Annotated in this window: 51 protein-coding genes and 2 pseudogenes (1 of these 53 cut by a window edge); 24 read left to right on the plus strand and 29 right to left on the minus strand. The window is 71.0% G+C overall.

Annotated features, from left to right (window positions below):
- Window positions 1–22: 22 nt before the first annotated feature.
- Together ACFKCF_RS18225 and fbaA are read right to left on the minus strand one after the other, a co-directional pair.
- A complete protein-coding gene (locus ACFKCF_RS18225; protein WP_364851981.1) occupies window positions 23–433 on the minus strand; it encodes a DUF3151 domain-containing protein in 411 nt (136 codons plus the stop codon).
- Window positions 434–556: 123 nt separating this feature from the next.
- Window positions 557–1,582 carry a class II fructose-bisphosphate aldolase gene (gene fbaA, locus ACFKCF_RS18230; RefSeq protein ID WP_394494967.1) on the minus strand — a complete coding sequence of 342 codons (1,026 nt, stop codon included), beginning with the start codon at window positions 1,580–1,582 and terminating at the stop codon, window positions 557–559.
- Window positions 1,583–1,691: 109 nt separating this feature from the next.
- Here fbaA and ACFKCF_RS18235 point away from each other — a divergent pair, with 109 nt between their 5' ends.
- Both ACFKCF_RS18235 and ACFKCF_RS18240 read left to right on the plus strand, forming a co-directional pair.
- Entirely contained in the window at window positions 1,692–2,387 is a 696-nt protein-coding gene (locus tag ACFKCF_RS18235) for a DedA family protein (RefSeq protein ID WP_394494968.1), read from the plus strand.
- Window positions 2,388–2,449: 62 nt separating this feature from the next.
- Window positions 2,450–2,860: a hypothetical protein gene (locus tag ACFKCF_RS18240; RefSeq protein ID WP_394494970.1), complete on the plus strand. Its 411-nt coding sequence runs from the start codon at window positions 2,450–2,452 to the stop codon at window positions 2,858–2,860.
- A 97-nt stretch (window positions 2,861–2,957) separates the two neighbouring features.
- On the opposite strand, the gene pyrE is transcribed toward ACFKCF_RS18240, so the two are convergent.
- Window positions 2,958–3,491: an orotate phosphoribosyltransferase gene (pyrE, locus tag ACFKCF_RS18245; RefSeq protein WP_394494972.1), complete on the minus strand. Its 534-nt coding sequence runs from the start codon at window positions 3,489–3,491 to the stop codon at window positions 2,958–2,960.
- Between the two features lie 142 nt (window positions 3,492–3,633).
- On the opposite strand from pyrE, the gene ACFKCF_RS18250 reads away from it, so the two are divergent.
- Together ACFKCF_RS18250 and ACFKCF_RS18255 are read left to right on the plus strand one after the other, a co-directional pair.
- On the plus strand, window positions 3,634–5,979 hold the full coding sequence (locus tag ACFKCF_RS18250) for a sigma-70 family RNA polymerase sigma factor (RefSeq protein ID WP_394494974.1): 2,346 nt from the start codon (window positions 3,634–3,636) through the stop codon (window positions 5,977–5,979).
- 187 nt (window positions 5,980–6,166) lie between these two features.
- Window positions 6,167–7,372 carry an NYN domain-containing protein gene (locus tag ACFKCF_RS18255; RefSeq protein ID WP_394494975.1) on the plus strand — a complete coding sequence of 402 codons (1,206 nt, stop codon included), beginning with the start codon at window positions 6,167–6,169 and terminating at the stop codon, window positions 7,370–7,372.
- A 183-nt stretch (window positions 7,373–7,555) separates the two neighbouring features.
- On the opposite strand, the gene ACFKCF_RS18260 is transcribed toward ACFKCF_RS18255, so the two are convergent.
- The 3 genes from ACFKCF_RS18260 to ACFKCF_RS18270 form a co-directional block, all read right to left on the minus strand.
- Complete coding sequence (locus ACFKCF_RS18260) at window positions 7,556–8,185, minus strand: two-component system response regulator (protein WP_394494977.1); 630 nt, start codon at window positions 8,183–8,185, stop codon at window positions 7,556–7,558.
- A gap of 3 nt (window positions 8,186–8,188) precedes the next feature.
- Window positions 8,189–12,370 carry a HAMP domain-containing protein gene (locus ACFKCF_RS18265; protein WP_394494978.1) on the minus strand — a complete coding sequence of 1,394 codons (4,182 nt, stop codon included), beginning with the start codon at window positions 12,368–12,370 and terminating at the stop codon, window positions 8,189–8,191.
- A gap of 81 nt (window positions 12,371–12,451) precedes the next feature.
- Window positions 12,452–12,805 carry a hypothetical protein gene (locus ACFKCF_RS18270; protein ID WP_394494979.1) on the minus strand — a complete coding sequence of 118 codons (354 nt, stop codon included), beginning with the start codon at window positions 12,803–12,805 and terminating at the stop codon, window positions 12,452–12,454.
- Window positions 12,806–12,841: 36 nt separating this feature from the next.
- On the opposite strand from ACFKCF_RS18270, the gene ACFKCF_RS18275 reads away from it, so the two are divergent.
- Complete coding sequence (locus ACFKCF_RS18275) at window positions 12,842–14,032, plus strand: PP2C family protein-serine/threonine phosphatase (protein WP_394494981.1); 1,191 nt, start codon at window positions 12,842–12,844, stop codon at window positions 14,030–14,032.
- Window positions 14,033–14,130: 98 nt separating this feature from the next.
- Here the strand turns inward: ACFKCF_RS18275 and ACFKCF_RS18280 are convergent, their stop codons facing one another.
- The 3 genes from ACFKCF_RS18280 to rho form a co-directional block, all read right to left on the minus strand.
- Window positions 14,131–15,903, minus strand: coding sequence for a S9 family peptidase (locus ACFKCF_RS18280; RefSeq protein ID WP_394494983.1), 1,773 nt, complete (start codon window positions 15,901–15,903; stop codon window positions 14,131–14,133).
- 144 nt (window positions 15,904–16,047) lie between these two features.
- Complete coding sequence (locus ACFKCF_RS18285) at window positions 16,048–17,097, minus strand: putative RNA methyltransferase (RefSeq protein ID WP_394494984.1); 1,050 nt, start codon at window positions 17,095–17,097, stop codon at window positions 16,048–16,050.
- A 235-nt stretch (window positions 17,098–17,332) separates the two neighbouring features.
- A complete protein-coding gene (rho, locus tag ACFKCF_RS18290; RefSeq protein ID WP_394494986.1) occupies window positions 17,333–18,436 on the minus strand; it encodes a transcription termination factor Rho in 1,104 nt (367 codons plus the stop codon).
- A 408-nt stretch (window positions 18,437–18,844) separates the two neighbouring features.
- Between rho and ACFKCF_RS18295 the strand changes: the two genes are divergently transcribed.
- The 3 genes from ACFKCF_RS18295 to ACFKCF_RS18305 are packed head-to-tail and all read left to right on the plus strand — an operon-like array spanning window position 18,845 to window position 20,673.
- A complete protein-coding gene (locus ACFKCF_RS18295) occupies window positions 18,845–18,997 on the plus strand; it encodes a hypothetical protein (RefSeq protein WP_387572230.1) in 153 nt (50 codons plus the stop codon).
- A 30-nt stretch (window positions 18,998–19,027) separates the two neighbouring features.
- Window positions 19,028–19,747: an MBL fold metallo-hydrolase gene (locus ACFKCF_RS18300; RefSeq protein WP_394494988.1), complete on the plus strand. Its 720-nt coding sequence runs from the start codon at window positions 19,028–19,030 to the stop codon at window positions 19,745–19,747.
- 26 nt (window positions 19,748–19,773) lie between these two features.
- Complete coding sequence (locus ACFKCF_RS18305) at window positions 19,774–20,673, plus strand: hypothetical protein (RefSeq protein ID WP_394494990.1); 900 nt, start codon at window positions 19,774–19,776, stop codon at window positions 20,671–20,673.
- A 3-nt stretch (window positions 20,674–20,676) separates the two neighbouring features.
- Here the strand turns inward: ACFKCF_RS18305 and ACFKCF_RS18310 are convergent, their stop codons facing one another.
- On the minus strand, window positions 20,677–22,578 hold the full coding sequence (locus tag ACFKCF_RS18310; protein ID WP_394494991.1) for a nitrate- and nitrite sensing domain-containing protein: 1,902 nt from the start codon (window positions 22,576–22,578) through the stop codon (window positions 20,677–20,679).
- Between the two features lie 62 nt (window positions 22,579–22,640).
- Between ACFKCF_RS18310 and ACFKCF_RS18315 the strand changes: the two genes are divergently transcribed.
- On the plus strand, window positions 22,641–23,054 hold the full coding sequence (locus ACFKCF_RS18315; protein ID WP_394494993.1) for a hypothetical protein: 414 nt from the start codon (window positions 22,641–22,643) through the stop codon (window positions 23,052–23,054).
- Between the two features lies 1 nt (window position 23,055).
- On the opposite strand, the gene ACFKCF_RS18320 is transcribed toward ACFKCF_RS18315, so the two are convergent.
- Window positions 23,056–23,412: a hypothetical protein gene (locus tag ACFKCF_RS18320; RefSeq protein ID WP_394494994.1), complete on the minus strand. Its 357-nt coding sequence runs from the start codon at window positions 23,410–23,412 to the stop codon at window positions 23,056–23,058.
- Window positions 23,413–23,486: 74 nt separating this feature from the next.
- Here ACFKCF_RS18320 and ACFKCF_RS18325 point away from each other — a divergent pair, with 74 nt between their 5' ends.
- Window positions 23,487–24,014: a DUF6886 family protein gene (locus ACFKCF_RS18325; RefSeq protein ID WP_394494996.1), complete on the plus strand. Its 528-nt coding sequence runs from the start codon at window positions 23,487–23,489 to the stop codon at window positions 24,012–24,014.
- Here the strand turns inward: ACFKCF_RS18325 and ACFKCF_RS18330 are convergent.
- From ACFKCF_RS18330 to xylA, 7 genes are all read right to left on the minus strand, one after another.
- Window positions 23,989–24,951 (minus strand): ketopantoate reductase family protein, encoded by a 963-nt coding sequence (locus ACFKCF_RS18330; RefSeq protein ID WP_394494997.1) that lies wholly within the window; start codon window positions 24,949–24,951, stop codon window positions 23,989–23,991. The two genes, ACFKCF_RS18325 and ACFKCF_RS18330, sit on opposite strands and share 26 nt — an antisense overlap.
- A gap of 12 nt (window positions 24,952–24,963) precedes the next feature.
- On the minus strand, window positions 24,964–25,692 hold the full coding sequence (locus ACFKCF_RS18335) for a glycosyltransferase family 2 protein (protein ID WP_394494998.1): 729 nt from the start codon (window positions 25,690–25,692) through the stop codon (window positions 24,964–24,966).
- A gap of 62 nt (window positions 25,693–25,754) precedes the next feature.
- Window positions 25,755–26,285: an AAA family ATPase gene (locus tag ACFKCF_RS18340; RefSeq protein ID WP_394495000.1), complete on the minus strand. Its 531-nt coding sequence runs from the start codon at window positions 26,283–26,285 to the stop codon at window positions 25,755–25,757.
- On the minus strand, window positions 26,282–27,883 hold the full coding sequence (gene lysS, locus ACFKCF_RS18345; protein ID WP_394495001.1) for a lysine--tRNA ligase: 1,602 nt from the start codon (window positions 27,881–27,883) through the stop codon (window positions 26,282–26,284). Before lysS ends, ACFKCF_RS18340 begins: the two co-directional genes overlap by 4 nt.
- A gap of 127 nt (window positions 27,884–28,010) precedes the next feature.
- Window positions 28,011–29,111, minus strand: a complete 1,101-nt coding sequence (locus ACFKCF_RS18350; protein ID WP_394495003.1) for a Gfo/Idh/MocA family protein — start codon at window positions 29,109–29,111, stop codon at window positions 28,011–28,013.
- A complete protein-coding gene (locus tag ACFKCF_RS18355) occupies window positions 29,108–29,851 on the minus strand; it encodes a sugar phosphate isomerase/epimerase family protein (RefSeq protein ID WP_394495005.1) in 744 nt (247 codons plus the stop codon). The genes ACFKCF_RS18350 and ACFKCF_RS18355 overlap by 4 nt, the downstream gene beginning before the upstream one ends.
- Window positions 29,848–30,999, minus strand: coding sequence for a xylose isomerase (xylA, locus tag ACFKCF_RS18360; RefSeq protein ID WP_394495007.1), 1,152 nt, complete (start codon window positions 30,997–30,999; stop codon window positions 29,848–29,850). Before xylA ends, ACFKCF_RS18355 begins: the two co-directional genes overlap by 4 nt.
- Window positions 31,000–31,089: 90 nt before the next feature.
- On the opposite strand from xylA, the gene ACFKCF_RS18365 reads away from it, so the two are divergent.
- Together ACFKCF_RS18365 and ACFKCF_RS18370 are read left to right on the plus strand one after the other, a co-directional pair.
- Complete coding sequence (locus ACFKCF_RS18365; protein WP_394495009.1) at window positions 31,090–32,202, plus strand: ROK family protein; 1,113 nt, start codon at window positions 31,090–31,092, stop codon at window positions 32,200–32,202.
- Between the two features lie 23 nt (window positions 32,203–32,225).
- On the plus strand, window positions 32,226–32,663 hold the full coding sequence (locus ACFKCF_RS18370; protein ID WP_394495011.1) for a GNAT family N-acetyltransferase: 438 nt from the start codon (window positions 32,226–32,228) through the stop codon (window positions 32,661–32,663).
- On the opposite strand, the gene ACFKCF_RS18375 is transcribed toward ACFKCF_RS18370, so the two are convergent.
- The 3 genes from ACFKCF_RS18375 to ACFKCF_RS18385 all read right to left on the minus strand — a co-directional run bounded on the left by ACFKCF_RS18375 (window position 32,657) and on the right by ACFKCF_RS18385 (window position 34,839).
- Entirely contained in the window at window positions 32,657–33,172 is a 516-nt protein-coding gene (locus ACFKCF_RS18375) for a DinB family protein (RefSeq protein WP_394495013.1), read from the minus strand. The two genes, ACFKCF_RS18370 and ACFKCF_RS18375, sit on opposite strands and share 7 nt — an antisense overlap.
- Window positions 33,173–33,256: 84 nt before the next feature.
- Window positions 33,257–33,709, minus strand: a complete 453-nt coding sequence (locus ACFKCF_RS18380; protein ID WP_394495015.1) for a VOC family protein — start codon at window positions 33,707–33,709, stop codon at window positions 33,257–33,259.
- A 110-nt stretch (window positions 33,710–33,819) separates the two neighbouring features.
- Window positions 33,820–34,839 carry a LacI family DNA-binding transcriptional regulator gene (locus tag ACFKCF_RS18385; protein WP_394495017.1) on the minus strand — a complete coding sequence of 340 codons (1,020 nt, stop codon included), beginning with the start codon at window positions 34,837–34,839 and terminating at the stop codon, window positions 33,820–33,822.
- 376 nt (window positions 34,840–35,215) lie between these two features.
- On the opposite strand from ACFKCF_RS18385, the gene ACFKCF_RS18390 reads away from it, so the two are divergent.
- Genes ACFKCF_RS18390 through ACFKCF_RS18400 form a run of 3 tightly spaced genes read left to right on the plus strand, consistent with a single transcriptional unit; the run spans window position 35,216 to window position 36,655 of the window.
- Complete coding sequence (locus ACFKCF_RS18390; RefSeq protein WP_394495019.1) at window positions 35,216–35,380, plus strand: hypothetical protein; 165 nt, start codon at window positions 35,216–35,218, stop codon at window positions 35,378–35,380.
- Between the two features lie 9 nt (window positions 35,381–35,389).
- The gene (locus ACFKCF_RS18395; RefSeq protein ID WP_394495021.1) at window positions 35,390–35,602 is read left to right on the plus strand and encodes a hypothetical protein; all 213 of its coding nucleotides are present in this window, start codon (window positions 35,390–35,392) and stop codon (window positions 35,600–35,602) included.
- Between the two features lie 57 nt (window positions 35,603–35,659).
- Window positions 35,660–36,655 carry a DUF2332 domain-containing protein gene (locus ACFKCF_RS18400; protein WP_394495022.1) on the plus strand — a complete coding sequence of 332 codons (996 nt, stop codon included), beginning with the start codon at window positions 35,660–35,662 and terminating at the stop codon, window positions 36,653–36,655.
- Window positions 36,656–36,659: 4 nt separating this feature from the next.
- Here ACFKCF_RS18400 and ACFKCF_RS18405 read toward each other — a convergent pair whose 3' ends face one another.
- Together ACFKCF_RS18405 and ACFKCF_RS18410 are read right to left on the minus strand one after the other, a co-directional pair.
- Window positions 36,660–39,017, minus strand: coding sequence for an FtsX-like permease family protein (locus ACFKCF_RS18405; protein ID WP_394495108.1), 2,358 nt, complete (start codon window positions 39,015–39,017; stop codon window positions 36,660–36,662).
- The gene (locus ACFKCF_RS18410) at window positions 39,017–39,748 is read right to left on the minus strand and encodes an ABC transporter ATP-binding protein (RefSeq protein ID WP_394495023.1); all 732 of its coding nucleotides are present in this window, start codon (window positions 39,746–39,748) and stop codon (window positions 39,017–39,019) included. The genes ACFKCF_RS18405 and ACFKCF_RS18410 overlap by 1 nt, the downstream gene beginning before the upstream one ends.
- Before the next feature lie 90 nt (window positions 39,749–39,838).
- Between ACFKCF_RS18410 and ACFKCF_RS18415 the strand changes: the two genes are divergently transcribed.
- On the plus strand, window positions 39,839–40,447 hold the full coding sequence (locus tag ACFKCF_RS18415) for a DNA-binding response regulator (RefSeq protein WP_394495025.1): 609 nt from the start codon (window positions 39,839–39,841) through the stop codon (window positions 40,445–40,447).
- On the opposite strand, the gene ACFKCF_RS18420 is transcribed toward ACFKCF_RS18415, so the two are convergent.
- Both ACFKCF_RS18420 and ACFKCF_RS18425 read right to left on the minus strand, forming a co-directional pair.
- Complete coding sequence (locus ACFKCF_RS18420) at window positions 40,444–42,393, minus strand: histidine kinase (RefSeq protein WP_394495027.1); 1,950 nt, start codon at window positions 42,391–42,393, stop codon at window positions 40,444–40,446. The genes ACFKCF_RS18415 and ACFKCF_RS18420 overlap by 4 nt on opposite strands.
- A 112-nt stretch (window positions 42,394–42,505) precedes the next feature.
- The gene (locus ACFKCF_RS18425; RefSeq protein WP_394495028.1) at window positions 42,506–43,531 is read right to left on the minus strand and encodes a hypothetical protein; all 1,026 of its coding nucleotides are present in this window, start codon (window positions 43,529–43,531) and stop codon (window positions 42,506–42,508) included.
- A 252-nt stretch (window positions 43,532–43,783) separates the two neighbouring features.
- On the opposite strand from ACFKCF_RS18425, the gene ACFKCF_RS18430 reads away from it, so the two are divergent.
- The 8 genes from ACFKCF_RS18430 to ACFKCF_RS18465 all read left to right on the plus strand — a co-directional run bounded on the left by ACFKCF_RS18430 (window position 43,784) and on the right by ACFKCF_RS18465 (window position 54,081).
- Window positions 43,784–45,697, plus strand: coding sequence for an amino acid transporter (locus ACFKCF_RS18430; protein WP_394495030.1), 1,914 nt, complete (start codon window positions 43,784–43,786; stop codon window positions 45,695–45,697).
- Window positions 45,698–45,926: 229 nt separating this feature from the next.
- Complete coding sequence (gene kdpF / locus ACFKCF_RS18435) at window positions 45,927–46,016, plus strand: K(+)-transporting ATPase subunit F (protein ID WP_394495032.1); 90 nt, start codon at window positions 45,927–45,929, stop codon at window positions 46,014–46,016.
- Window positions 46,016–47,677 (plus strand): potassium-transporting ATPase subunit KdpA, encoded by a 1,662-nt coding sequence (gene kdpA, locus ACFKCF_RS18440; protein ID WP_394495034.1) that lies wholly within the window; start codon window positions 46,016–46,018, stop codon window positions 47,675–47,677. Before kdpF ends, kdpA begins: the two co-directional genes overlap by 1 nt.
- Window position 47,678: 1 nt before the next feature.
- Window positions 47,679–49,763: a potassium-transporting ATPase subunit KdpB gene (kdpB, locus tag ACFKCF_RS18445; RefSeq protein ID WP_394495036.1), complete on the plus strand. Its 2,085-nt coding sequence runs from the start codon at window positions 47,679–47,681 to the stop codon at window positions 49,761–49,763.
- Complete coding sequence (locus ACFKCF_RS18450) at window positions 49,763–50,593, plus strand: potassium-transporting ATPase subunit C (protein ID WP_394495038.1); 831 nt, start codon at window positions 49,763–49,765, stop codon at window positions 50,591–50,593. The genes kdpB and ACFKCF_RS18450 overlap by 1 nt, the downstream gene beginning before the upstream one ends.
- A complete protein-coding gene (locus tag ACFKCF_RS18455; RefSeq protein ID WP_394495040.1) occupies window positions 50,590–53,130 on the plus strand; it encodes a DUF4118 domain-containing protein in 2,541 nt (846 codons plus the stop codon). The genes ACFKCF_RS18450 and ACFKCF_RS18455 overlap by 4 nt, the downstream gene beginning before the upstream one ends.
- 144 nt (window positions 53,131–53,274) lie before the next feature.
- Entirely contained in the window at window positions 53,275–53,535 is a 261-nt protein-coding gene (locus ACFKCF_RS18460; protein ID WP_394495041.1) for an SAV_915 family protein, read from the plus strand.
- 126 nt (window positions 53,536–53,661) lie between these two features.
- Window positions 53,662–54,081, plus strand: a complete 420-nt coding sequence (locus tag ACFKCF_RS18465) for a hypothetical protein (RefSeq protein ID WP_394495116.1) — start codon at window positions 53,662–53,664, stop codon at window positions 54,079–54,081.
- Window positions 54,082–54,203: 122 nt separating this feature from the next.
- Here ACFKCF_RS18465 and ACFKCF_RS18470 read toward each other — a convergent pair.
- The 4 genes and pseudogenes from ACFKCF_RS18470 to ACFKCF_RS18485 all read right to left on the minus strand — a co-directional run.
- Window positions 54,204–54,389: pseudogene (locus ACFKCF_RS18470) on the minus strand (SDR family oxidoreductase); the annotation flags it as partial.
- A pseudogene (locus tag ACFKCF_RS18475) lies at window positions 54,341–54,598 on the minus strand (SDR family NAD(P)-dependent oxidoreductase); the annotation flags it as partial. The pseudogenes ACFKCF_RS18470 and ACFKCF_RS18475, both read right to left, overlap by 49 nt.
- A gap of 100 nt (window positions 54,599–54,698) precedes the next feature.
- Window positions 54,699–55,328, minus strand: coding sequence for an ArsR/SmtB family transcription factor (locus ACFKCF_RS18480; protein ID WP_394495043.1), 630 nt, complete (start codon window positions 55,326–55,328; stop codon window positions 54,699–54,701).
- A protein-coding gene (locus ACFKCF_RS18485; protein ID WP_394495045.1) for a cupin domain-containing protein crosses the window boundary here: on the minus strand, window positions 55,328–55,575 show its 3' portion. Its footprint extends 244 nt past the window's final position; 248 of the gene's 492 nt are visible here — the last part of the coding sequence; its start codon lies beyond the right edge, outside the window; the stop codon is at window positions 55,328–55,330. Before ACFKCF_RS18485 ends, ACFKCF_RS18480 begins: the two co-directional genes overlap by 1 nt.

Consider the following 55,575-nt stretch of genomic DNA (forward strand, 5'->3'; position numbering starts at 1 on the left):
ATTCGTCCCAAGACAACGAGGGCTAACCCTTTGTGAGTGCCTCGTAGCCCGTCTCGGTGCTGTCCTTGAGGAACTGTACGCACCGCTCGGCCTCGTCCTTCTCGCCGATCGCCTGGGCGGCCCTGGACAGGGCGTACAGGCAGCGCAGGAAGCCGCGGTTGGGCTCGTGCTCCCAGGGGATGGGCCCGTGCCCCTTCCAGCCGCTGCGTCGGAGCGCGTCGAGCCCGCGGTGGTAGCCCGTGCGGGCGAAGGCGTAGGAAGTGACGGCGTGCCCCTGCGCGAAGTACTCTTCCGCGAGCGTGGCCCAGGCCGCCGGGTAGGCGGGGAAACGGGCGGCCACGTCCGCGGCCTTGGCTCCGGATTCGAGCGCCTCCCTGGCCTCGGGCAGATCCGGCAGTTGAGTCGGGGGCGGCCCGGCGAGAAGGTTATCCATAGGACAAGTCATACCCGCCGGGCCCCCGAAGTGGCTACTGATGAGAAACCTGTGAAATGGACTGCCGCTACGGCCCTGACCCGCGACGGCCGTGGAGCGGCAGGCTGATGGGCAGGTTTCTTGTCAGGCGGAGGCTCGTGTCCCAGCGCTCTTGAGGTTCTCGCACGCCTCCACGACGCGCTTGGCCATGCCGGCCTCGGCGCTCTTGCCGTAGGCGCGCGGGTCGTAGGCCTTCTTGTTGCCCACGTCGCCGTCCACCTTGAGCACGCCGTCGTAGTTGCGGAACATGTGGTCCGCGATCGGCCTGGTGAAGGCGTACTGGGTGTCGGTGTCGATGTTCATCTTGACGACGCCGTACGAGATCGCCTCGTGGATCTCCTCCAGCGACGAGCCGGAGCCGCCGTGGAAGACCAGGTCGAACGGCTTGTCCTTGCCGTACTTGGCCGCGACCGCCTCCTGGATCTCCTTCAGCACGCTCGGGCGCAGCTTGACGTGGCCGGGCTTGTAGACGCCGTGGACGTTGCCGAACGTGGCGGCCAGCAGGTAGCGGCCCTTCTCCCCGATCCCGACGGCCTCGGCGGTGGCCAGCGCGTCCTCAGGGGTCGTGTAGAGCTTCTCGTTGATCTCGCCGACGACGCCGTCCTCCTCGCCGCCGACGACGCCGATCTCCATCTCCATGATGACCCGCGCCTTGGCGGACTTCTCCAGGAGCTCCTTGGCGATCTCCAGGTTCTCCTCCAGCGGCACGGCGGAGCCGTCCCACATGTGGGACTGGAAGAGCGGGTCGAGGCCCTTGGAGACCCGTTCCAGGGAGATGTCGAGCAGCGGCCGCATGAAGCCGTCGAGCTTGTCCTTCGGGCAGTGGTCGGTGTGCAGAGCCACCGTCACGGGATATTTCGCGGCCACCACCCGCGCGTACTCGGCCAGCGCCGTGGCCCCCGTGACCATGTCCTTGACGGTCGCGCCGGACAGGAACTCGGCGCCGCCCGTGGAGACCTGGACGATGCCGTCGCTCTCGGCCTCGGCGAAGCCCCGCAGAGCGGCGTTCAGCGTCTGCGATGAGGTCACGTTGATCGCCGGGTAGGCGAATCCGCCGGCCTTGGCCCGGTCGAGCATCTCAGCGTAGACCTCTGGAGTCGCAATAGGCATGATTCATCTCCCTGAGAAGTAACGGCTTCGCGCAGGCCCAGTATCCCGACTCACTACCCCGTGTGGTAGACACAACGCGTTTGTCGCCTCTACAGGTAGGCTCTCGGGCGTGGACTGGCTCTGGAATCTCCTCGACCCGACGTGGTGGCTGACCGTGTTGGGGGCTTTCGCGACGATCGGCGTTCTCGCCATCATCTTCGCCGAAACGGGCTTGCTGCTCGGGTTCTTCCTGCCCGGCGACTCGCTGCTGGTGGCCGCGGGGATTTTCAGCTCGGCCTCCGTGGCTCAGGGAATGGGCATCGAGCCGCTGTCCTTTCCCGTCCTGTTGGTCGGCACCCCGCTGTGCGCCATTGCGGGCGCCCAACTCGGGCATTTCCTGGGGGCCAGGTTCGGCCGCAGGCTCTTCGACAAACCTGATTCGCGGTTGTTCAAGAGGGAGCACGTCGTCAGGGCCGAGGAGTTCTTCGAGAAGTTCGGTCCGGCCAAGGCGGTGATTCTGGCCAGGTTCGTGCCGATCGTGCGCACGTTCATGAATCCCGTCGCGGGCGTGCTGGAGATGCCGGCCAAGCGTTTCTTCCTGTGGAACGTCGTCGGCGGCGTCGTCTGGGTCGAGGGCCTGCTCCTGCTCGGTCACTTCCTCGGCAGCAAGGTCGACCCCAAGCAGATCGACAGGTACATCCTGCCGGGCGTCTTCGTCATCGTGTTCATCTCGCTGATCCCGATCATCGTCGAGGTGATCAAGAAGCGCCGGGAGCACAAGAACCTTCCCGAGCCCAACGGCAAACACCACCGCGTGCGGTACTGAGCCGAGAACCGGGGGTTACCCGGGGTACGCTGCCGACTGTGGGACGCCACAGGTCAGATCCGATGGGCGTCGCCCGCTTGGCGCTCGCCGTCCTCGCCGCGGGCGCCGTGGTGACGCTGCTGGTCATCGGCGGTCGCGCGCTGTTCGGCTCGTTCGGCGCGACGCCGCCCGAACGCGAGCGCGCGTCGGCCGTCACGCCCGGCCCCGCGGCGGAGACCGCCGCGCGGGTGCCGACCGTGCACATCGAGTGCTTGGCCGATACCTGCCCCATCGTCACCGTACGCGTGCCGGGCGGCGACGTGCTGCAGTATCGCGAGATGAGCAGGGGCGAGGAGGTCACCTACTACGAGCCCGAGCTCGACGTCGTGCTCAGCGACGCCGGCACCGTCCGCGTCACCGAGAACGGCGAGCCGCGCGAGCAGGGGAAGGCCGGCAAGCGGGAGGCGTTCACCGTCAAGGCGTCCGGCGGCTGAGGCCCCGCAGTGAGGCCCTGCAGTTGAGGCCCCGCAGTTGAGGCCAAGGCCCTGCAGTTGAGGCCCCGCGCTGAGGCTCGCGGGGCCCCTCGGGTTTTCAGAGCCCGAGGTCGCCCAGGGTGAAGACCGAGCGGTACTCCAGGCCCTCGCCCGTGATGCGCTCCCGCGCGCCCCGGTCGACGATCGTGGCCACGGCCACCACCTCGGCCCCTGCCTCGCGCAGCGCCTCCACGGCCGTCAGCGGCGAGGAGCCCGTCGTGGAGGTGTCCTCGACCGCCAGCACCCGCCGCCCCTTGACGTCGGGCCCCTCGATCCGGCGCTGCATGCCGTGCTGCTTCTGCGCCTTGCGCACCACGAACGCGTCGAGCGTGCGCCCGCGCGCCGCCGCCGCGTGCAGCATCGCGCCCGCGACCGGGTCGGCCCCCAGCGTGAGCCCGCCGACCGCGTCGAACTCCAGGTCGGCCGTCAGGTCGAGCATCACCCGGCCCACCAGCGGCGCGGCCACGCCGTCGAGGGTGATGCGGCGCAGGTCGAGGTAGAAGTCGGCCTCCATGCCGGAGGACAGGATGACCTTGCCGTGGACGACGGCCTTGCTCTTGATCTCGGCCAGCAGGTTGTCGCGATCCGTCATGCGCCCAAGCTTATGGCTCCGCCCGCAGGACCCGTCGCGGCGCCCTCGAACCTCCCGAAGGTAAAGGCGCGGGCGCGGTTTAGTCCCGACGGTGAGTGCGGAATGAATGCGCGGGGCAACCCCGCGTAATCGTGAGGTCACTATGGGTGTCGAAACTCCGCAAAGCGATGCAGAGCTTCTCCAGGCGGTCAGGGCAGGCAACGCCGCCGCCTACGGGCAGCTCTACGAGCGCCATGTCGCCGCCGCCCGCGCGCTGGCCAGGCAGCTCGTCAGGCGCGCCGAGGTCGAGGACGTGGTCGCGGAGTCGTTCACGAAGATCCTCGACCTGGTCGGCCGGGGCGGCGGGCCCGAGTCCGGCTTCCGCACCTATCTGCTGACCGTGGTGCGGCGCACGGTCTACGACCGCTCCAGGATCGAGAGCCGCCAGGTGAGCACGGGCGAGATCGAGGAGTACGACCCGGGAGTGCCGTTCGTCGATCCGGCGCTCGTGGGGCTGGAGAAGTCGCTGATCGCCAAGGCGTTCCTGTCGCTGCCCGAGCGGTGGCGGGCGGTGCTCTGGCACACCGAGGTCGAAAGGTGCAAGCCGGTCCAGGTGGCGCCGCTGCTGGGCCTGTCGCCCAACGGCGTGGCGGCGCTGGCGTACCGGGCGAGGGAGGGGCTGCGGCAGGCGTACCTGCAGATGCACCTGGGCTCGCCGCCGAAGCACGACTGCCGGCCCGTCCTGGGCAAGATGGGCGCGTACGTCCGGGACGGGCTGACCAGGCGCGACGCCAAGGAGGTCGACGAGCATGTGGCCGCCTGCGAGGAGTGCAACGGGGTCCTGCTGGAGCTGAGCGACGTCAACCGCGGCCTGCGCGTCATGGTCGGTCCGCTGGTCACGGGGCCGATCTTCGGCGGGTACGCGGCGGCCCTGGCGAAGTCGGCCGCGGGCGTGGGCGGCGCGGGCGGGCTGCTGCGGGCGTTCGACCGGCTGTGGCGGGCGCCCGGGCCCCAGCGGGCCGCGATGGCCGGCAGCATGGCCGTCACGGTGGCCGTGGCGGCCGGGCTGCTGCTGGCCACCGACCAGAAGCCGATCACGAGGCCCACCGCCGCCGTGCCGGTCGCGGGGCCGCCACCGGTCGCCGGCGAGCCGATGCCGGTGCCCGTGCCGTTGCAGAGCGAGGAGCCCGCGCGGGTGCGGCCGCCGGCCAGGAGTCCGGTCAGGAGCACGCAGCCGGGCCAGGCCCGGCTGCGTGCCACCGTCGAGGCGCTGGGATCGCTCGTACGCGCCCGGCCCGGCATCGTCGGCCTGCGCCTGCGCAACTACGGCGAGGCGCCCAGCGAGGCGCTGACGGCGCTCGTGGACCTGCCCTCCGGGGTGACGCTCGTCCCGCCCGCGCGGCACGACGACCACGACACCGCGGGCACCGTGGACGGGTGGGCGTGCCGCCCCTCGGGGCACGACGCGCGGTGCTCCAGGGCGCCGCTGGCGGCGGGGCAGGGCACGGCTCTGTTCCTGCGGGTCCGGGTGGCGGCGGAGGCGCCGGAGGGCGCGGGCCCGGCCGTCCGGATCGACTCGGGCCCGCTGCACGTCACGGCGAAGGCGGAGGACGGAGTGCGGACGACCGGGGCGCCCGCCAGGTTCGCCACCGACGGGAAGGTGGCCGTCAGGGCGATCGGCAACTCGCTGCTGACCTGCCCCGAGACGGGCGCGGGCTGCTCGGAGGCCAGGCGGCGCGAGCGCGGCCGGCGCGACAACGACCTCTGGCCGATGACGGCGCTCGACCAGGACGACAGCCCCGGCACCGGCGCGTCCAGCGGGGCCGCGCTGAGCCTGCCCAAGGGGAGCAAGGTCGTGTGGGCCGGCCTCTACTGGTCGGCGAGCGCGACGACGGCCGGGCCCATCAAGGTCCGGCCGCCGGGGCAGCGCCAGTACACGCTGGTCAAACCTGACGACGTGGCGCTGCGCGAGCTGCCGTCGGGGCCCGTCTACCAGGCGTACGCCGACGTCAGCGAGCTGGTCGCCGCCTCGCACCGCAACGGCACGTGGTGGGCGGCCGACATGCCCATGGAAGAAGGGGTGTCCCGGCACGCCGGGTGGAGCCTGGTGCTGATCGTCACCGATCCCGCGGAGCCGTACAGCCAGGCCATGGTGCTCGACGCGGCCACCGTGGTCGGCGGGCCGGCACGGCGGGTGCGCATCCCGCTCGGCGGGCTGAGCCCGGCCGCCTCGCCCGCCCGGGTCGAGCTGGTGACGTGGGAGGGGGACGCCGACCTCAAGGGCGACAAGGTCTCCCTCGGGTCCGGCGCGATCGCCCCAGAAAGCGGCGATCGGGACGCCGCGAACGTCTTCGACGAGTCCTCGGCCGGTGCGGCGGAGATGACGTTCGGCGTCGACGTCGACACGGTCGGGGCCGAGCTCGGGGTGGATCCGGGGCTGACGATCGCGACGGACAAGGATGTCGTGCTGTTCGGAGTCGCCGCGTTGAGCGTCCGCGCGCGATCATGACTGTGAACGGGACAAACTGGTACGGTCTGCCTCAATGCTCCGGGGTGGCAGCGGGTCGATGCCGAATCGTCGGGATTAACCCTCGCGCGATCACCAGCTTTCATTACCCTGAGAGAGGGCCGCCGAGTCCGGTCTCTGACGGTGCAGAGCCAGCCAGGACGGACCACCAGGAAAGGGGCGGTGCTAAGTGGATCGCTGTGCGCTGTTCGTGGACGCCGGCTATCTGCTGGCCGATGGCGCGATGGCCGTGCACGGCACGCGTCATCGCGAAGCGGTTGCCTGGGACTACCCGGGGCTGCTCCAGCTGATGACCAGCCTGTCGCGCGAGCGCACCGGCCTGCCGCTGCTGAGGTGCTACTGGTACGAGGCGACGGTCGAAGGCCGCCGCACTCCGGAGCACGACGCGCTGGCCGACATACCGGGCCTCAAGCTCAGGCTGTCGCGCATCCGGCCGGGCCGGCGCGAAGGCGTCGACGCCCAGGTCCACCGCGACCTCATGACCCTCGCCCGCAACAACGCCATCTGCGACGCGGTGGTCGTGAGCGGGGACGAGGACCTGGCCCAGGTGGTGTGCGACGCGCAGGACCTCGGCATCAGGGTCAGCGTGATCCACATCGCCGCCGACGGCGGCTGGGCCGTGTCGCGGTCGCTGCGCCAGGAGTGCGACGACCTGGTCGAGCTGGGCGCCGTCCACCTGCGCCCCTACGTCAGCCTGGTCACGGGCATCACGGAGGCGTCCAACGGGCACCAGCCGGTCAGCAACGGGCAGGCCGCCCATTCGCTGCCGCCCGCCCAGCCGTCCCTTCCCCCGTCGCTGCCCCAGCTGCCGCAGTCCAGCGGCAGCCACGCCGCCGGCTCCTCCGCCACGCCGTCCTCGTCCAACGGGTCCTCGTCCGGGCGCGGGCAGTCGTCCACGCCGCCCGTGCTGCCGACGTACGCCAGCTACCAGCCCGAGCAGCCGCCGGCCACACCCGCGCCGCCGTCCGCTCCGGCGACCGGGCCCATCCAGTCACAGTCGCAGTCGCCCAGCACCGGGCAGTTCGCCAGCCCGTCGTCCAGCGGCACCTACCAGCCTGCCCAGCTGGGGCCGTACACGGGGCCGCAGCCCGCGCCCGTCACCCCGCCGTCCGCCGCCACGGCCGGTGCCACCACGCTGTCGGACGCGGTCAAGTCCGCCCACCGGGAGGGACACGACTTCGGCGAGTCCGTGGCGCGCGACGCGCCCGCGCTGTGGCTGGAGGCGGTGCTGGCGCGCAAGCCGCGCATGCCTTCGGATCTGGAGGCGCGGCTGCTGCAGGGGTCTTCCCTGCCGATCGACTTCCTGCTGCACGACGAGGTACGGCACGCGCTTCGACGCGGCTTCTGGGACGCCTTGGAACGCGCCCGCCACTGACCCCCGCCGGCCGCTCCCGCCACGCTCGCGCACGCGACCTTCCGGCCACAGAATCCCCCGGCTCCGGTATCACGCGCGCCCTCCGGCTCACCAGTCCCGGCCGCCCCAGCACCGACGCCCCGTCCCATCGGCTGCGTCGCGCTGGGCGCTACCGCAGGTCGGCGCGGCGGCCGATGGGCGGGGTCAGGAGAGGGCGTCGAAACCGGCGCGTAGGTGGTTGATGCGGTCCGTGAGATCGGACAGGGGGACGGTGAGGGTCGGGTCCTGGGACTTGCGGGCCAGCTCCCGCACCCGGGCCAGCTCGTCCTCCACCGCCGTCAGCCGCCGCGACAGCTCGGGCAGCACCGAGGCGTGGTCGCCGACCCCCGGCGGCAGTTCGCCGCTCACGCGGTCGCGGAGCAGGGACGACTGCTCGGCCAGCCGCTTGTTCATGTTGTACAGCTCGGTGAACACCGACACCTTCGCCCGCAGCACCCAGGGGTCGAACGGCTTGGTGAGGTAGTCGACCGCGCCGGCCGCGTAGCCGCGGAAGGCGTAGTCGGGCGCGCTGTCCACCACGGTCAGGAAGATGATCGGGATGTTCCTGGTCCGCTCCCGCCGCTTGATGTGCGCGGCCGTCTCGAAGCCGTCCATGCCGGGCATGCGCACGTCCAGCAGGATCAGGGCGAACTCGGTGTTGAGCAGCGCCTTGAGGGCCTCTTCGCCCGACCTGGCGCGGACGGGCACCAGGTCGAGCGAGGAGAGGATGGCTTCGAGGGCGATCAGGTTCTCCTCGCGGTCGTCAACGAGGAGAATCTTGGCGCGATCCGGCATCGATCACGACCCTTCGGCTGCTGAGGCTGACGAGTCGGACATGGACCCGCGCCCGCGGCTCAGCCAGCCGCGCAGGCGTTCGAGCAGGCGGTCCACGTCCACCGGCTTGGGGACGTAGTCGGACGCGCCGGAGGCGATGCTCTTCTCGCGATCGCCCCGCATGACCTTGGCGGTCAACGCGATGATCGGCAGGTCGGCGAACTGAGGCATGCGCCGGATGGCGGAGGTGGTGGCCCAGCCGTCCATCTCCGGCATCATGATGTCCATCAGCACGAGCGCGACGTCCTCGTTTCGTTCGAGCTGCTCGATCCCCTCCCGACCGTTTTCAGCGTAGACGACCGTGGAACCGTGTCGTTCCAGGACGCTGGTCAACGCGAAAACATTGCGGATGTCGTCGTCCACGATGAGGATCTTGGCGCCGCTGAGCGGGTCGTCGCCCTGCCACTGGACCGGCGTCTCCACCGGCTCGACCAGTTCGGGCATCGGCAGGTCGAGCGGCAGCGGCGGCTCCGGCGTGACCGCGGCCGACTCCTCCGTCGGCGCCGTCATCAGCTGGCGGCGGGGCGCGCCGCCGTCGGTGGCGGCCAGCGGGCCGGTGTACGAGGCCGGCAGGTAGAGCGTGAACGTGCTGCCCTTGCCCAGCTCGCTGTCCACGTGGATCTCGCCGCCGAGCAGCCGGGCGATGTCGCGGCAGATCGCCAGGCCCAGGCCCGTGCCGCCGTACTTGCGGCTCGTCGTGCCGTCGGCCTGTCTGAACGCCTCGAAGATGACGTCCCGCTTGTCGGGCGCGATGCCGATGCCGGTGTCGATCACCTGGAAGGCGAGCAGGTCGTCGGCGCCGTGCAGGGTGTCGTCGTCGTAGTCGACCCCGGGTGGCGCCATCGAGACGCGCAGCTTCACCTCGCCCCGCGGTGTGAACTTCACCGCGTTGGAGAGCAGGTTGCGCAGCACCTGCTGCAGGCGCTGCTCGTCGGCGCGCAGCTCCTTCGGCACGTCGGACTCGACGTCGACGCTGAACGACAGCCCCTTGTCCTGCGCCAGCGGCGTGAACGCCGCCTCCAGCAGGTCCACCATCTTCGGCAGCGACACCTGGATCGGGTGGATGTCCATCCGGCCCGCCTCGACCTTGGACAGGTCGAGCATGTCGTTGATGAGCTGGAGCAGCGACGAGCCCGCGCTGTGGATCGTGCGGGCGAACTCCACCTGCTGCGAGGTCAGGTTGCCCTCGGCGTTCTCGGTCAGCAGCTTGGCCAGCACCAGCAGGCTGTTGAGCGGCGTACGCAGCTCGTGGGACATGTTCGCGAGGAACTCGGACTTGTAGCGCGAGGAGACCGCCAGCTGCTCGGCGCGCTCCTCCAGCGTGCGGCGGGCCTGCTCGATCTGGAAGTTCTGGATCTCGATCGCGCGGTTCTGCTTGGCCAGCAGCGCCGCCTTGTCCTCCAGCTCGGCGTTGGACCTGCGCAGCTCCTCCTGCTGGCGCTGCAGCTCGTCGGAGCGCTCCTGGAGCTCCCTGGTGAGCCGCTGCGACTCGGTCAGCAGGTCCTCGGTGCGGGAGTTGGCGATGATCGTGTTCATCGTGACACCGATGGTCTCGACGAGCTGGCGCAGGAAGTCGAGGTGCACCTCGCCGAACGGCGTGAACGAGGCCAGCTCGAGCACGCCGAGCACCCGGCTCTCGAACAGGATCGGCAGCACCACGATCTGCGCGGGCGTGGACTGGCTGAGCCCGCTGTCGATGGTGATGAACTGCGGCGGCACGTCGTCGAGCATGATGTGCCGGCCCTCGGCCGCCGCCTGGCCGACGATGCCCTCGCCGATCGCGAAGCGCTGGCGCGGGCCCCGGTCGGGGCGCACGCCGTACCCGCCGATCAGGATCAGCTCGTGGTCGCCCTCGGGGTCGATGCCGTAGAAGGCGCCGTAGCGGGCCGAGACCAGCGGCGTCAGCTCGCTCATCGTCAGCTTGGCCACCTCGAGCAGGTCGCGGTGGCCCTGCATGAGCCTGGAGATGCGGGCCAGGTTGGACTTGAGCCAGTCCTGTTCCTGGTTGGCCTGGGTGGTCTCGCGGAGGTTGGCCACCATCGAGTTGATGTTGTCCTTCAGCTCCGCCAGCTCGCCCTGCGCCTCGACGGCGATCGAGCGGGTCAGGTCGCCCCGGGCCACGGCGCTGGTGACGGTGGCGATGGCGCGCACCTGCGTGGTGAGGTTGCCGGCCAGCTCGTTGACGCTCTCGGTGAGCCGCTTCCAGGTGCCCTCGACGCCCTCGACCCGGGCCTGGCCGCCCAGCTGCCCCTCGGAGCCCACCTCCCGGGCCACTCGGGTCACCTCGGAGGCGAACGACGACAGCTGGTCCACCATGCGGTTGATGGTGGTCTTCAGGGCCAGGATCTCGCCCTGGGCGTCCACGTCGATCTTGCGGGTGAGGTCGCCGTTGGCCACGGCCGTGGTGACCTCGGCGATGTTACGCACCTGAGAGGTCAGGTTGTTGGCCATGAAGTTGACGTTGTCGGTGAGGTCCTTCCAGACGCCCGAGACGCCGGTCACCCTGGCCTGGCCGCCCAGCTGGCCCTGCGTGCCCACCTCGCGCGCCACTCGGGTGACCTCGTCGGCGAAGGAGGACAGCTGGTCCACCATCGTGTTGAGGGTGTCCTTGAGCTGGAGGATCTCGCCCTGCGCGTCGACGGTGATCTTCTTCGACAGGTCGCCCTGGGCCACCGCCGACGACACGGCCGCGATCTGGCGCACCTGAGAGGTCAGGTTGTTGGCCATGAAGTTGACGTTGTCGGTCAGGTCCTTCCAGACCCCCGACACGCCGCGCACCTGCGCCTGACCGCCCAGCTGGCCCTCGGTGCCCACCTCTCGGGCGACTCGGGTCACCTCGGAGGCGAACGACGACAGCTGCTCGACCATCGTGTTCATGGTCGACTTGAGCTCCAGGATCTCGCCCTGGGCGTCCACGTCGATCTTGCGGGTGAGGTCGCCGTTGGCCACGGCCGTGGTCACCTGGGCGATGTTGCGCACCTGGTATGTCAGGTTGTTGGCCATCGAGTTGACGTTGTCCGTCAGGTCCTTCCAGACCCCGGAAACGCCCTTCACCTCGGCCCGGCCGCCCAGCTTGCCCTCGGTGCCCACCTCGCGGGCGACTCGGGTGACCTCGTCGGCGAAGGAGGACAGCTGGTCCACCATCGTGTTGAGGGTGTCCTTGAGCTGGAGGATCTCGCCCTGCGCGTCGACGGTGATCTTCTTCGACAGGTTGCCCTGGGCCACCGCCGTCGCCACGGTCGCGATGCTGCGCACCTGGGAGGTGAGGTTGTTGGCCATGAAGTTGACGTTGTCGGTGAGGTCCTTCCAGACCCCCGAGACACCGGTCACCTGGGCCTGGCCGCCGAGCTGGCCCTCGGTGCCCACCTCGCGGGCGACCCGGGTGACCTCCTCGGCGAAGCCGGAGAGCTGGTCGACCATCGTGTTGACGGTGTTCTTCAGCTCGAACATCTCGCCCACGGCGTCGACCGTCACCTTGCGGCTCAGGTCACCCTTGGCCACCGCGGTGGTCACGACCGCGATGTCGCGCACCTGCGCGGCCACGCGGGACGACATCGTGTTGACGGCCTCGGTGAGGTCGCGCCAGCTTCCCGACATGCCGCGCAGGTTGGCGCTGCCGCCCAGCCGGCCCTCGGTGCCGGCCTCGCGCGCCACCCTGGTCACCTCGCTGTTGAACAGCGCGAGCTGGTCGACCATGCCGTTGATGGCCTTGCCCAGGCGGCGCACCTCGCCCCTGGCCGACCGGTCGAGGTCGATCCGGCGCGACAGGTCGCCCTTGGCGACCGCGTCGATCACGTCGGCCGCGCCGCTCACGGGGCTCACCAGGGCGTCGATCAGCTGGTTGACCGACTCGACGCTCTCCGCCCACGCGCCGACGCCCGGCCCGGGCGTCAGCCGCTCGCCGAACCGGCCCTCCTTGACGACCTCTTTACGAACGCGCACCAGCTCGTTCGCCAGGTGCTCGCGGCGGTCGGCCACTTCGTTGAGCAGCAGCCGGACCTCGCTGAGGATCCCGGGAGGCGCATGTGGGACCCGACGCCGGAAATCACCATCACGCCAAGAGAAAAGAGTCTCGAGGATGGGAATGAGATCCGACTCGGTGTACGTCCTCTCCTCCGGGGTTGGCGCGGCCTTGGCCGTGGTCATGGGGCCTCCTTCACTCGCGGCGGGCTCCGGCGAGTGATTCAAGTCTGTCACGATGAGTAGCTCTGAGTCCTGTCCTTGGATTTACCCCAAGTCAGCAGTAAGTGTGGTAGGCACGGTGGGATGACTGCTTCTCCCCATGCGGTGCTCGCTGCGACCTTCGCGCCGGGCGAGACCGCTGTGACGGCTGCGATGAGGTTCACGCGCGAAGTGATGACCGCGTGGGCCACCGGCGGCGTGCTCCATACCGCCGAACAAGTCGCTGGGGATCTGGCCGAACAGGTCGCTGACGAGCCGTTTGAGGTGATCTGGAAGCATCTCGGGGATGCCGTACAGGTAGAACTGAGGCAGCGAAGCCTCTCCCAGGGTGATCCGAAAGCTCCTTCCGCTAACGTCGAAGAGTGGGGAGTCACCTTCACGGGTGATTCCCGTGTCCATTGGGCTAGGCTCACGCTACCTGGCTCCCAGGACAGGGTGGCAGCCGAATGGCTGGAGGAGAGCGCCCGAGGGCCGCACTGGCTCGGGTTTCTCGCCGACGCGAGTGACCTGCTCGCGGGCACGCTCGACCCGGACATGGTACCTGCCATCATCGCCCAGGTCGTAGTGCCGAGGTTGGCCAGCTGGTGCGCCGTCTACACCTCCGACAACTACGGGCCGATGCGGCTGGTCTACCTCTGGCACGCCGACGAGGCCAGGATCGACGGGCTGCGCGAGCAACTCGCCGACATGGACGTCGACGCCGCCGACGCCAGGGTCACCTCGACCGTCCATCTGGCCGACTCCCAGGTGCTCGCGGTGCCGCTCATGGCGCGCGGCCGGGGCCTCGGCATGATGTGCCTGGGCCGGTCCGACCGCTTCCCCGACGACGTCATCCAGTTCGCCGAGGACATCGGCAGGCGTGCCGCGCTGGCCATGGACAACGCCCGGCTCTACGCCCAGCAGGCCGCCGCCAACCGGGCGCTCCAGCGCAGCCTGCTGCCGCCCAACGAGCCCGAGGTCCCCGGGCTCGACTACGGCGTCATCTACGAGCCCGCCGGCGAGACCAACGAGGTCGGCGGCGACTTCTACGACCTGTTCAAGGCGGGCGACGACTCGTGGCGGTTCGCCATCGGCGACGTGTGCGGCACGGGCCCCGAGGCCGCCGCCGTGACCGGGCTCGCCCGCCACACGCTGCGGCTGCTGGCCCGCGAGGGCTATGGCGTGGCCGCCGTGCTCGGGCGGCTCAACCAGGCGATCCTGGAGGAGGGCGAGCGCGCCAGGTTCCTCACGCTGCTGCACGGCGACATCACGCCCGTCTCGACCGGGCTGGAGGTGCGCCTGGTGTCGGCCGGGCACCCCGAGGCGCTGCGGCTTAGGCCGAGCGGCAAGGTGGAGGCCGTGACCACGCCGCAGTCGCTGCTGGGAGTCTTCCACGAGGTCATGTTCGAGGCCGACACCGTGCACCTGGAGCATGGCGACGTGCTGCTGGCGGTGACCGACGGGGTGACGGAGCGGCGCTCGGGCGGACGGCTGCTCGACGACGACGGCGGGCTGGCCAAGCTGCTGGCCGAGTGTGCCGGGCTGTCGGCCAGGGCGGTGGCCGAGCGCATCCGCAGGGGTGCGGCCGAATTCGCCTCGGAGCCGAGCCAGGACGACCTGGCCATCGTGGTCCTGCGCGCCCGCTAGCACGCTCAAGCACGCCTCCCGGTGACAGCGTCGGCACATGCTGTCACCGGGAGAGTCTGACGGTCAAGTCCGTCGGTCAGAGAAATTTTTACAGTGTGTCAAATGTCACTGTGGTTCAGATGCTTCCTGGCGAATTCGAGCTGGAGCGCGGTCTGCGCGATCCGCTCCGCCACCACGAGCGAGCCGCCGATGGCGTCGTACATGTAGACCTCGTGCTCGCGCCCGTGCTCGGCCAGCTTGGCCACGTACTTCTCGATCTGGCGCAGCGGGCAGCGGCTGTCGTTCTCGCCCGCGAGGATCAGCAGCGGGCTCTTGACCTGATCGACGTAGGTGATGGGGGAGCTGGCCGCGTACTGCTCCGGCTGCTCGTCGGGTGAGCCGCCGAGCAGCGCGCGATGGTAGGCGCGCAGGCTCTCCGCCTCGTCCTCGTACGAGGTCTGGTGGCAGGCGATCGGCACCGCCGCGATGCCGGCCGCCCACAGGTCCGGCTGGGTGCCGAGGCCGAGCAGCGTGAGATAGCCGCCCCAGGCCGCGCCGGCCAGCACGATCCGCTCCGGGTCGGCGATGCCGCGATCGACCACGACCTGGCGTACGGCGGCAACGTCGGCCAGCTCGATGTGCCCGACGTCGCCGTGCAGCGCGTCGCGCCAGGAGGAGCCGTACCCGGTCGAGCCCCGGTAGTTGACCCGCACCACCGCGAACCCCGCGTCCACCCAGGCCGCGACCTCCGGCGAGAACGCGTCGCGGTCGTGCGCCGTCGGTCCGCCGTGCAGCAGGAAGACCGCCGGGTACGGGGCGACGCCCGTCTCGGGCTTGGACACCAGCGCGTGGATGCGGCCGCCCTCGCCCTCGACGTCGATGTCCTCGACGGGGACGCTCGGCGGGGCGGGCGGGCCGCCGGGATTGACCACGACCTGGCCGCTGCTGGAGCGGATGATCGGCGGGCGCGAGGCGCTGGACCAGGAGTACTCGACGTGGCCGCCGGGCCGGGGGGCCGCCTCGTCGATCACGCCGTGCGGCGTGTCGATGAGCGTCAGGCCGCCGCCCGCGAGGTCGTAGCGGTGCATGTGCGTGCGGGCGCGGTGGTCGCGCAGGATGAGCAGGCCACGGCCGTCGTCGTACCACTCGGCGTTCAGGTCGCCCGGGTCCTTAAGCCAGATCTCGCGCTGCTCGCCGCTCACCGGGTCCCAGACCAGGAGCCCGTGGCGCTGGCGGCGCTCGTGCAGGGCCAGCAGGCGGCGGTCGCCGACGACGGGGGCGAAGCGCAGGCCGGTGACGCCCTTGGTGGGCCCGTCGTACAGCTCGCTCACCGTCTCACCGCTCTGGCGGACGACGCGGAGCGCGGGGTGGCGGAAGTCGCCGTACTCGCCGTGGTTGATCGCGATGAGCGAGCCGTCGAGGGACATGTCGGCCACCCATGCGGCCTCGGTGTGCTCGTACAGGAGCGTCGCCGGGCCGCCGACGCGGACGACATGGATCCTGAACGTGCCCTCGCTGGCCATGCTGATCGCCGCGACGCCCGTCGTGGACAGGGCGATGCCGCCGGGCTGGCCCGGCGGCAGGTCGGGGGCGACCGGCTCGTTGGGGCCGCCGGCGAACGGCTGGCGCCACCACACGCCGAACTCGTCGCCGCCGGTGTCGGCGAACCAGTAGATCCACTGGCCGGTGGGGTCGATGGCGGCGTACGCGGTGCCCTTCGGGCGGTCGGTGACCTGGCGGACGGCGCCGGTCACGCGGTCCCAGGCGTAGACCTCCCAGGTGCCGGTGGCGTTGGAGCGGTAGATGGAGCGGTTGGGGGCCTGGCGCGCCCAGGACGGCAGCGTCATGCGCGACGCGCGGAACCTGGCCTGCCAGCGTTCCTCCGCCTTCATCCCGTGCGCCCCCTCCCATTGAGGTCCCGCGCCTCCGGGCGCGGGATGCCGTCCAGTATTGCGCGTGTTCCGACGAAAAACTCAGGGAATGTGGGGGAATTTCGGACTAAATGCCCCATCAGTAACACCAGTCCCACATGCCCGTCAAGGAACGGGTCTTGATCGGGGTACGGGCTCGAAGATAGACACGTGAAACGCGGCGTGCGTTGCTCCTTTTTGCTGACCTTTCATGACATTTCGGGAGATAAATCCCGCTATTCGCCTGTCAAGCTCGGCCGCGTCGGTATGCCACGCACTCGGGCCCATCCCGACCACCTGGGCGATGTCGTCATGCCCCAGCTCCATCTCGAACTCGACCGAACGCCGCTCCACCTCGTCGAAGCCCTCCAGGCTCCGCGCCAGCCTGCGCTCCTTCTCGTCGTCCACGGAGAGCAGCCCCAGCTCCTCGACCAGCGGGCTCAGATGCCGCGCCGCCGGCGTCACGACCACGGCGACGCCGCCGGGCCGCAGGATTCTCCTGAACTCGGGCCCGTTCCTGGGCGCGAACACGTCCATCACCACATCGGCCACCCCATCCCTGATGGGGAGCGGACGCCACACGTCGGCCACGAACGCCCCTGCCCTGGGATGCACCCGCGCCGCCCGGCGTACAGCGTGCTTCGACACATCGAACGCCATCCCGATGCCATCGTTCACCGCGTCCAACGCGGCCGCCAGGTAGTGCCCGGTGCCCGCGCCTGCGTCGACGATCAACGGCGCGGCCCTGCCCTCCGCGCGACGATCGCCGTCGATTTCCGGCTCGTACGCGGGACCCGTTGATCCAGCGCCGTAACCGGCCTCCACTCCCGCCCCACGGTACGCCCTCAGCCCCGTGCCGTCATTCGTTTCGGTGGAGTACTCACGTTTTGCTGGAACGTTCTTGTCGCACGCGTACTTTCGTACGGTTTCCGCTACCGCGTCGTGCAGTGGCGCGTAGTGGCCCGCGTCGAGAAATCGCGCCCGCGCGGCCACCATCTCGGGGCTGTCGGCGGTTCCCGGGGGTTTGTTGCCGACCAGGAGGCTCACGTAGCCCTGCTTGGCGACGTCGAAGGCGTGCCCTTGGGCGCACCGCAGCGCGCCGACGTCGAGCCGGAGGGCGGCTCGGCAGACGGGGCACGCTAGGTATTCGACGATATCTGCCAGCATGCCGCCCATTCTGGTCCACCACCCGGCCCCCCTTCCCACGGGGCGGGGCCGCATCGTGGCACCGTGCTCCCGACGCGCGCTTGAGGGGGCGTCCCTGGGGGGCGGTGCGGGTGGCTGGGCGCCGTGGTGTTGCGCCGGGCTCCCCCGTCCCCCTGCTCGCCGACGCGGCGCGCTTGAGGCGGGGTTGGACGGAGGTGTGCGTCCCCTTGAGAGCGGTGCGGGTGGGGAGAAGGGATTCAGGGGGTTAGGCGGCGGCTGCTTCGAGGAGGAAGGCGGCGTTGGAGGGGGTGGAGCGGAGTTTGCCGACGAGGATCTCGAGGCCCTGCTGCTTCTCCAGGGCGCTGAGCATGCGCCGCAGCCGCCACACCACCTGCCGCTCCTCCGTGTGCAGCAGGATCTCCTCCCGCCGGGTCCCCGAGGCGTCCAGGTCGACGGCCGGGAAGAGGCGCCGCTCCGCGAGCTCGCGGACGAGGTGCAGCTCCATGTTCCCCGTCCCCTTGAACTCCTCGTACAGGTTGTTGTCCATCCGCGACCCCGTGTCCACCAGGGCGGTGGCGAGGATGGTGAGGGAGCCGCCGCCCTCGACGTTGCGGGCGGCGCCGAAGAAGCGCTTGGGCGGGTACAGGGCCCCGGCGTCGATGCCGCCGGTGAGGACCCGGCCGCCGCCGGGCGCCAGGTTGTTGTACGCCCGCCCCAGCCGCGTCAGCGAGTCGAGCAGCAGCACGACGTCCTGGCCGGACTCGACGAGCCGCTTGGCGCGTTCGACGGCCAGCTCGGCGACGGCGGTGTGGTCGCGGTCGGGGTGGTCGAAGGTGGAGTAGAAGATCTCGCCGGAGATCGTGGCGCGCATCTCGGTGACCTCTTCCGGCCGCTCGCCCACGAGGAGGACCATGAGGTGCACCTCGGGGTGGTTGCGGGTGATCCCGGCGGCCAGCGCCTGCAGGACCATGGTCTTGCCGGCCTTGGGCGGCGCGACGATGAGGCCGCGCTGTCCCTTGCCGATGGGCGCGAAGAGGTCGATGACGCGCGTGCTGAGCGACTCGGTCTCGATGTGGAGCCGCTCGGTCGGATGTACGGGTGTCAGCTCGGCGAACCTGGGCCGGCCGCGCCACTGCGCGGCGCCGTTGACCGAGGTGACGCCGGCGAGCTTGTTGCCGGCGAACGACGCGACGACGTGGTCGCCGGGCCGCAGGTCGAACTGCCGTACCTTGTCGGGCGTGAGGCGCATGTCGCCGGGTCCGGGGAGGTGCCCGGCCCGGAGGAACGCGGATTTTTCGCGTACGTCCAGGAGGCCCTCGACCTGGCGGACGGGAACGTCCGCACGCTGCTCAGGAATGTGTACAGACATGGTGAAACCCCTCTGGGGGAATGCGCCGGACCAGCCCGAAAGCGGCCGGGCGCGGTGCGGAAAGAAAGGAAGCCGGGCCCCTTGAGAGAACGGGGCGAGACTCAGATGAAGATCGGCGGAGCGCAAGCTCGACGCCTGGTGGCAAGATACCACACCATCTGGTCCAGTAAACGCCTAGCCCTCTTGGGCTATTCCCGGACCGTTCTCGGAGTTTCTCCCACGGACGTGGGCAGGGGGACGTGACAATGTTCTTCTCGGCACCGTACTGCGAGGACAATTACCGCACCCGGTGTGCCGGAGGGCATACGGCCCCCGTCGAAGCAGCGCCATCGTGTCAAGTGACATGCAGGATCCCTGCAACTCGGTGAGGGTTCCATAGAACCAACAGAAACTCCTTGGGGGAGCACCATGAAGACCGTCAACCACTGCCCGCGGTGCCACCACGAGCTCGACGAGGGCCCGATCATGTACAGGTGCGCGCACTGCTGCCGCGCCGTCTATGCGGCCGACATCGAGAACGAGTTCGTCCCGCGCCAGCAGCAGGTAGCCGTAGCCGCCTAATCTGGGCGAGTGCCCCATACATCTATAACAGTGTCCGGCGTCGAGGTGACGCCGCTCTGCGACGCCGTAGGCCCCATGGGAGCGGCGATCCGCCGCCCGCTCGCCGAGATGTTCCCCGGTTCCGGGCTCCAGGACGAGCCTTGGGTCCTGCACTTCCACTGCTACCTGATCCGCGACGCGGCCGGTCGGCTGACCCTCGTCGACACCGGCATCGGTGACGAAGACTCACCGGCCGCGAGCTGGGCGCCGGTTCCCGGCACTCTGGCCGGCGAGCTGGCCGCCGCGGGCGTCTCGCCCGCCGAGATCGGCACCGTCGTCCTCACGCACCTGCACAGCGACCACGCCAGCGGCGTGGTGGCCGGCGGCAGGCCCGCGTTCGAGAACGCCAGGTACGTCCTCCAGCAGGCCGAGGTGGACGCCGCGCAGGGTCCCGTGCTCGACCGGCTCCTCACCCCGATCAAGGGGCAGCTGCACGTCGTCGACGGCCAGGCCGAGGTCTCGCCGGGTGTCCACGTGCATCACGCGCCCGGGCACACGCCGGGCCACCAGATCGCCAGGGTCGGTGACGTGGCCATCACCGGCGACCTCGTGCTCCACCCGGTGCAGCTCGACGATCCGGCCATCCGGTACGTCTACGACGACGACCAGGAGGCGGCCGCGCGCACCCGGGCGGAGGTGCTGGCGACGCTCAGGGCCGAGCGCGCGATTCTCGCGACCGCTCACTTCGGCGAGCCGTTCCTGCGTCTGTGACGGTTTCCCGGGCACGATGTGTAGCCATGAAGATACGCGTTGTGACCGGCGTCGTACTCGGCGCCGCTCTGGTCGTCCCGTCGGCGGCGTGGGCGGCGCCCGCGCCTGATCTGTCGGGGGCCGCCGTCTACGTGGCGGCAGGCAACCAGCTCAGCCGATACACGGCCGGCGGCGAGTGGCACCAGCTCGCCAGCTTCGGCGCCGCGCAGTTCGCCGCCTCGCCCGACGGCACGAAGGCCGCCTGGATCACCGAGAGCGGCAACCTCAACATCAGGGAGCGCGGCAAGACCAGCACGATCGTCAGCGGTCTCCAGGGCAGTACGCCGTGCCTCACCCCGGTCTGGTCCGCCGACTCGACCAAGGTGGCCTACCCGAGCGCGAACGGCACGATCACGGCCGTCCGGGCCGACGGCAGCAACGCCCCGCGCAAGCTGGGCGTGTCCAAGGGCGTCTGCCACCTCGCCTGGTCGGGTAACGGGCGCTACCTCGCCGGCTACACCACCACGGGCGACGGCCTCTACCGGCTCGACTCCAAGACGGGCAAGACCGTCATGGTCAAGGGCGTCAAGTCCATCAGCCACGTGCAGAGCCTGTCGCACGACGGCACCAAGGCGGTCGTGGCGTTCCCGGAGAACGGGCAGGCACTCAGCGCCAGGACCTGGCCCACGACCTTCAAGCCGGTCATCGTCCAGATCCCGTCGGGCAAGAGGCTGAAGCTGCCGGCCAAGGGCAACGCGATCGGCGCGTACTACCTGCCGGACGGCCGTCTCGTGATGCGGATGGCCGCCGCGCCCACGCGGTCGCGGCCCGCGGCCGCCCACGCCCACAACACGCTGGTCGTGTTCGACGGCGCGGGCAACGAGCTCCAGCGGCTGGCCGAGCCGCCCAAGGCGAAGAACCAGGCGCTGCTCCAGGTCGTGTCGTAGCGGCTACCGCCCGCTCATGACCGGCTGATCGGCCAGGAGCGACGAGGGCAGGGAGGCCATCGCGGTCAGGCCGCCGTACGGGGAGGGCGCGAGAGTGACCTTGATGCCGTGCCTGGCCGCGAGCCTGCTCACCACGAACAGGCCGAGCCGGTCGCTCTGCGCCAGGTCGAACTCCGGCGTCTTCGCCAGCCGCTCGTTGAGCTCGTCCAGCTCGGCCCTGACCAGGCCGAGACCGCGGTCCTCGACCTCGATCATCAGCCCGTGCGGGGTGGTCGAGGTCCGCAGGTCCACCCTGGTCTGGGGCGGGGAGAAGAGGGTGGCGTTCTCGATCAGCTCGGCCATCAGGTGGGCCACGTCCGTGACCACCGCGCCGTGGAGCGCGACCGGCGGCGGCTGGAGGATCTCGACCCGCTCGTACTCCTCCACCTCCGCCACTGCCGCGCGCAGCACGTCGAGGATCGGCACCGGGTTGCGCCAGCCGCGCCCGGGTGCCTGGTCCGACAGGATGATGAGGCTCTCGGCGTGCCTGCGCATGCGGGTGGTGAGGTGGTCGAGCTTGAACAGGTCCGCCAGGGCCTCGGGCTCCTCCGTCGCCCGCTCCATGCTGTCGAGCTGGAGCAGCTGCCGGTGCAGCAGCGACTGGTTGCGCCTGGCCAGGTTCACGAAGACCTGGCTGACGCCGTGCCGGAGCCGGGCCTGGCTCACCGCGGCCGCGACGGCCGTGGACTGCACGTCGTTGAACGCCTGGACGATGTCGCGTACCTCGGACGTGCGGGACTTGACCTCGATCGGGGCGACCTCTTCGGCGGTGGGCGGGGCCGTGTTCGTCCGCAGCCGCTTGACCAGGCCGGACAGCCGCACCTCGGCCAGCTCCGTGGCGGCGTCGCGGAGCCCGGCCAGCTCGCGCACCAGCCGCTTGCGGAAGCGCAGCGACAGCATGATCGACGCGATGACGGCGATCAGGCCGAGGCCGCCCGCGACCCCGATCTTGATCAGCATGCCGATGGCCGTCGGCGTCACCCGGTTCACGAGGCTCTTGACGGCCAGGGCCTGGTCACGCTCGACCGCCGCCCACAGGTTCTGGCCGTCGACGGGCCAGGTGGCGGCCGTGGCGGGCAGGCCGTTCGTGGCTGCCTGGCCCCGGATGGCGTCCTCGGCGTCCAGGAACTCCTTGTAGACCGGTGACGTGGACAGCCGCGCGTACGGGCCGCGCAGGTCGCGGTCGAGATGCGAGAGCGCCTGCGAGAACAGCAGCCGCCTGGTGGCCACCATCCCCGTGAACGCCTCGTGCTCCCCGGGATCCACCCGGCCCTTGCCCAGCACGATCGCGATCAGCGCCCGCTCCCTGGACAGCAGGTCCTTGGCCTCGCCCAGCATGGTCACCGCCCTGGCCTGCTTGTACAGGGCCATGTCGGGCACCAGCACCATGGCGTCGTACAGGCGGAAGGACGCGTCCACGATCTGGCTGTAGCCGTCGATCACGTCGAGCGGCGGGACGGTCGTGCCGTCCACCTCGCGGCGGACCTCCGCGAGCTGGTCGAGCTTGGTGTTCACCGCAGCGAGCTGCGTGGTCATCTCCGGTGACAGGTCACGCTGGTTCTTGGCGAGCGCGCGGAACGCGGCCACGGCCTTGTCCGTCTCGCCGCGCTGCCTGATCATCTTGGCGGCGCCCTGCCCGCTGACCAGGAACTCCACGGAGAACAGCCGCTCGTCCTGCAGCTCGATGTTGACGCGCTCGGAGGGATCGGCCAGGTTGGTCGCCAAGTCCTTGATCGACAGCAGCCGCATGCCGTCGCCGCCGGTCAGGCCCGCGGCGAATGCCCACAGGCCCACGAGGGACAGCAGCGGGACGAACAGCAGGACGAGGAGTTTCACGGCGATGGGGCGGCCACGCGTGGGGGGCATGCGACCTCCGGGTGCAATATGAGATCGCCTCGCAGAGTACACCCCCCTTTGGAAGGATTTCTGTGCGTCTTCCGCGTTCTTTCTCCGGCTGGACCATCGCGGTCTTCGGATTCCTCGCCTTCGCGCTCGGCCTGCTCGGGTTGATCTCGCCCGACTCGCTGCTGGCCATGCTGGGTTTCGAGGTGCTCGACGTCCGGCCCGCCGGGGACTACACGCTGGTCTATATGGCCGCCTCGTCGATGGCGGCGGTGAACATGGGCGTTTATTACGTTTTCGCGGCTTCTAACGACTACACGCCGTTCTTCCGGTGGACGGTGCCGTTCAGGCTCGTGACGTTCGCGGTCTTCACCACGCTGGTGGTGACCGGGGCCGCACCGGCCAAGTTCTTCGGTGTCGGGCTCTGGGAAGGGCTCGGCGCGGTCATCACGGGGTTCGCGCTCTGGCGCGAGGGCAAGCTGATGCCCTCGCGCCAATGAGTCACGGCCTGGCCTCCTCCGAGTCGCGCGCGACCAGTCGGTCGCCCGGCTCGGGGGTGTTTTGCAGGCGCCTCTCCAGTTCGCGCTTCTCGTCCTCCAGCCGGGCCACCCGGTTGGAGGCTTCGGCCCTGGCACCCTGCAACCGGCGGCGGCGCCTGGCGGACCTGCGCGAGCCCGAGCCGATCAGCCAGAGGCCCAGCAGCAGGACGGCCATGGCCGCCGCGCCCGCGAGGAACATCTCCACCTGATTGGGCTCGAAGGTGTACCCGAACAGGATGTACCTGGCGCTCTCCTCGGTCAGGACGAGGGCCACCGCGCTGCCGGCGAGGAGGACCAAGAGCACTCCAAGCAGAATCATCCAACTCACCCCTTGTCGTAAGAGCCCGTTTCCACTGCCCTCACGGGGACGGGGTATGCGCCAAGATTGCCATCATGAGACCTGAGCCGGGGCAGGTGCTCCACTTCTCCGAGGACCCGACGATCGAGCGGTTCGTCCCGCACGTGGCGCCGACGTCGAGCCGGAAGGAGCCGTACGTGTGGGCCGTCGATCACGACCGCTGCCCCGACTACTGGTTCCCCCGCGCCTGCCCGCGGGCCATGGCCTGGGTCGGGCCGCGCACCACCGAGGAGGACGCGGCCCGGATCGTCGGCGCGGGGTGCGGCGAGCGGGTGCACGCCATCGAGTACGGCTGGCTCCAGGCGCTCAAGGAGGTCCGGCTGTACGCCTACCGGCTGCCGGCCGACGGCTTCGCGCCCATCGGGGACCCGCCGACCGCCGTGGTGTCCACGGTCGCCGTGAAACCGCTCGGCCCGCCGGAACGGGTGGGCGACCTGTTCGAGCTGCACGAGGAGGCGGGCATCCAGCTCAGGGTGCTGCCCAGCCTGTGGCCGTTCTGGGACGAGGTGATCGCCAGCACGCTGGAGTTCAGCGGGATCAGGCTGCGGAACGCCCGTCGATGAGGGCCTGCAGGGTCTCCAGCGGCATCGAGCCGGGCGGCCGCTTGTCCCGCGCGAACTTGTTGGCCTCGCGCCGCAGCACCTCGTTGACCGGGGTGGGCACGCCGTGCAGGCGGCCGAGCAGCACGATCTCGCCGTTGAGGTAGTCGGCCTCGATGGAGCCGCTGCCCCTGGCCAGGCTCTGCCACGACGACCCGCCGCCGCGGACGATGCCCTCGATGGACCTGACGTCCACCTGGTTGCCGCGCAGGCTCGCCTCTTCCTCCGGCGTGGAGTACGTGATCCCGGCCCGGTCGAGCAGGTCTCTGGCCTCGGCCCTGGCCGCCTCGGCCACCTTCTCCCTGCCGGGAGCGTGGCCCACGAGCGCCTCCACGGCGTTGCCCAGGTTGCTGAGCAGCTTGCCGTGCTTCCAGCGCATGACGTCGGTCTGGGTCAGGCCCACCAGGCCGTGCTTGCCGAGGTCGCCGGCGATCCGCTCGGCGAGGTCGTCCACACCCTGGGGATAGCGTCCGACGTGGAGCAGGCCGGAGTACGGGTGCCCGTACGCGGCGACGACGCCGGGCTCGAGGTGCAGGGCCGGCAGCCACACGCAGATGCCGTAAACGCGGTCGAACCGCCGCAGGACCATGCGCTCGTTGGCGACGCCGTTCTGGGCGCAGGCCACGGGCAGGTCGGACGGCCAGCCGGCCAGCGCGGAGACGGTGTCCTGGGACTTGGTGGCCAGGATCAGCACGTCGTCGTCACGCGCGGGGACGGGGCCGTCGGCGGCGGGGATGTCGAGGGTCTCGGTGGACTCGGGGGTGATCAGGCGCAGGCCGTCACGCTTGAGTGCCTCGTAGTGGGCGCCTCTCGCGACGAGGAGAACGTCGTGCCCGCCTTGGTGGAGGCGGGCACCGATGGTTCCGCCGACTGCTCCTGCCCCGATCACTATGTAGCGCATTGTCCAAGGATGTCACTTTGCGAGGGCGACCTGGGTCTGCGCCGGCACGCCTGCCCCCCGCGTACGCTCCCGCATGATCGTCTTGAGCACGCGCCAGCCGTCGCGCACCGCGTTCAGGTTGCTCACGCCGTGGATGCGGGAGCGCTCGTGGCTGGGGACCTCGTGGATGATGAGGCCGGCCTGGGCGGCGCGGACGTTCATCAGGGTCTCGATCTCGAAGCCGTCGCAGTCGAGCTCGAGGGAGTCGAGGTGACGGGCCCAGAAGGCGTTGTAGCCGTAGCAGAGGTCCGTGTAGCGGGTGCCGTAGAGCAGGTTGGTCATCCCGGTGAGGACCTTGTTGCCGAGCGAGCGGATCGGACTGAGGTCGTCCGAGCCGCCACCAGGGGCGTACCTGGAGCCCTTGGCGAAGTCGGCGCCGTTGAGGAGGGTGGAGACGAAGGAGTGGATCTCCCGGCCGTCGGTCGAGCCGTCGGCGTCGATCATGACGATGATGTCGCCGCGGGCGGCCTGGAAGCCCTCGATGAGGGCGTTGCCCTTACCGCGCCGGCTCTGCACGACGACCCGGAGGTCGGGGCGCAGCCTGCGCGCTACGGCGACGGTGTCGTCGGTCGAGTTGCCGTCGACCAGGATCACCTCGTCGATCCAGTCGGGCAGCGTCGCGAAGACGTGGGGAAGGTTCTCGGCCTCGTTCATCGCGGGGACGATGACACTGACGCTGGCGGCGAAAGGCTGCTTGTTCATGGAATCAAGATGACTCCACGCACATGCAAGTCACTTGACACTGCCTTGCATTGGTCCGTCATTTATCGGACCAACGCCTCCGCGGCCCTCTCGATGATCTCGTCGACGGTCTCCTCGGGGGTTTGGCGCGTGGTGTCCAGCCACAGGCCGATCCGTGGGGTCTCGGTCCGCAGCGACTCGTCTAGCTGGGCAATCGTCCATTCGGAGCCGTACCCGACCTTGGGTCGGTCGCGTTCGCGACGATCCACTTCATCCGGATGGGGCGCCAGGACGATTACATGAAGGGGACGAGTATGAATCAATTTCGTAAACCGTTCCAAGTCCGGGCCAAGAATAACGTCTTGGACTATTGGCGTGAATCCGGCATCGAAATACAGGTCCGCGGTGTTCGCCGCTATCCGGTGACGCAGGTGCAGCTGGCGGACCGCCTCGCCGTCGAGGTCGGGAGTCATCTCGGCGCGGCCGCCCACGACCATGCGCCGGAACGTGTCGCCGCGCACGTGGGCCGAGCGCGGCAGCCGCTCGGCCAGCGCCTGCGCCACGGTGGACTTGCCGGCGGCCGAGATGCCGGTGATCAGGACGGCGCCCTTCACGTGCCGACCAGCTTCCGTACCCGGTCGGCGCCGATGGACAGCAGCAGCGTGGGCAGCCTGGGGCCGGTGTCGCGGCCGACGAGCAGCCTGTAGAGCAGGGCGAAGAAGGCCCGCTGCGCCGCCTTCAGCTCGGGCGTCGCCTTGGCGTCGGCCGGCAGGCCCGCCTGGAGCTTCGGCACGCCGTACACGAGCGTGGTGAGGCTCTCCAACGACCAGTCGTCCAGGCCGTCGGACAGCAGCCGCAGCGACTCGCGCTCGGCCTGGCCGAGCGAGTCGAGCAGCTCCTCGTCCGGCTCCTCGGGCGCGTGGGTGCGCTCCTCGGCGGGCACGTGGGCGTCGACCCAGCGCTGCGCCCGGTCCAGGCGGGGGCGGGCCTCGTCGAGCGCCTCGATCGCGTCGAGGTCGCGCAGGATCCGCAGGGTCTGCTCGGCGTCGCCGGTCGTGACGTCCACGATGGAGGCCAGCGTCCGGTAAGGGACCGGATGCGGGGTGGCGGGCAGCGGCCCGGCGGCCGTGCCCACCGCCCTCTTGTACGCGGCCAGCTCGGCGGGCTGGCCCTGCCCCTCCGCGATCTTGCGGCCCAGGGCGTCCCACTCGTCGTAGAGCCGCTGGATCTCCTGGTCGAAGGCGATCTTGAAGGACTGGGCGGGCTTGCGGCGGGCGTACAACCAGCGCAGCACCGGCGCCTCCATGATCTCCAGAGCGTCGGCCGGAGTCGGCACGTCGCCCTTGGAACTGCTCATCTTGGCCATGCCGGTGATGCCGACGAACGCGTACATGGGGCCGATCGGCTGGCTGCCGCCGAACACCTCGCCCACGATCTGGCCGCCGACGATCCACGCCGAGCCGGGAGAGTGGTGATCGACCCCCGACGGCTCGAAGACCACGCCCTCGTAGGCCCAGCGCATCGGCCAGTCGACCTTCCAGACGAGCTTGCCGTGGTCGTGCCCGGCCAGGCGCACGGTCTCGCCGAAGCCGCACTCGCAGGTGTAGGCCAGCTCGGTAGTCGCGTCGTCGTACGCGGTGACCGTCGTCAGGTCGCGCTCGCACAGGTCGCAGTACGGCTTGTACGGGAAGTACTCCTCCACCTGCTTCGACCGGTAGCGCGAGAGCACGGCGTCGATCTTCGCCCGTTCGCGCACGGCCACCAGGACCTGCTCGCGGTAGGCGCCGCGCGTGTACTGCTCGGTCTGGCTGATGCCGCGGTATTCGACGCCCAGCTCCTCCAGGGCCCGGATCATGGGCGCCTTGAAGTGCTCGGCCCAGTTGGCGTGCGAGCTCCCGGGAGGGGCGGGCACCGAGGTCAGCGGCTTGCCGATGTGCTCGGCCCACGACGGGTCGATGCCCGCGGGCACCCTGCGGAAGCGGTCGTAGTCGTCCCAGGACAGCAGGTGCACGCACTCGACGCCGCGCCGCCGGATCTCGTCGGCGACCAGGTGGGGAGTCATGACCTCGCGTAGGTTGCCCAGGTGGATCGGGCCCGACGGGCTCAGGCCCGAGGCGCAGACGATCGGTTTGCCGGGCGCGCGCCGCTCCGCCTCGGTGATGACCTCGTCCGCGAACCTGGAGACCCAGTCGGTCTCGGCACTTTCCGCCATCGCGCCATTCTTGCGGCTCCGCGCCGCCCAAGCCAACGCGTTACCAACCAAACCCGCCGTGTCGCCGGACCCGGACGGCCCGCCCCCCGCCGCCGACGAGCGGCGGAGCGGCGGGTGGGCGGGGTTGTCAGACGGTGGCCGCGTGCGGGTCCCAGTCGGCGGGGAGCGGGTCCGGGGCGGCCGTGGTGGAGGTGATGGGCAGGAACTCCCCGCGCTCGCCCGACTCCGTGATGGCGCACATGAGCTCGAGCACGTGGTACGCCAGCTCCCCCGACGCCCGGTGCCCCGTGCCCGCCCGGAGGGACCTGGCCAGGTCGAGCACGCCGATGCCGCGCCCGGCCGTGGTGCCCGACACCGGCAGCTCGCGCCAGTCCGGGTCGCGCAGCCCCCGGGCCAGCAGCGGCCCCTCGAAGGTGTTGGGGTCGGGGAGCGACAGCGCGCCCTCCGTGCCGATGATCTCGATCATCCGGCGGGGGACCGGCGAGTCGAAGCTGAACGTGGCCGTCGCCGTCGCCGTCCCCGGGAAGTCGAGCAGCGCGTTGACGTGCGTCGGGACGTCCACGGGGAAGACCAGGCCCTCCTTGGGCCCGGAGCCGACGACGCGGTGCGGGAGCGCCTTGCGGGTGTCGGCCGCCACCCGGGTGACGGGTCCGAGCAGGGACACCAGGGCGGTCAGGTAGTAGGGGCCGAGATCGAAGAGCGGGCCGCCACCCGGCTGGTAGAAGAACTCGGGGTTGGGGTGCCAGGACTCCGGCCCGAGGTTCTGGATGGCGGACGTGACGGCGACCGGCTCGCCGATGAGGCCGGAACGCAGGGCGTGCAGGGCCGACTGGAGCCCGGCCCCCAGGAACGTGTCGGGGGCGCCGCCGACCCGCAGGCCCAGGTTGGCGGCCTCGGCCACGACCTTGGCGGCCTCGTCCACGTTCATGGCCAGCGGCTTCTCGCCGTACACGTGCTTGCCGGCGCGCAGCGACTCCAGCGCGACGGCCGCGTGCGCGGACGGGACGGTGAGGTTGACGACGATCTCGACCTCGGGCACCGCCAGGACGGTGGCAAGGGTGCCCGACACGGGCACGCCGTACTCGGCCGCGACCGCGGCGGCCCGCTCGGTGTCGATGTCCGCGAGGCCCAGCACGCGGACGTCGGGGAAGGAGGTGAGGTTTCGGAGGTATTGGCCACTGATGTTCCCGGCGCCGACCAGGGCGACGCCGATGGGGCCGTTGCTCAAGAGCCCTCCAGGGAGGTGAGGTAGGCGTGGCTGTCAGCGAGCGCGGCGAAGATGTCGGTCGCGCACTCGTCGAGCTCGACGATGCGCCAGGCGTCGGGAGCGGCGGCGAGGATCTCCGGCACCGGCATGACGCCTCGGCCCACCGCGGTGTGCGGCTCGCCCTTGACCACCGGGCCGTCCTTGACGTGCAGCGCCAGCGTGCGCTCGGAGAGGCGGCCGAGCAGCGCGGGCACGTCCGCGCCGCCCACCGCCGCCCAGTACGTGTCGATCTCCAGGAACACCTCGGGGGCGAGCAGGTCGGCCAGCACCTCGATGGCGTGCCGGCCGTCGATCTCGGGCTCGATCTCCCACCAGTGGTTGTGGTAGCCGATCCGCATCCCGTACCGGGCCGCCTGCTCGGCGAAGCCGTTCAGCAGGTCGGCCGTGCGCGACAGGCCGTCGCGCGTGGTGAACTCCTCGTGCTCGATGCCGCCGGGGACGATCACCAGGTCGGTGCCGACCGTGGCGATGGCGTCGAAGACCTCGGCGGGCTCCTTGCTGAGCAGCGCGTACGCGTGCGTGCTCGACACGGTCAGCCCCAGGTCGTCCACGACCTCACGGAACCCCTTGGGGTCCGTCGTGGGGTCGTAGGGCTCGACGGCCTGGTAGCCGATCTCCGCGATCCGGCTCAGCACCGTGTCACGGTCGGCCGCCAGCGCGTCCCTGACGGTGTAGAGCTGGACACTGATGGGTTTCGTCATCCGCGTACCCCCAGGAGGTGCTCGAGCGCGAGCTGGTTGAGCCGGGTGAAGTGGAAGCCGCGGGCGGCGGCCACCTCGGGGTCGAAGTCGTCCTTGGCCAGGTCGGCCCAGGTCTCGCCCGGCGCCAGCGTAGGCTGGGCGAGCTCGTCCACGCGGGAGGCGCGCAGGGCCTCCTGCACCTCGGGGTCGGCGCGGAAGGCCCGCGACTTCTCCTTGAGGATCAGGTAGGTGCGCATGTTCGCGGCCGCCGAGTCCCACACGTCCTGGGCGTCCTCGGTGCGCAGCGGCTTGTAGTCGAAGTGACGGGGGCCGTCGTAGCCGCCGTTCTCCAGCAGGTCGACCAGGAAGAAGGCGCTCTTGAGGTCGCCGTGGCCGAAGATCAGGTCCTGGTCGTACTTGGGACCGTGCTGGCCGTTGAGGTCGATGTGGAAGAGCTTGCCGTGCCACAGCGCCTGGGCGATGCCGTGCACGAAGTTGAGCCCGGCCATCTGCTCGTGGCCGACCTCGGGGTTGAGGCCCACCATCTCAGGGTGCTCCAGCTCGTTGATCAGCGCCAGGGCGTGGCCGATCGTGGGAAGGAGGATGTCGCCGCGGGGCTCGTTCGGCTTGGGCTCGAGGGCGAAGCGGAGGTCGTAGCCGCGCTCGCGCACGTACGAGCAGAGGGTGTCGAGGCCCTCCTTGTAGCGGTCGAGCGCGGCCTTGACGTCCTTGGCCGCGTCGGACTCGGCGCCCTCGCGGCCGCCCCAGCACACGTACGTCTTGGCGCCGAGCGAGGCGGCCAGGTCGATGTTCCTGATCACCTTGCGCAGCGCGTACCGGCGGACGTCGCGGTCGTTGCTGGTGAACGCGCCGTCCTTGAAGACCGGATGGGTGAAGAGGTTCGTGGTGGCCATCGGGACCTTCATGCCGGTCTCGTCCAGGGCCTTCCTGAACGCGGCGATGGCCTTGTCCCGGTCGGGCTCGACGGCGAGCAGGTCGTCGTCGTGGAACGTGACGCCGTACGCGCCCAGCTCCGAGAGCTTGTGGACGGTCTCCACCGGGTCGAGCGGCGCCCGCGAGGCGTCGCCGAAGGGGTCGCGCGCCTGCCAGCCGACCGTCCAGAGGCCGAAGGTGAACTGGTCAGTCGGGGTTGGGATGAAACCGGCCATTTGGGTGCGCTCCTTGGGTTTAGTCCATAATCTGTACATAATCCTGAGGAGGTAGGCATGGCGGCGTCAAGAGGGGTTCGGCATGATTCCATGCGCGCCCGTAACCTGGCCGTAGTCCTGGGCGCCATCCACCGATCAGGACCTCACACCCGGGCCGCGCTCGCCGAGATGACGGGGCTCACCAAGACCACCGTGTCCAGCCTGGTCTCCGACCTGATCGAGGCGGGAGCGGTGGCCGAGGGCGGGGCCGTGCGGGGCGGCGAGCGGGGGCGGCCGGGCGTAGCCGTGAGCCTGAGCGGCGACCGGGTCGCCACGCTGGGGCTGGAGATCAACATCGACTACCTGGCCGCGTGCGTCGTCGATCTGACCCGGGCCGTGCGGCTGCGCCGTACCCGGCCGGCCGACAACCGCAACTCCGACCCCGTGGACATCCTCGGGAGCCTGCGCGACCTCGTGAAGGAGACGACGGCCGAGGCCGAGCTGGCCGGGCTGCGGATCATCGGCGCGGCCCTGGCCGTGCCCGGGACGGTCGAGGGCGAGGTGCTGCGCAACGCGCCGCATCTGGGCTGGCGGGACGTGCGCGTGCCGGACCTCGTCGACCTGCCCTTCGCCATCGACAACGAGGCGAACCTGGCGGCGCTCGGCGAGCTGTGGTTCGGCTCGCGGGAGACGGACTTCCTCTACGTGTCCGGCGAGATCGGCATCGGGGCCGGGCTCGTGGTGGGCGGCACCGTGTTCAGGGGGACGTTCGGGCTGGCGGGCGAGCTGGGCCACGTGGTCGTCGTGCCCGACGGGCCCGCCTGCAGGTGCGGCGGGCGGGGCTGCCTGGAGGTGTACGCCGGGCAGGACGCCCTGCTGGGGGCGCTGCCCTCGGTGTCCGAGCTGGTCACGCGGCTGGAGTCGGGCGAGCGCCGGGCGCTGGAGGCGTGCGGGCGGGCCGGGCACGCGCTCGGCGTGGCGCTCACCTCGGCCGTGCACCTGCTCGACCCGGGCCGGATCGTGCTCGGCGGGATCTACGCGCCGCTCTTCCCCTGGCTCGAAAGGGCGGTGGCGGAGGGTCTGGGCGCCCGGCTGGGTCACATGCGGGGCACGCCGCCCGCCCTGGTGGTCTCGGGCATCGGCGCGGACGCCGCCGTGCTGGGCGCGGCGGGGCTGATCATCCAGCAGGTCATCGCCGAGCCCGCCCAGATGCTCGGGCTCTAAGGGGCGATCTCTACCATATCGGCATGCTGATCGAAGAGCGGGCCGCCGGGGACGGCGAGCTGGCCGAGCTGCTCGACGCGGCGTTCGCGGAGCTGGTGGCGCGTTACGGGCCCGAGGGGCGCTCGCAGGTGAAGGAGGGCGCGAGGTACCTCGTGGCGTCGGTGGACGGCCGGGCCGTCGGCTGCGGCGCCGTGCAGCGCGTGGACGACCTCACCGGGGAGCTCAAGCGCATGTACGTGCTGCCCGGACATCGCGGGCGCGGCATCGCCACGTCGATCCTGGGAGCGCTGGAGGGGCTGGCCTGGGATCTGGGCTACCGGCGGCTGCGGCTGGCGACCGGGCTGCGCCAGCCCGAGGCCATCGCGCTGTACGAGCGGTGCGGGTACCGGCCGATCGAGCCGTACGGGAAGTACGTGGACGCCCCGCTGACCCGCTGCTACGAGAAGCCGCTGGCTCAGTAGTAGCCCTTGGCGCCGTCGAGCAGCTCCCTGACCGTGTCGAGGTGGCCGACGTGTCTGGCGGTCTCCTCGACCATGTGGAGCAGGATCCAGCGCAGGGTGGCGGCGTTCGAGCTGAAGCCGGGGAACTCGCCCACGTCGTCGAACGAGCGGGCGGCGACGATCTCGTTGGAGACCGCGCACTGCTGCTCGTACTCGTCGAGGAGCCGGGCCAGCGGGACGCCCTCGACCCGCATGTCGGCGTCCTCCGCCGTCTCGTCGAACTGCGGGTTGAGAGCCGAGTCGCGGCCCAGGAAGAGCACCTCGAACCAGCAGTGCTCGGTCCAGCGCATGTGGGAGACCAGCCCCGCCACCGTCATGAGCGGCGAGGTCGGCAGGACCGGCCGGTGGGCGTCCTCCTCCGACAGGCCCTCGCATTTCCACCGGACGAGTGCGCGCTGCATGTCGAGCCAGCCGATGAGCTGGGTGCGCTCGTCTGCCACGGCGGGAGGGCGTACACGCGAGAGGCTCATGGCCGCCGACGCTACTTCAGTGATCGCCCTGCCGCACCGCATTTTCCCGGCGGTGGACGGACCGGGACGGCCCGCCCACCGTGCCTAGCCCTTGGCCGCGTCCTCCAGGCCCTGGACGTCGATCTTCCGCATGCCCAGCATGGCCTTCATGGCGCGCTGCGCCCGCTCCGGGTCGGGGTCGCCGATCAGCTCCTGGAGCCGGCGCGGGATGATCTGCCAGGACAGGCCGTACTTGTCCTTCAGCCAGCCGCACTGCGACTCCTCGCCCCCTTCGGTGAGCTTCGCCCACAGCTCGTCGACCTCCTCCTGCGAGTCGCAGTCGACGTAGAGCGAGACGGCCTCGGTGAACTTGAACTCCGGGCCGCCGTTCAGCGCGATGAACCGCTGCCCGGCCAGCTCGAACGTCACCACCATGGCCGACCCGGCGGGCCCGGGCGTGACTTCGACGACGCGCGAGTCCTTGAAGAGCGAGGTGTAGAACTCGGCGGCCTCCTCGGCCTGGTCGTCGAACCAGAGGAACGTGGTGATCTTCTGCATGGCGTTTCCTTCCTACGAGGTCTCTCGCCAACGCGTCGAACTCCCCTGGGCCGGATCGACATCCCAGACATCGGATCTTCTCTTTTTTCTGATGCGCCGCCCGCAGGCCGCTAACGAGGCGCCGGCGCGGTGCTCTCGCGGATCACCAAGCTGGTCGCCAGCTCGACCCGCGGCGTCTCGGGCTCCTGGCCGTTGATGAGCTGCATCAGCATGCGGGCGGCCATGGCCGCCATGTTGGCCAGGGGCTGGCGCACGGTCGTGAGCGTGGGGGAGATCCACTGGGCGAAGGACAGGTCGTCGAACCCGACCACGCTCAGGTCCTCCGGCACCCGCAGGCCGCGCGCCCGGGCCGCCCGGTACGTCGCCAGCGCCTGGATGTCGTTGCCCGCGAAGACGGCCGTGGGCCGGTCGGGCAGGTCCAGCAGCTCCAGGGCGCGATGGTAGGCCGGCTCGTGGCTGTAGTCGCCGTGCCGGATCAGGGCGGGGTCGACCTCGATGCCCACCTGGTCGAGCGCGGCGCGGTAGCCGTCGAGCCGGGCCCGCGAGGTCAGCCGGTGGGCGGGACCGGTGATCATCGCGATCCGCCGGTGGCCGAGCTCGATCAGGTGCCTGGTCGCGGTGAAGCCGCCGTTCCAGCTGGTCGAGCCGACCGACGGCACGTCGGGGCCCTCGTCCACGGACGGCTGCACCACCACGAACGGGATGCCCAGCCGCCGCAGCTCGCGCTCCTGGTCGGCCGAGAGCTCGGAGATGACCAGGATCGCGCCGAGCGAGCAGCGCGTGCCGAGGTCGTCGAGCCACTGGCGGGCCAGGTTGCTGCGCTTGTGCACGGCCGAGACGACGAGGCCCATGCCCTCGGCCTGCAGCGCCTCCTCGGCGCCGCGGATCAGCTCCACCGCCCAGGGGTTGTCCAGCTCGTTGATGACGAACTCGATCAGACCGCCCGGGTGCTCGTAGCGGCCGGGCAGCGTGTAGCCGTGCTGGCCGAGCAGCCGTTGGACCTTGCCCCTGGTCTTCGCGGAGACATCCGACCTCCCGTGCAGCACCTTGGACACGGTCGAGACCGAGACGCCGGCCTGGGCCGCGATGTCGGCCATCGTGCTGCGCCGCTCCGTCGTGATGTCGTCCACTGTTCACATCCTTCCGCCCTTTAAGTCTGCCGTCTTGAAGAAGCTCTTGACGACATCCGACGTTTCACCTACGTTTCCGGCAGATCGATGTTTCGCAAACTTTCGCAAAAGCCTTCGGGGGCTCTACATGACCCTCGCCCGCCGCACCTTCCTCACCGCCGCCGGGACCGCGGCCACCTTTGGGCCTGGCGGCTCCGGCACGCGCGCAGGACGCCTTCGACGCGGCCCGCCTGCGGTGGACCGGCATGATCGCGGGCGGCGCGTTCGATCCGGGAGACCCCGACTTCGCCGCGAAGGTGGCCGCCGCCGACTCGGCCGCCGCCACGGCCCGACCCTGCGCATCGCGCTCTCCGACCCCTCGCGCACCGCGCAGACCGTGTCCGGCACGCTGCCCTGGCCGGTCAAGTCGGTCGAGAGCGGCGACGACACCGTGCGACTGGTCCGGTCGACGGCTGACGGGCCGGCCCGGTGGGCCGTCTCCGTCGCGGCCGGCGGCACCCGGGGACACACCCACTCCGCCGTACTCCGGCTCCGCACCTAGGAGGAACGCATGGATCACGCATTCAGCCGCCGCGCGGTGCTCACAACGACTACACCTCGGGGCACGCGCAGTTCGAATGCCTTCGTCAACCGCCAGTACCGCACCAGCTTCAACGACCGCGGCGCGGCCACCCACTACTTCAAGTGCGGCATCTACGGCCGGACGGACATGTCGGCCCGCAGCGACAACCACATCAAGAACATCCACATCTACCGCAAGTGACGTCCCCGCCGGCCCACCCCGTTCCCAGGGGCGGGCCGCCTCGTTAGAGTGCCGATCATGGAGCCGACGACCGCGGAACAGTACCGGCGCTTCGCATCGAGGGAGGCCCGCGGCTCCTCGCCGCTGTACGAGCAGCTCGCCTCCGGGGTGGCCGGCGACCCCGACCTGATCGCGCTGCTGTCCGGCCTCCCGCCCGCCAAGCGGCAGCCCAACCTGCTGTTCGCCGCCGCCCGGTACGTCGCGGGGATGCCCGCCGACTACCAGGAGTTCCGCAGGTCCGTGCTCGACCACCGTGACGCGGTCGTCGCCACGATGCTCTCCCGCCGTACCCAGACCAACGAGGCGGCCCGGTGCACCGCTCTCTACCCGCTGCTCGCCTCGCTCCCGCAGCCGCTGGCGCTGCTGGAGGTCGGCGCGTCGGCCGGGCTGTGCCTGCTGCCCGATCGCTACGGCTACGACTACGACGGCCGCCTGGCCGGGGACGTGGACAGCCCGTTGCGGCTGCACTGCCGCACCGAGGGCGAGTCGCGCTCCGCTGTGCCGGGCTTCTCCGGGCCGGGCTTCTCCGGGCCGGGCGCGGTGACGGTCGCGTGGCGGGCCGGCATCGACCTCAACCCCCTCGACGTCACCGACCCCGACGACGTCCGGTGGCTGCGCACGCTGGTCTGGCCCGAACAGCACGACCGCCTGCGGCGCCTGGACACCGCCATCGACCTGGCGCGCCCGGATCCGCCCCGCGTCGTGCGGGGAGACCTCAACGCGCGTCTCGGCGAAGTGGCCGCCCAGGCGCCCGCGCACGCCACTCTCGTCGTCTTCCACACCGCGGTCCTCTACTACGTGCCGGACGCCGAGCGCGCCACGTTCGTGGAGCAGGTCCAGCGGCTCGGCGGCCACTGGATCGCCCAGGAGGTCCCGGACGTCCTCCCGGGCGTCGACGCCCGCCTCCCCGAGCGGCCGCCGGCGGACGTCCTCACCTACGCGCTTGCGCTCGACGGACGTCCCGTCGCGTTCTCCGCGATGCACGGCGGCCGGCTCCGCTGGCTGTCCGCCTGAGCCGTCACTCGCGCGCACCGAGCGTGTCCGCCGGACGGGAGCTCAGCGCGAACCTGCCCGGCACGGCCGTGGCCATCAGCGCCAGCGCCGTCACAGCGGCGATCACCGCGAGGTACGTGGCCGGCGGCACGTACGGCAGCGCCGACCCCGTCATCCCCGCGCTGAAGGCGGCCAGCGTCACCAGCGAGATCGCCGTCCCGAGGGGCACCGCCACCACCGTCGCCGTCAGCGTCTCCGCGCGCAGCATCCGCGCCGCCTGCCGCCGCGTCGTGCCCACCACCCGCAGCAGGGCGAGCTCCCTGGACCTGCCCAGGGTGGACATGGCCAGCGTGTTGACCACGGCGATGGCGCAGAAGGCGATGATCAAGCCCATGGCGACGTACGTGACCGCCGCGTTGGGGCTCTCCACCCGCGCCGTCCCGGCCCCGTCGAGCAGGGTCGCGCCGGCTGCCCGCCGCAGCGCCTCGCGGTCCCCGCCGGAGACCAGGACGGTGCCCCGCGGGTCGTCGACGTGGCCCGCGACGAGCGCCCGGGAAAGGGTCAGGTCGCCGAAGCCGAGACCGCGGGCGTAGATCGCGACGACCCGCACCTCGGCGGGGGTGCCGTCGCCGAGCACCAGAGCGAGCCGGTCTCCCAGGCCCGCGTCCAGGCGGTCGGCGGCGGTGCGGCTGATCGCCGCCGACGTGTCGCCGAGCCCGTCCAGCGAGCCCGCCACCACGTCCAGATCCATCGTCCGGTCCAGGCCGCCGGGCGTGACGGCCTGGACGGCGTACTTCTCGAGATCGATCCTGACCGACGTGCGCAGCACCTCCGTGACGGCACGCACGCCGGGCACCTGGCGCGCGGCGGCCGCCGAGGCACCGACTCCGAGCACGTGGTCGGCCTTGACGCCCGCGCCCAGCTCGCTCTGCGCGGCGTGCCCCATGGTGGTCTGCACGAACAGGATCGTGCACGTCATCGCCGTCATCAGGGTCAACGGCACGATCACCGAGGCCAGCCGCCCGGTGCCGGCGCGCAGGCTCTTGCGCGCGAGATAGCCCGCCACGCCGGGCGCGCGCAGCGGCAGCGCCGTCACCGCCCGCGCGACCAGCGGCCCGAGCAGGGCGACCGCGATCGTCCACACCAAGGCGGTCAGCATGGTGACCGGGCTGGAGGCCGCCTCCGTGTTCAGGCCGGACAGCACGATCGTCAGGGCCACGCCGCCGGCCAGCGCGAGCAGGCCCGCGACCAGCCGCACCGGCGGGATCCCGGCGGCGGGCAGCGCCGTCTCTCCCAGGGCCTCCACCGGCCTGATCCGCGCGGTACGGCGGGCCGAGACGCGCGCCGCCACCCACGCGGCCACCAGCGTGGTCAGGACCGCGACGATCGAGGGGAACGGGCTGACCACCAGCCGCAGGTTCGCCGGCATCGCGCCCAGGTCGACGAACCTGGACCGCAGCCAGAACCCGAGCAGGATCCCGGCCCCGGAGCCGAGCGCCCCGGCGGCCACGCCGATGAGCAGGGCCTCCCCGCCGACGAGCCTCCTGACCTGGCGCGGCAGGGCGCCGACGGCCCGCAGCAGGGCGATCTCACGCCGGCGCTGCTGCATGGACAGGGCGAACGTGCCCACCACGACCAGGATCGCCACCAGCAGCGAGGTGCCGCCGAGCGCGCCGCCCAGGCTGATGAGCTTGACCCGGGAGCTCTCCGCCTCGGGGAACTCGACCGCGCCGCGCTCGTCGCCGGTGTAGGCCACGGCGCCCTTGACAGCGCCCTTGACGGCGCTCTCGACGGCGCTCTCGACCCCGGGCCAGACGCCGATCGCGGTCACCAGGCCGTCGCGTCCGGCCAGGCGGCGGGCCTCGCCGGTGGCGAAGAAGATCGTGTCCTGGCCGGGCAGCGCCTGCGCGGTCACCCCCACCACGCGGTGGCCGGGGATCGCCCGGCCGGCGTGGCGGGCGTCCACGACCACCTCGTCCGCGGCCTTGGGGGCGCGCCCCTCGGCGAGCGTGAACGGGGTGAGCGCGGCCGACTCCCAGCCGTGGGCGGTGAACCCGGCGTAGGGGAAGCTCACCTCGGTGACCACCTTCGTCACGCCGGGCAGGCGGGCGAGGTCCCGCGCCAGCGAGGCCGGGATCCACCTGCGCTCGGACAGGAGCTTGGCCTTCTCCTTGCCGCTCTCCTTCGCCTGCCGGACATATTGGTCGCCCGCCACGATCACGGGGGCGCCGGCGTACCGCTCGGGCGCCACCCCGCCGCGCAGGCCCGTCTCCAGCAGCATCCCGCACGCCGTCACCAGCGCCGCCGCGCACAGCAGGGCCACGAACGCGCCGGCGAACCCGGCCTTGCGGTGGCGGAGCATCCTCAACGCGAAGGAGATCATCAGTTCCACGCCCCCAGCCCGGTCATGCGCCCGGCCACCTTCTCGGCGGTGGGAGCCGTCATCGCGTCCACGATCCGGCCGTCGGCCAGGAACAGCACGGTGTCGGCGTACGAGGCGGCCACCGGGTCGTGGGTGACCATCACCACGGTCTGGCCGAGCCCGGAGACCACCTCCCGAAGCAGGGTCAGCACGTCGCGGGCGGTCATCGTGTCCAGCGCGCCGGTCGGCTCGTCACCGAAGACCACCTCCGGCCTGGTCACCAGCGCCCTGGCGATCGCCACGCGCTGCTGCTGGCCGCCGGAGAGCTCGGCCGGGCGGTGCCCGGCGCGGCCGTCGAGGCCCACCCGGTGCACGACCTCGCGCAGCCAGGCCTGGTCGACCCGGGCGCCGGCCAGCATGAGCGGCAACGTGATGTTCTCCGTCACGGTCAGCGCGGAGACCAGGTTGAAGGCCTGGAACACGAAGCCGACGCGCCGCCGCCGGAGCTCGGTCAGCGCGTTCTCGTCCATGCCCGCCAGGTCGGTGCCGCCCAGCCGTACCGATCCCGAGCTGGGGACGTCGAGCCCGGCCGCACAGTGCAGGAACGTGCTCTTGCCCGAGCCCGAGGGCCCCATGACGGCGGTGAAGGTGCCCCGGGGGATGGCGATCGACACCTCGCGCAGGGCCGCCACCGCGCTCCGGCCCCTGCCGTACACCTTGCTCACCGCGTCCAACCGCACTGCCTCTGTCATGCCTCAAGCCTGCTGATCTGCGCTTTCAGCCACCAGAGAGCCGGTCACGACCCCGCCATGACCTCATCATGATCCGGACATAATGGTCAGGTGATCCGCATTCTGCTGGCCGAGGACCAGCACGTCATCAGGGAAGCGCTCGTGACCCTGATCAGCATCGAGCCCGACATCGAGGTGGTCCAGGCGGTCGAGTCCGGGGACGCGGTGGTCTCCGCCGCCCTGGTCCACCAGCCGGACGTGGCCGTCCTGGACGTCGACATGCCCGGCACGATCGACGGCCTCGACGCCGCCGGCGAGCTGCGCGCGAAGCTGCCGGGCTGCCGCACGCTCATGCTCACCGGCCACGGCAAGCCCGGCCACCTCCGCCGCGCGCTCGCCTCCCAGGTGGACGGCTTCATCCTGAAGACCGCCTCGCCCGAGGAGCTGACGGGCGCGATCAGGAAGGTGGCGCGGGGCGAACGGGTTCTCGACCCCTCGCTCGCCGGCATCGCCTGGAACCTGGCCGACAACCCGCTCACCCCGCGCGAGGCCGACGTCCTGCGGCTGGTCGCGGCGGGCGCCGAGGCGACCGAGATCGCCGGTCAGCTCTTCCTGAGTGCCGGGACCGTCCGCAACTACATCACCGCGATCGTCGCCAAGCTCAACGCCCGCAACCGCACCGACGCCGCGCGCATCGCCACCGAGGCCGGCTGGATCTAGATCGGGACGGTGGCCGTCAGCTCGAAGCACCCGTCCTCCTGGGACACGGCCAGCCGCCCGTCGAGCGCCGTCAGCCGGGTGGTGAGGTTGCCGATCCCGGATGAGCCGCGGCGTCCCGCCGCGGCGCTCGCCCCGTCGTTGCGCACGCTCAGCCGTACGGCGCCGTCCCGCACGGACGTCGTGATCGTGCACCGGCGGGCCGAGCTGTGCCGCAGGACGTTGGTGACGGCCTCCCTGAGCACGATGCCGAGCGTGGTGTCGGCCTCCCCGCCGAGGGTGTCGTGGCCCAGGTCGAGCAGGACGTCGATGCCCGCGGTCGCCAGCAGCGAACGGGCCGACTCCGCCTCGGTGGCCAGGGACAGCTCCCGGTGCCCGCCCGACACCGTGCGCAGGTCCTCCATCGCCTGCTCGGTCATGGTCAGGACGTCGTCCAGCTCCTTGCGCGCCCGCTCGGCGTCGAGGCGGCGGGCAAGCTCGCACTTGAGCAGGATCGCCGCCAGGGTGTGCCCGAGGAGGTCGTGCAGGTCGCGGGCGGCACGCAGGCGTTCCTCGACGACGGCCGCGCGGGCCGGGCCGTCCCGCGACTCGTGCAGCTCCCTGGCCAGCTGGGCGAGCTTGAGCAGCCCGTACACGACCAGGCCGGTCACCACCGTGCTGATCGCGAAGTTGACGGTCAGCGGGACCGGCAGGCCGAGCAGCAGGCCGGCCGCCGCGACCACCACGACGATGGCCGCCACCAGCGGCAGCGCCACCGCCCACGGGAGGGCCAGCAGGATCGGCCCCGCCAGGAACCCCGCCACGCCCAGCCAGGACTGCCCGAACAGCGGGATCGGCGCGAACGTCAGCACCGCCATGATCGACAGGGCCACCGGGTGCCGCCCCTCGACCGATCGCAGCTGCATGAAGACGATGACGGCCAGCGGGACCGCCGGCCACAGCGAGCCGGCCACCAGCAGCGCCTTGACCGAGAACCCCACCAGCACGGCCGCCAGCAGCGCCATCGGCAGCACGCTGCCGCCGGTGTCGGGGGCGGGCTCGGCGGCCGTGGCGGGCAGCCTCGCCTCCACGGTCACCAGAGCGTCGTCGGTGAGCCCGACGGTGAGCGTGCCGCCTGCCGCCTCGACCTGGGCCGGCAGGTCGCCCAGGCTCTCGTCGCCGGCCGTGCGCGCGCCGTCGTGGGAGACGCGCAGCCGTACCGTGCCCGCCTCCGTGAAGGTCTCGATGCGGCAGGTGGTGGCCGTGCGCCGCCGTACGACCTCCGTCACGGCCTCCCGGAGCACCGCCGCCAGGAGCGCTCCCGCGGGACCCAGCGGCTCGGCGTGCCCGATGCGTACGTCCACGGCGACGCCCGCGGCGCTCAGCATGGCCCTGGCGGTGGACGTCTCGGGAGCCAGGGACATGGCCCGGTAGCTCGCCGCCGCGGCCCTGGCATCGGCCAGCGAGCGGCGGGCGGTCTCCACGTCGGGATCGCCCGTCCGGGCGCCGTCGGCGATCGCGGCCAGCGCCCTGCCCAGGCCCGCGCTCAGCTCGGCGGCGATGCGCAGCCGCTCCTCGGCCGCCGCCGTCACCGCCAGCGCGAGCCTGGCCGCGTTCACCTCGTCGATCCGGTCGATCATCTTCGTCAGGCCGTAGACGACCAGGGAGATCAGCACCATGCTGATCACCGGGTCGGCGGGGCCGAGCAGCGCGGCGCTCGCCGCCACCGCCGGGGCGAGCGGCCACAGCCGGGTCAGCAGCAACGACCCGCCGACGAAGCCGAGCACGCCGACGGAGGAGCCGGACAGCAAAACCGACCCGTACGCCAGGGCGGCCTGGAGCGGGACCAGCCACCACGACCGCCACCGGGCGAAGGCGACCTGCACCCCGAAGACGGCCAGCGCCAGGGGCGAACCGGCGGCCACATAGACGCTCGCGAAGCCCGCGAACACCACGACAACGATCAGCATCGCCCGCTTGTGCACCCGAGCAGCCTAGGAGACGTCCCTCCGCCGCCGGGTGCCGGGATCGGGCGCTCCGCCGCCGGGTGCCAGGGCTCAGGCGGACGTCCCGGCCGGAGCGTCAGGCGGAGGTCCCGACCGGAGCGGCGGGGACGCGCCGCCCGCCGAGCGCGGCCGACGTCCCGGGCCTGCGGGCGGAGACGGCCAGGACCGCGGCCGCGCAGGCCGACACCAGACCGGCGAGGGCGGCGGCGGCTCCGAGCGTCAACGCGTCGGGGTGGACGAGGGCCTGCCCGCGCTGCGCCTGCCACAGCACCAGCCCGGTGAGCCCCGCGTATCCGAAGGCGGCGACGATCACCAGCGCGGTGCGGGTGCCGGTGCCCGCGAGGACCCGGAAGCGCCGGGAGAGCAGGCGCAGGCCGATCGCGACCAGCGGGAGCACCTGCAGGGCGTGCAGGCCGACGAAGTGCGCCACCCGCAGGTCGCCCGAGCCGGTCTCCCAGCCGGTGACCGGCATGCCGGCGCCGCCGTCGGGCGCGCCCACGCCGTGCGCGCCGATCGTGGTCAGGCTCAGCCCCCTGGCCAGCCCCTCCGCCTGGTCGGGGGTGGGAGCGGTCATCAGGTAACCGACGGACATGCCGGCGAGCGAGATGGCCAGCCCCAGCGGGATCGCCCACGCCATCGCCCGGTCCAGGCGGCGCTGGGCCATCAGGAGGATCCCCATCGCGAAGGTCAGCAGCCAGCCCAGATACGCGGCGCCACCCATGATCATGAACACCGTCTCGTCCAGCCCGGTGGCGAAGTTGAAGTGGCTGCGCACGCCCCGTGCCGCCTGGAAGGTGATGGCCGTGATCTCCGGGAGGAGGAAGCCGCCCACGGTCACCGTGCCCAGCCACCACAGCGTCCGCCGCCACCGCTGAGCCTGGCCGATCATCCAGGCCAGCGTGAGCGCGTACAGGCCGAAGGAGATCGCGAACTTGACCGGCTTGAGCCACACCCCCTGGCCCAGCAGCGTCCGCCCGTCCACCGCGAGGCCTATGGCGCAGACGACGGCCAGCACCGCCATCGCCGCCGCGCAGTAGCTGAGCGGGCCATGCCACGCGGACGTGGCCTTCCGAAAGTCCCGGCGCTGGAGCAGGGCACCCATGACGACTCCTTCACATCGACTGGGTGCAACTCTGCTGGTCAGCGGCCTGCCCAACCAGAGACGTGATCACCGGGCCGGCATGACCTCGTCACAAACCGGGCATCTTGTTACGGCCGGTCCGATAGTGCTGAGACTGTACTGGTCAGTCTCCGATTTATACGTTTTCTTGACGCCCTGACCAGGCTAATCACCTCTTTGGCGTGGATAGTGTGCGATGCATATTTATGCGGCCATTACGGAGAGGTGACCGTTATGGTGCTGGCGAAAAAGCCGGCCCCCACGGAAGGGACGCTGCGTTCCTGGTTGCTGGAGGGTTTGCAGACCGACCGGAAGCAGATCCAGCACGGTCCCCCTGTGAAGCACCCGTGGTGGCGGGTGATGTGCCTGACCGGCGTGGACTACTTCTCCACGCTGGGCTACCAGCCGGGCATCGCGGCGCTGGCGGCCGGGCTGCTCTCGCCGCTGGCCACGTTGTTCCTGGTGGCGCTGACGTTGCTGGGCGCGCTGCCGGTCTACCGCAGGGTCGCGGTCGAGAGCCCGTACGGGCAGGGCTCGATCGCGATGCTGGAGAAGCTGGCGCCGCAGTGGTGGGGCAAGCTGTTCGTGCTGGCCCTGCTCGGCTTCGCGGCAACCGACTTCGTGATCACGATGACGCTGTCCGCGGCGGACGCGACCGCGCACATCCTGGAGAACCCGTTCGTGCCGGACTTCCTGGCCGGGGAGCGGGTCATCGTGACGCTCGTGCTGCTGGCCCTGCTCGGCGGCGTGTTCCTGATGGGTTTCACCGAGGCGATCGGCATCGCCGTGGTGCTCGTCTTCGTCTACCTGGCCCTGAACGCGGTCGTGGTCTCGACGGCCGTCCTGCACGTGCTGGAGGCCCCTCAGGTGGTCGTCGACTGGCAGCGCGCGCTGAGCCTGGACTTCTCCAGCCCGCTGGCCATGATCGGCCTGTCCCTGGTGGTCATGCCGAAGCTGGCGCTGGGCATGTCCGGGTTCGAGACCGGGGTCGCGGTGATGCCGGTGGTCGAGGGTGAGATCCAGGAGCGGATCAAGGGCACCAGGCGGATGCTCACCACCGCAGCGCTGATCATGAGTGTCTTCCTGATCTTCTCCAGCTTCGTCACCACCGTGCTCATCCCGCACCACGAGTTCGAGGAGGGCGGCCGGGCGAACGGCCGGGCGCTGGCCTACCTGGCGCACGAATATCTGGGCAACTGGTTCGGCACCGTGTACGACGTCTCCACGATCGCGATCCTGTGGTTCGCCGGGGCCTCGGCGATGGCCGGGCTGATCAACCTGGTGCCGCGCTACCTGCCCCGGTACGGCATGGCGCCGGAGTGGACGGGCGCGATCCGGCCGCTGGTGCTGGTGTTCTCGGCCATCGCGTTCGCCATCACGATCATCTTCGACGCCGACGTGGACGCCCAGGGCGGCGCGTACGCCACCGGCGTGCTCGTGCTCATGCTCTCGGCCGCGTTCGCGGTGACGCTGTCGGCCGCGAAGCAGGGCCAGCGCAAGGCCATGGTCGGGTTCGCGCTCATCTCGGTCGTCCTGGCCTACACCCTGATCGACAACATCATCGAGCGGCCCGACGGCGTCAAGATCGCCTCGTTCTTCGTCGCGAGCATCGTCGGCCTCTCGCTGATCTCCCGCGCCACGCGCTCCACCGAGCTGCGGGTCACGGCGGTGCACCTGGACCCGCTGGCCGAGCAGTTCGTCAACGAGGCGGCGTGCGGCGAGATCCACGTGATCGCCAACGAGCCGCACCAGCGGGACCAGGCCGAGTACAACGACAAGTTGCGCGAGGCGTGGCTCACCCACCGGCTGCGTCCCGCGGAGCCCGTCCTGTTCGTGGAGGCGACGGTGCCGGACGCCTCGGAGTTCGAGTCGGAGCTGCACGTCAAGGGCGAGGAGCGGTACGGCCACAAGATCCTGTCCGTCGAGACCTCCGCCGTGCCGAACGCGCTGGCCGCGCTGCTGCTGCATCTGCGCGACCGGACCGGCTCCGTGCCGCACATCTACTTCCACTGGACCGAGGGCAATCCGGTCGTGGCGATGCTGCGGTACCTGGTCTTCGGGGGCGGCGACGTGCCGCCGGTGACCAGGGAGGTGCTGCGCCAGGCCGAGCCGCAACCGGAGCTCCGGCCGCGCGTCCACGTGGGCTGAGGGTCCGTGTACGGATCCCGTCAAGAATCCTCCCCCCGCCGTATGAAACCCATCAAGAACGGCAAAACGGGCTAATTTCCGGGTTTTCCTTGCTCAAGAGCCGCTCATTCCGGGCGGTGGGAAACGTGTTCCGGAGCTGAGGAGTGGGGATGGCCGACGTCATCTTCGTCGCCCTGACGATCGCGATCTTCGTGATCTTCGGGCTGGTGGTCAAGGCGGTGGAGCGGCTGTGAGTGCCGTCAACGCCGCCGGCCTGGTCGTGGTCGCAGGGCTGGTGGTCTTCATGGTCGTGGCCCTGCTGTTCCCGGAGCGCTTCTGATGAGCACGACCGTCGCAGGGATGATCTTCATCGTCTCCCTGATCGCCGCTCTGGCGCTGGTGCACAGGCCGTTCGGCGACTACATGTACCGGGTCTACACGGGCGCCAGGCACAACGCCGTCGAGCGCCTGATCTACCGGCTGCTCGGGGTGCGCGCGGACGCCGAGCAGAGCTGGAGTGTCTACGCGCGCAGCCTGCTGGCGTTCTCGCTGATCTCGATCCTCTTCGTGTACGCCGTGCAGCGGCTGCAGGACAAGCTGCCGCTCAGCGTCGGAATGAGGCCGGTCACCGACCACGTCGCCTGGAACACGGCGGTCAGCTTCGTCACCAACACCAACTGGCAGGCCTATTCCGGCGAGTCCACGATGGGCCACCTGACCCAGATGGGCGCGCTGGCGGTGCAGAACTTCGTGTCGGCGTCGGTGGGCATGGCCGTGGCCATCGCCCTGGTACGCGGATTCGCCCGGCGCGCCTCCGGCACGATCGGCAACTTCTGGGTGGACCTGGTCCGCGGTTCGCTCCGGATCCTGCTGCCGATCGCCTTCGCCGGCGCCCTCGTCCTGGTGGCCGGCGGGCTGATCCAGAACCTCTCCGGCCCGCACGAGGTCACCACGCTGACCGGCGGCACCCAGGCGATCACCGGCGGCCCGGTCGCCTCGCAGGAGGCCATCAAGGAGCTGGGCACCAACGGCGGCGGCTTCTACAACGCCAACTCGGCCCACCCCTTCGAGAACGCCACCACCTGGACGAACTGGTTCGAGATCCTCCTGATCCTGGTGATCCCGTTCACGCTGACGCGCACCTTCGGCAAGATGGTCGGCCAGGTCCGGCAGGGGTACGCGATCCTCGCCGTGATGGGCGTGATCGCGCTGGCCGGCGTGCTGCTCACCAACGTCTTCGAGCTGGGCGGGCACGCGACCGTGCCACAGGCCGCCGGGGCGGCGATGGAGGGCAAGGAGGTCCGCTTCGGCGTCTCGAACTCCGCCACCTTCGCCGCCGCCACCACGCTGACCAGCACCGGCGCGGTGAACTCCTTCCATGACTCGTACACGCCGTTCGGCGGCATGATGACGCTGTTCAACATGATGCTGGGCGAGGTCGCGCCCGGCGGGGTCGGCTCCGGCCTGTACGGCATGCTGATCCTGGCCGTGATCACGGTGTTCGTGGCGGGCCTGATGGTCGGCCGCACCCCCGAATACCTGGGCAAGAAGATCAGCTCGCGCGAGATCAAGCTGGCCTCGCTGTACTCCCTGGTCACGCCGGTGCTGGTGCTGGTCGGCACGGCTTGCGCGATGGGCTCGGCGCGGCAGCGGGCGAGCATGCTGAACTCGGGACCGCACGGCCTGTCGGAGGTGCTCTACGCGTTCACCAGCGCCTCCAACAACAACGGGTCCGCCTTCGCCGGGATCACCGTCAACACGCCCTGGTACGACGTGGCGCTCGGCCTGTGCATGGCCTTCGGCCGGTTCCTGCCGATCATCCTGGTGCTGGCGCTGGCCGGTTCGCTGGCCGCCCAGGCGCCGGTCCCCGAGAGCGCCGGCACGCTGCCGACCCACCGGCCGCAGTTCGTCGGCATGGTCGTCGGCGTGACGATCATCCTGGTCGCCCTCACCTTCCTCCCGGCGCTCGCGCTCGGCCCCATCGCAGAAGGACTGTCCTGACATGTCATCCCCCGCGAAGCGGAACGGCCGCGTGGGCGGCGGTCTGCTCGACCCGAAACAGCTGATCACTTCATTGCCGGACGCGTTGAAGAAGCTCAACCCGGCGACGCTGTGGCGCAATCCGGTGATGTTCATCGTCGAGGTCGGCGCCGTGTTCACCACCGTGCTGGCGGTGCTCGACCCGTCGTTCTTCGCCTGGGCCATCGTGGTCTGGCTCTGGCTGACCGCCGTCTTCGCCAACCTGGCCGAGGCCGTCGCCGAGGGGCGCGGCAAGGCGCAGGCGGCCACGTTGCGCAGGGCCAAGACCGGCACCCAGGCCCGCCGGCTCAAGAGCCGCACGTCCACGGAGTGGGACGTGGTCGGCGCACCCGAGCTGCGGCAGGGCGACTTCGTGATCGTCGAGGCCGGGGAGACCATCCCCGGCGACGGCGACGTGGTCGAGGGCATCGCGTCGGTGGACGAGTCGGCCATCACCGGGGAGTCCGCCCCGGTGATCCGCGAGTCCGGCGGTGACCGCTCGGCGGTCACGGGCGGCACCAGGGTGCTGTCCGACCAGATCGTCGTCCAGATCACCCAGAAGCCCGGCGAGAGCTTCATCGACCGCATGATCGCCCTGGTCGAGGGGGCGAACCGGCAGAAGACGCCGAACGAGATCGCCCTCAACATCCTGCTGGCCGCCTTGACGGTCATCTTCCTGGTCGCCACCGTCACCATGCAGCCGCTGGCCATCTACTCCAAGCTCACCAGCCCGGGTGTGCCGGACTCGCTCGCGCTGAACGCCGACGGCGTCACCGGAGTGGTGCTGGTCTCGCTGCTGGTGTGCCTGATCCCGACCACGATCGGCGCGCTGCTGTCGGCCATCGGCATCGCCGGCATGGACCGCCTGGTCCAGCGCAACGTGCTGGCGATGAGCGGGCGCGCGGTGGAGGCCGCCGGGGACGTGTCGACGCTGCTGCTGGACAAGACCGGCACGATCACCCTGGGCAACCGGCAGGCATCGGAGTTCGTCCCCGTGAACGGCGTCACCGAGGCCGAGCTCGCGGAGGCCGCGCAGCTGTCCAGCCTGGCCGACGAGACCCCCGAGGGCCGCTCGATCGTGGTCTTCGCCAAGCAGCGCCACGGCCTGCGCGAGCGGGAGATCCACGGCGCCGAGTGGGTGCGGTTCACCGCCCAGACCCGCATGTCCGGGGTCAACCTGGGCGAGCGCCAGGTCCGCAAGGGCGCGGCGACCGCGGTGATGAAGTGGGTCCGCGACCAGGGCGGCCACCCCACCGACGAGGTCGGGCACATCGTGGACGCCATCTCCGGCTCCGGCGGCACTCCGCTGGTCGTCGCGGAGAAGGACCGCGTGCTCGGGGTCATCCACCTCAAGGACGTGGTCAAGCAGGGCATGCGCGAACGCTTCGACGAGATGCGCCGCATGGGCATTCGCACCGTCATGATCACCGGCGACAACCCGCTGACCGCCAAGGCCATCGCGGACGAGGCTGGCGTGGACGACTTCCTGGCCGAGGCCACTCCCGAGGACAAGCTCGCCCTGATCAGGAAGGAGCAGCAGGGCGGCCGCCTGGTCGCGATGACCGGCGACGGCACCAACGACGCCCCCGCCCTGGCCCAGTCGGACGTCGGGGTGGCGATGAACACCGGCACCTCGGCCGCCAAGGAGGCCGGGAACATGGTGGACCTCGACTCCAACCCGACCAAGCTGATCGAGATCGTCGAGATCGGCAAGCAGCTGCTCATCACCCGCGGCGCGCTGACCACGTTCTCCATCGCCAACGACATCGCTAAGTACTTCGCGATCATCCCGGCCATGTTCGCGGCCGTCTACCCGGGCCTGGACGCCCTGAACGTCATGCGCCTGGCCGGCCCGCAGTCGGCGATCCTGTCCGCGGTCGTGTTCAACGCCCTGGTCATCATCGCGCTGATCCCGCTGGCACTGCGCGGCGTCCGCTACCGGCCCTCCAGCTCCTCCAAGCTGCTCTCCCGCAACCTCTACGTCTACGGACTGGGCGGCATCGTCGCGCCGTTCGTCGGCATCAAGATCATCGACCTGTTCATCCAGTTCCTTCCGGGGATGTCGTAATGAACCGTCTACCCAGCTGGCTGCGCCGGCACCTGGCCGCCGTCAGGGCCGTGGCCGTCCTGACCGTGCTGCTCGGCCTGATCTACCCGCTGGCCACCACCGCCATCGCGCAGGCGCTGTTCAACGGCAAGGCCAACGGCTCGATCGTGCGGGCCGGCGGCAAGGACGTGGGCAGCGCGATCATCGGCCAGTCCTTCACCGACGCCGACGGCAAGGCGGTGAAGAAGTACTTCCAGTCCCGCCCGTCGGCCGCCGGCTACGACCCGACCTCGACCGGAGCCGGCAACCTCGGTCCCGAGGACGTCGTCGACGTGCTGCCGGTGCCCGGCGCCGAGGGCAGGCAGTCGCTGCTGACCCGGGTGTGCGCCCGGTCCAAGGCGGTCGGCGAGCTGGAGGGCGTCAGCGGCGCCCGCCCGTACTGCACCGCCGGCGGGGTCGGCGCGGTGCTGAAGGTCTTCCCCGGCCGGGCCGTCAGCGTCAACCAGGCCTGCCCCGCCGCCCCCTTCGTCACCACCTACCAGGGGCTGAAGGTGGAGTGCGCCAAGCCCGGCGAGGACTACGCCGCCGGGCGGACCGTCCCGGTCCCGGGCGGCTCGGGCACGCCTGCCGTGCCCGCGGACGCGGTGACCGCCAGCGGCTCCGGCCTCGACCCGCACATCTCGCTCGCCTACGCCGAGCTCCAGGCGCCCCGCGTGGCCCTGGAACGCGGCCTGCCCCTCGACAGGGTCAAGGCGCTCATCGACGAGAGCACCACCGGCCGGGCGCTCGGCTTCATGGGCGAACCCGCCGTCAACGTGCTCCAACTCAACCTGGCGCTGGATCGGTCATGAGCCGGGGCCGCCTGCGGGTCTACCTCGGGGCGGCGCCCGGGGTCGGCAAGACGTACGCGATGCTCGGCGAGGGGCGGCGCGGCATGGAGCGCGGCCGGGACGTGGTCGTGGGCTTCGTCGAGACCCACGGCCGCCCCCGGACCGCGGCCCTGCTGGAGGGCATGGAGGTGATCCCGCGCAGGACGATGACGCATCGGGGCGCGACGTTCACCGAGCTCGACGCCGACGCGGTGATCGCCCGCGGCCCCAAGACGGCGCTGATCGACGAGCTTGCCCACACCAACGTGCCCGGCTCCAGGAACGTCAAGCGCTGGCAGGACATCGACGACATCCTGGACGCCGGGATCGACGTGATCTCGACGGTGAACATCCAGCACCTGGAGTCCGTCAACGACGTCGTCCAGGAGATCACCGGCGTACCGCAGCGCGAGACCGTCCCCGACGAGGTGGTGCGCCGCGCCGACCAGGTCGAGCTGGTCGACATGTCACCGGAGGCGCTGCGCCGCCGCATGGCCCACGGCAATGTCTACGCCCCCGCCAAGGTCGACGCCGCGCTGTCGAACTACTTCCGCGTCGGCAACCTCACCGCGCTGCGCGAGCTGGCCCTGCTGTGGGTCGCCGGGAAGGTCGACGACCAGCTCGACCGCTACCGCGCCGAGCACGGCATCGCCACCACCTGGGAGGCGCGCGAGCGGGTCGTGGTGGCCCTGACCGGCGGCCCCGAGGGCGACACGCTGGTACGCCGGGCGGCCCGCATCGCCGCCCGCACCAAGGGCGCCGACCTGCTGGCCGTCCACGTCACCAGCGCCGACGGGCTGACCGGGGCCGACCCGGCCGGCCTGGCCCGCCGGCGGACGCTGGTCGAGAGCATGGGCGGCAGCTACCACCAGGTCGTCGGCGACGACATCCCACAAGCGCTGCTCGACTTCGCCCGCGGCGTCAACGCCACGCAGCTGGTCCTCGGGGCGTCGAGGAGAGGCCGGTTCGCCCAGATCCTCTCCCGGGGCGTCGGCGTGGAGACCACGGCGCGGTCGGGCTCCATCGACGTCCACATGATCACTCACGACGAGGTCATGAAGGGCCGCCGCCGACCGGCCCGCTCGCGGGCGGCGCTCACCAGGAAACGCCGCCTGTCCGGCTGGGCGCTGGCGGTGGCCGGGATGCCGCTGCTCACGGTCCTGCTCTCGCCGTTCAGGGACGTGCTGTCGCTGCCCAGCGAGATCCTGTTCTTCCTCTGCCTGACCGTCGGGGTCGCGCTGGCCGGCGGCATGTGGCCGGCCGTCACCGCGGCCGTCGGCGGGTCGCTGCTGCTCAACTGGTATTTCACGCCGCCGATCGGCGAGTTCACCATCAACGATCCGGAGAACCTGTTCGCGCTGGTGGTGTTCGTGCTGGTCGCTGCGGCGGTCAGCTCGATCGTGGACCTCGCCGCCCGCCGTACCAGGCAGGCGGCCCGCGCGAGCGCGGACGCGGAGCTGCTGTCCACGCTGGCCGGGCACGTGCTGCGCGGCGAGGCCGCGGTGCCGTCCCTGATGGAGCGCATGCGCGAGACGTTCGGCTTCACGTCGGTGACCCTGCTGGAACGCCGGCCCGAGGCCGGCCGCACCCCCGACCACCGGTCGGACGCCTGGCGGATCGTGGCCACCTCGGGCGGCGCCCCGTCCACCTCCCCGGGACAGTCGGACACCGACGTGGTCATCGACGACGACATGATCCTCGCCGCCAGGGGCGGGCCGATGGACGCCGCCGACCGTACGGTGCTGGAGTCGTTCGCCGCGGAGGCCGCCGTCGCGCTGCGGCAGGAGCGCCTCCAGGAGGCGGCGGAGCGGGCCCGCCCGCTGGCCGAGGCCGACAGGATGCGCACGGCGCTGCTCGCCGCCGTCAGCCACGACCTGCGTACGCCGCTCGCCTCGGCCAAGGCGGCGGTGGAGAGCCTGGGCAACACCGACGTGGCCTGGAGCGACCACGACCGCGCCGAGCTGGTCGACACCGCGAAGGAGTCGCTGGACAAGCTGGACCGCCTGGTGGCGAACCTCCTGGACATGAGCCGCCTGCAGGCCGGCGTGCTCGGCCTGACCCCGGAGCCCGTCGCGCTCGAGGAGGTCGTCCCCCGCGCGGTCGACGACCTCGGGCCGGTGCGCGACCGCATCGAAGGGGACGTCTCCGTCGAGCTGCCGGAGATCGTCGCCGACCCCGCCCTGCTGGAGCGCGTCCTGGTCAACCTCATGTCGAACGCGGTCCGCTACAGCCCGCCGGACGAGCCGGTGCTGGTCACCGCGAGCCGGCACGGGGAGCACGTCGAGATCCGCGTCATCGACCGCGGCCCCGGCATCCCGCCCGAGGCGCACGACCGCGTCTTCCAGCCGTTCCAGCGGCTCGGCGACCGGGACAACCATGCGGGCGTCGGCCTCGGGCTGGCGCTCTCCCGCGGCCTGACCGAGGCGATGGGCGGCACGCTCGTACCCGAGGAGACACCAGGGGGAGGCCTCACCATGATCCTGACCATGCCCGTCTCGCCAGGGACGGTGCCGGCCTGACCCGCATCCTGTGCCCGACGCCATCCCCGCGTGGTGGCGTCAACGGGGCGTCAGGCGTGCGTCCGGAATGCGTAGCGATCAAGGAATGCCGCCGGTGGCGGCTCTAGCGTCTGCTGCGTACGACTCCTCGCCGGAAGGAAGCAGATGTCAGAGCCCCCATTGTTCGTCCCCGTCAGGGTGGGCACGTGTGCCCCGGCCCTGCGGTTGTTCCGCACGGCCTCGGGCGAACGGACGGCGGTCGCGTTCTCCTCGGCGCTCAAGCTGGCCGACGTCCTCGGGGCGGACCAGCCGTGGGTGCTGCTCACGGCGCCGGCGCTGCGCTCCCTGATCGCCGAGCTCGACGTCATCGGCCTCGTCGTCGACCCGGCGGGCACGATGACGCGGCCCGCGAAGCGCGTGGCCTGACCGGCCGGTCCCGCGCGTGAATGACGCGTCAACGGCTGTGGCGAGTGCGTAGTAATGCCGTAGAAGATATCGCCCCCGCGGGCCCGGGCGGGTTTCATGAAATTGCTCCCACAGAAAGGATGGTCGATGCGCGGGCGTCCGGTGGAGATGCTGCTTCCGGCCGGGTTCGTGTGGGCGGTCGGCGCTTGCGTCGTCGCCTCGCTGGCCTTCTCCGAGGCCACGGCGCGCGTCATCGTCATGGCGGTGGCGGTCGGCGTGTTCGGCGTCTGGGTGCGGAGCTATTTCGCCGCGCTGGCGACGGGCGCGATGTCGTGGTGTTTCGCGACGGGCTTTCTGGCGCATTCCGAAGGCCAATTGGCCTTCGGGTCCGCCGACCTGCTGCGGCTGGCCTCGTTCACCGCCGTGGCGCTCGTGGGCTGCGGCTGGGGGTACGTGCGCGTGGCCCGCCGCCGCCACCGCCTCATGCGGGCGGACTCCCGTCGTGCCCCCGTGATCCTCGGGCGATTACACGGGCGCCCCGGGGAGCTGCCGCACGAGGCGCAGTGAGGGTTCACACCTTCCCTGCGGGGAGTGAAACGCCAGGTCAGGCGAGGAGAGCCGAGGTACGTGCCGCCGGACACGTCGATGGTCTGGCCGGTCACCCACCGGCCCTGCGGCCCCGCCAGGAAGCCGACGACGTCGGCGACGTCCTCCGGCTCGCCGAGCCGCCCGAGCGCGGTGATCGACTCCAGCCCGGCCATCACCTCGGGGATCGAGGTGTAGCCCGCGGTCATGTCGGTCCGCACCGCGCCGGGCGCGACCGTGTTCACCGTGATCCCGCGCCTGCCGAGCTCGTTGGCCAGGGTCGGGGCCATCGACTCCTGTCCAGCTCCTCCAGGGCGACCTCCGAGATCGGCTTGGCCGAGCCGATGCCCGCGTTGTTGACCAGGACGTCCAGGCCCCGCCCCGCGAGCCAGCCGGTCAGCCCCTCGAACAGCTGGTCCACCGCTCCCGCCGCGCCGAACCGGGCGCGGACGGCGAACGCCCGGTCGCCCGCCTCCTCGATCCGCGCCACGCTCTCCTTGCCGGCGGCCGGTCCTCGGTGCGGCTCCGGCGATGGCTCAACCCTGGCGGCGCCGCCTCACCACGTACTCACCGCACGCTCACCGCATGCTCATCGAGCCTCACCGGCGTTGCCAGCCCAGGTAGCCGCCGTCGAGGGCGCGGGCCGCGTAGCCGTGCCCGCTCAGGACGCGTACCGCCTCCGAGGACACCGCGCAGTACGGCCCGCCGCAGTACGCCACGATCTCTATCTTCGTGGGCAGCTCGTCCAGGCGTTCGCGCAGCTCGGCCATGGGCAGGGAGATCGCCCCCGGCACGTGCCCGGCCGCGTAGTCGGCGGCCGGGCGCACGTCCACGATCAGCGTGCCGGGGTCGCCCAGGCGGGAGGCCAGCTCCCCGGCGGTCACGCCCTCAAGGGGCCCGAGCCGCGCCCGTACGGCGTCGCGCAGCTCGGCCAGCCGCTCCTCCGCGAACCCCCGCAACTCCGCCAGGAACCGCGACACCCGCTCGTCCGCCAGCCGGTAGTAGACCCGCTGGCCCTCCTTCCTGCTGGTCACCAGGTGGACGGCCCGCAGCTGCTGGAGCTGGGCGGAGGTGTTCTTGAGCGCGACCCCCGCCGCCTGGGCCAGCTCCTCGACCGTGTGCTCGCGCTGAGCGAGCACGTCCAGCAGGCGCAGCCGCACCGGGCTGGCCAGGGCCTTGCCGATGCGGGCCAGCTGCTGGTAGATCGGCTCCTCCGGGGATTCGGACATCAGACCATGTACTGGTCGTGACGCAGGTACAGCTCGGTCCACTCCTCGGGGCTGAGCACGCGGCCGGTGTTGGCGATGTCGGCGAGTTCCTCGAAGTACGCCTCGCGGGGCGCGCCCGGGGTGAAGAGGATCAGCATCGAGGCGGGCTCGCCCGATTCGTTGCGGAAGGCGTGCACGCCGCCCTCGGGCACGTACAGGAAGTCGCCGGGCTTACCCTCGGCCCACTTCTCGCCGTTGTAGAGCCTGA

Origin of the sequence: Nonomuraea sp. JJY05 (assembly GCF_043496855.1) — a bacterium.
Classification (GTDB): Bacteria; Actinomycetota; Actinomycetes; order Streptosporangiales; family Streptosporangiaceae; genus Nonomuraea.

Bases quoted from the DNA above. Each gene is read 5' to 3' on its own strand.
- ACFKCF_RS18225 (WP_364851981.1), bottom strand. From the start codon at position 433: ATGGATAACCTTCTCGCCGGGCCGCCCCCGACTCAACTGCCGGATCTG.
- fbaA (WP_394494967.1), bottom strand. From the start codon at position 1,582: ATGCCTATTGCGACTCCAGAGGTCTACGCTGAGATGCTCGACCGGGCC.
- ACFKCF_RS18240 (WP_394494970.1), top strand. From the start codon at position 2,450: ATGGGCGTCGCCCGCTTGGCGCTCGCCGTCCTCGCCGCGGGCGCCGTG.
- pyrE (WP_394494972.1), bottom strand. From the start codon at position 3,491: ATGACGGATCGCGACAACCTGCTGGCCGAGATCAAGAGCAAGGCCGTC.
- ACFKCF_RS18250 (WP_394494974.1), top strand. From the start codon at position 3,634: ATGGGTGTCGAAACTCCGCAAAGCGATGCAGAGCTTCTCCAGGCGGTC.
- ACFKCF_RS18260 (WP_394494977.1), bottom strand. From the start codon at position 8,185: ATGCCGGATCGCGCCAAGATTCTCCTCGTTGACGACCGCGAGGAGAAC.
- ACFKCF_RS18265 (WP_394494978.1), bottom strand. From the start codon at position 12,370: ATGACCACGGCCAAGGCCGCGCCAACCCCGGAGGAGAGGACGTACACC.
- ACFKCF_RS18270 (WP_394494979.1), bottom strand. From the start codon at position 12,805: ATGGACACGGGAATCACCCGTGAAGGTGACTCCCCACTCTTCGACGTT.
- ACFKCF_RS18280 (WP_394494983.1), bottom strand. From the start codon at position 15,903: ATGAAGGCGGAGGAACGCTGGCAGGCCAGGTTCCGCGCGTCGCGCATG.
- ACFKCF_RS18285 (WP_394494984.1), bottom strand. From the start codon at position 17,097: ATGGGCGGCATGCTGGCAGATATCGTCGAATACCTAGCGTGCCCCGTC.
- rho (WP_394494986.1), bottom strand. From the start codon at position 18,436: ATGTCTGTACACATTCCTGAGCAGCGTGCGGACGTTCCCGTCCGCCAG.
- ACFKCF_RS18295 (WP_387572230.1), top strand. From the start codon at position 18,845: ATGAAGACCGTCAACCACTGCCCGCGGTGCCACCACGAGCTCGACGAG.
- ACFKCF_RS18305 (WP_394494990.1), top strand. From the start codon at position 19,774: ATGAAGATACGCGTTGTGACCGGCGTCGTACTCGGCGCCGCTCTGGTC.
- ACFKCF_RS18310 (WP_394494991.1), bottom strand. From the start codon at position 22,578: ATGCCCCCCACGCGTGGCCGCCCCATCGCCGTGAAACTCCTCGTCCTG.
- ACFKCF_RS18320 (WP_394494994.1), bottom strand. From the start codon at position 23,412: ATGATTCTGCTTGGAGTGCTCTTGGTCCTCCTCGCCGGCAGCGCGGTG.
- ACFKCF_RS18325 (WP_394494996.1), top strand. From the start codon at position 23,487: ATGAGACCTGAGCCGGGGCAGGTGCTCCACTTCTCCGAGGACCCGACG.
- ACFKCF_RS18330 (WP_394494997.1), bottom strand. From the start codon at position 24,951: ATGCGCTACATAGTGATCGGGGCAGGAGCAGTCGGCGGAACCATCGGT.
- ACFKCF_RS18335 (WP_394494998.1), bottom strand. From the start codon at position 25,692: ATGAACAAGCAGCCTTTCGCCGCCAGCGTCAGTGTCATCGTCCCCGCG.
- lysS (WP_394495001.1), bottom strand. From the start codon at position 27,883: ATGGCGGAAAGTGCCGAGACCGACTGGGTCTCCAGGTTCGCGGACGAG.
- ACFKCF_RS18355 (WP_394495005.1), bottom strand. From the start codon at position 29,851: ATGACGAAACCCATCAGTGTCCAGCTCTACACCGTCAGGGACGCGCTG.
- xylA (WP_394495007.1), bottom strand. From the start codon at position 30,999: ATGGCCGGTTTCATCCCAACCCCGACTGACCAGTTCACCTTCGGCCTC.
- ACFKCF_RS18365 (WP_394495009.1), top strand. From the start codon at position 31,090: ATGCGCGCCCGTAACCTGGCCGTAGTCCTGGGCGCCATCCACCGATCA.
- ACFKCF_RS18370 (WP_394495011.1), top strand. From the start codon at position 32,226: ATGCTGATCGAAGAGCGGGCCGCCGGGGACGGCGAGCTGGCCGAGCTG.
- ACFKCF_RS18375 (WP_394495013.1), bottom strand. From the start codon at position 33,172: ATGAGCCTCTCGCGTGTACGCCCTCCCGCCGTGGCAGACGAGCGCACC.
- ACFKCF_RS18380 (WP_394495015.1), bottom strand. From the start codon at position 33,709: ATGCAGAAGATCACCACGTTCCTCTGGTTCGACGACCAGGCCGAGGAG.
- ACFKCF_RS18395 (WP_394495021.1), top strand. From the start codon at position 35,390: ATGGATCACGCATTCAGCCGCCGCGCGGTGCTCACAACGACTACACCT.
- ACFKCF_RS18400 (WP_394495022.1), top strand. From the start codon at position 35,660: ATGGAGCCGACGACCGCGGAACAGTACCGGCGCTTCGCATCGAGGGAG.
- ACFKCF_RS18405 (WP_394495108.1), bottom strand. From the start codon at position 39,017: ATGATCTCCTTCGCGTTGAGGATGCTCCGCCACCGCAAGGCCGGGTTC.
- ACFKCF_RS18410 (WP_394495023.1), bottom strand. From the start codon at position 39,748: ATGACAGAGGCAGTGCGGTTGGACGCGGTGAGCAAGGTGTACGGCAGG.
- ACFKCF_RS18420 (WP_394495027.1), bottom strand. From the start codon at position 42,393: ATGCTGATCGTTGTCGTGGTGTTCGCGGGCTTCGCGAGCGTCTATGTG.
- ACFKCF_RS18425 (WP_394495028.1), bottom strand. From the start codon at position 43,531: ATGGGTGCCCTGCTCCAGCGCCGGGACTTTCGGAAGGCCACGTCCGCG.
- ACFKCF_RS18430 (WP_394495030.1), top strand. From the start codon at position 43,784: ATGGTGCTGGCGAAAAAGCCGGCCCCCACGGAAGGGACGCTGCGTTCC.
- kdpA (WP_394495034.1), top strand. From the start codon at position 46,016: ATGAGCACGACCGTCGCAGGGATGATCTTCATCGTCTCCCTGATCGCC.
- kdpB (WP_394495036.1), top strand. From the start codon at position 47,679: ATGTCATCCCCCGCGAAGCGGAACGGCCGCGTGGGCGGCGGTCTGCTC.
- ACFKCF_RS18450 (WP_394495038.1), top strand. From the start codon at position 49,763: ATGAACCGTCTACCCAGCTGGCTGCGCCGGCACCTGGCCGCCGTCAGG.
- ACFKCF_RS18455 (WP_394495040.1), top strand. From the start codon at position 50,590: ATGAGCCGGGGCCGCCTGCGGGTCTACCTCGGGGCGGCGCCCGGGGTC.
- ACFKCF_RS18460 (WP_394495041.1), top strand. From the start codon at position 53,275: ATGTCAGAGCCCCCATTGTTCGTCCCCGTCAGGGTGGGCACGTGTGCC.
- ACFKCF_RS18465 (WP_394495116.1), top strand. From the start codon at position 53,662: ATGCGCGGGCGTCCGGTGGAGATGCTGCTTCCGGCCGGGTTCGTGTGG.
- ACFKCF_RS18480 (WP_394495043.1), bottom strand. From the start codon at position 55,328: ATGTCCGAATCCCCGGAGGAGCCGATCTACCAGCAGCTGGCCCGCATC.